The 55,505-nt window shown below is 65.3% G+C and carries 53 protein-coding genes, 1 other RNA gene and 1 pseudogene (1 of these 55 running past the window's edge); 17 read left to right on the top strand and 38 right to left on the bottom strand.

The annotated features are described in order from the left end of the window. From JJ918_RS06200 to JJ918_RS06220, 5 genes and pseudogenes are all read right to left on the bottom strand, one after another. Positions 1-682, bottom strand: a pseudogene (locus JJ918_RS06200) (hypothetical protein); the annotation flags it as partial. 208 nt (positions 683-890) lie between these two features. Next, on the bottom strand, positions 891-5,159 hold the full coding sequence (locus JJ918_RS06205) for an RHS repeat-associated core domain-containing protein (protein ID WP_291884641.1): 4,269 nt from the start codon (positions 5,157-5,159) through the stop codon (positions 891-893). A gap of 60 nt (positions 5,160-5,219) precedes the next feature. Further along, positions 5,220-5,441, bottom strand: a complete 222-nt coding sequence (locus JJ918_RS06210; RefSeq protein ID WP_291884643.1) for a hypothetical protein — start codon at positions 5,439-5,441, stop codon at positions 5,220-5,222. Positions 5,442-5,630: 189 nt separating this feature from the next. Continuing rightward, a complete protein-coding gene (locus JJ918_RS06215; RefSeq protein WP_291884647.1) occupies positions 5,631-6,944 on the bottom strand; it encodes a HipA domain-containing protein in 1,314 nt (437 codons plus the stop codon). Beyond that, positions 6,941-7,249, bottom strand: coding sequence for a helix-turn-helix domain-containing protein (locus tag JJ918_RS06220; RefSeq protein WP_367277655.1), 309 nt, complete (start codon positions 7,247-7,249; stop codon positions 6,941-6,943). Before JJ918_RS06220 ends, JJ918_RS06215 begins: the two co-directional genes overlap by 4 nt. Positions 7,250-7,439: 190 nt before the next feature. Here JJ918_RS06220 and dapD point away from each other — a divergent pair, with 190 nt between their 5' ends. Further along, positions 7,440-8,279 carry a 2,3,4,5-tetrahydropyridine-2,6-dicarboxylate N-succinyltransferase gene (dapD, locus tag JJ918_RS06225; protein WP_291884649.1) on the top strand — a complete coding sequence of 280 codons (840 nt, stop codon included), beginning with the start codon at positions 7,440-7,442 and terminating at the stop codon, positions 8,277-8,279. Positions 8,280-8,451: 172 nt separating this feature from the next. On the opposite strand, the gene JJ918_RS06230 is transcribed toward dapD, so the two are convergent. Both JJ918_RS06230 and JJ918_RS06235 read right to left on the bottom strand, forming a co-directional pair. Beyond that, complete coding sequence (locus JJ918_RS06230) at positions 8,452-9,657, bottom strand: TIGR03862 family flavoprotein (RefSeq protein WP_291884652.1); 1,206 nt, start codon at positions 9,655-9,657, stop codon at positions 8,452-8,454. 219 nt (positions 9,658-9,876) lie between these two features. Then, positions 9,877-11,004 carry a P1 family peptidase gene (locus JJ918_RS06235; protein ID WP_367277656.1) on the bottom strand — a complete coding sequence of 376 codons (1,128 nt, stop codon included), beginning with the start codon at positions 11,002-11,004 and terminating at the stop codon, positions 9,877-9,879. A gap of 155 nt (positions 11,005-11,159) precedes the next feature. Here JJ918_RS06235 and JJ918_RS06240 point away from each other — a divergent pair, with 155 nt between their 5' ends. Both JJ918_RS06240 and JJ918_RS06245 read left to right on the top strand, forming a co-directional pair. Then, entirely contained in the window at positions 11,160-11,501 is a 342-nt protein-coding gene (locus JJ918_RS06240) for an aspartate decarboxylase (protein WP_291884655.1), read from the top strand. Positions 11,502-11,518: 17 nt separating this feature from the next. Then, positions 11,519-12,001 carry a GNAT family N-acetyltransferase gene (locus JJ918_RS06245; RefSeq protein WP_291884657.1) on the top strand — a complete coding sequence of 161 codons (483 nt, stop codon included), beginning with the start codon at positions 11,519-11,521 and terminating at the stop codon, positions 11,999-12,001. Between the two features lie 51 nt (positions 12,002-12,052). On the opposite strand, the gene JJ918_RS06250 is transcribed toward JJ918_RS06245, so the two are convergent. The 4 genes from JJ918_RS06250 to JJ918_RS06265 form a co-directional block, all read right to left on the bottom strand. Continuing rightward, positions 12,053-13,027, bottom strand: a complete 975-nt coding sequence (locus JJ918_RS06250) for an alpha/beta hydrolase (protein ID WP_291884659.1) — start codon at positions 13,025-13,027, stop codon at positions 12,053-12,055. Between the two features lie 5 nt (positions 13,028-13,032). After that, the gene (locus JJ918_RS06255) at positions 13,033-15,288 is read right to left on the bottom strand and encodes a TonB-dependent receptor (RefSeq protein ID WP_291884661.1); all 2,256 of its coding nucleotides are present in this window, start codon (positions 15,286-15,288) and stop codon (positions 13,033-13,035) included. 126 nt (positions 15,289-15,414) lie between these two features. Beyond that, positions 15,415-15,837: a hypothetical protein gene (locus JJ918_RS06260; protein WP_291884664.1), complete on the bottom strand. Its 423-nt coding sequence runs from the start codon at positions 15,835-15,837 to the stop codon at positions 15,415-15,417. A 93-nt stretch (positions 15,838-15,930) separates the two neighbouring features. Then, complete coding sequence (locus JJ918_RS06265; RefSeq protein ID WP_367277657.1) at positions 15,931-16,398, bottom strand: cupin domain-containing protein; 468 nt, start codon at positions 16,396-16,398, stop codon at positions 15,931-15,933. Between the two features lie 508 nt (positions 16,399-16,906). Here JJ918_RS06265 and JJ918_RS06270 point away from each other — a divergent pair. The 3 genes from JJ918_RS06270 to JJ918_RS06280 are packed head-to-tail and all read left to right on the top strand — an operon-like array spanning position 16,907 to position 19,462. Further along, the gene (locus tag JJ918_RS06270; protein ID WP_291884670.1) at positions 16,907-17,725 is read left to right on the top strand and encodes a hypothetical protein; all 819 of its coding nucleotides are present in this window, start codon (positions 16,907-16,909) and stop codon (positions 17,723-17,725) included. Further along, entirely contained in the window at positions 17,712-18,887 is a 1,176-nt protein-coding gene (gene dapE / locus JJ918_RS06275) for a succinyl-diaminopimelate desuccinylase (RefSeq protein ID WP_367277653.1), read from the top strand. Before JJ918_RS06270 ends, dapE begins: the two co-directional genes overlap by 14 nt. Next, complete coding sequence (locus JJ918_RS06280) at positions 18,884-19,462, top strand: hypothetical protein (RefSeq protein WP_291884676.1); 579 nt, start codon at positions 18,884-18,886, stop codon at positions 19,460-19,462. The genes dapE and JJ918_RS06280 overlap by 4 nt, the downstream gene beginning before the upstream one ends. Here JJ918_RS06280 and truA read toward each other — a convergent pair. Both truA and fmt read right to left on the bottom strand, forming a co-directional pair. After that, the gene (gene truA / locus JJ918_RS06285; RefSeq protein ID WP_291884679.1) at positions 19,444-20,193 is read right to left on the bottom strand and encodes a tRNA pseudouridine(38-40) synthase TruA; all 750 of its coding nucleotides are present in this window, start codon (positions 20,191-20,193) and stop codon (positions 19,444-19,446) included. The two genes, JJ918_RS06280 and truA, sit on opposite strands and share 19 nt — an antisense overlap. Then, positions 20,193-21,125: a methionyl-tRNA formyltransferase gene (fmt, locus tag JJ918_RS06290; protein WP_291884682.1), complete on the bottom strand. Its 933-nt coding sequence runs from the start codon at positions 21,123-21,125 to the stop codon at positions 20,193-20,195. Before fmt ends, truA begins: the two co-directional genes overlap by 1 nt. Positions 21,126-21,206: 81 nt before the next feature. Here fmt and JJ918_RS06295 point away from each other — a divergent pair, with 81 nt between their 5' ends. Together JJ918_RS06295 and JJ918_RS06300 are read left to right on the top strand one after the other, a co-directional pair. Beyond that, complete coding sequence (locus tag JJ918_RS06295; protein WP_291884684.1) at positions 21,207-21,569, top strand: Kazal-type serine protease inhibitor domain-containing protein; 363 nt, start codon at positions 21,207-21,209, stop codon at positions 21,567-21,569. Positions 21,570-21,711: 142 nt separating this feature from the next. Next, positions 21,712-22,080 carry a Kazal-type serine protease inhibitor gene (locus JJ918_RS06300; protein WP_291884686.1) on the top strand — a complete coding sequence of 123 codons (369 nt, stop codon included), beginning with the start codon at positions 21,712-21,714 and terminating at the stop codon, positions 22,078-22,080. Positions 22,081-22,246: 166 nt separating this feature from the next. Here JJ918_RS06300 and JJ918_RS06305 read toward each other — a convergent pair whose 3' ends face one another. Beyond that, positions 22,247-22,816, bottom strand: a complete 570-nt coding sequence (locus tag JJ918_RS06305) for a hypothetical protein (RefSeq protein ID WP_291884689.1) — start codon at positions 22,814-22,816, stop codon at positions 22,247-22,249. A 157-nt stretch (positions 22,817-22,973) separates the two neighbouring features. Between JJ918_RS06305 and JJ918_RS06310 the strand changes: the two genes are divergently transcribed. Both JJ918_RS06310 and JJ918_RS06315 read left to right on the top strand, forming a co-directional pair. After that, positions 22,974-23,825 carry a pirin family protein gene (locus tag JJ918_RS06310; RefSeq protein ID WP_291884691.1) on the top strand — a complete coding sequence of 284 codons (852 nt, stop codon included), beginning with the start codon at positions 22,974-22,976 and terminating at the stop codon, positions 23,823-23,825. A gap of 84 nt (positions 23,826-23,909) precedes the next feature. Continuing rightward, positions 23,910-24,884, top strand: a complete 975-nt coding sequence (locus JJ918_RS06315) for a glutathione S-transferase family protein (RefSeq protein WP_291884693.1) — start codon at positions 23,910-23,912, stop codon at positions 24,882-24,884. Positions 24,885-25,075: 191 nt separating this feature from the next. Here JJ918_RS06315 and def read toward each other — a convergent pair whose 3' ends face one another. Then, positions 25,076-25,600: a peptide deformylase gene (gene def, locus JJ918_RS06320; protein ID WP_291884695.1), complete on the bottom strand. Its 525-nt coding sequence runs from the start codon at positions 25,598-25,600 to the stop codon at positions 25,076-25,078. 31 nt (positions 25,601-25,631) lie between these two features. After that, positions 25,632-27,086, bottom strand: a complete 1,455-nt coding sequence (gene rmuC, locus JJ918_RS06325) for a DNA recombination protein RmuC (protein ID WP_291884697.1) — start codon at positions 27,084-27,086, stop codon at positions 25,632-25,634. Positions 27,087-27,247: 161 nt separating this feature from the next. Between rmuC and JJ918_RS06330 the strand changes: the two genes are divergently transcribed. The 3 genes from JJ918_RS06330 to JJ918_RS06340 all read left to right on the top strand — a co-directional run bounded on the left by JJ918_RS06330 (position 27,248) and on the right by JJ918_RS06340 (position 31,487). Then, the gene (locus JJ918_RS06330; protein ID WP_291884699.1) at positions 27,248-28,366 is read left to right on the top strand and encodes a GNAT family N-acetyltransferase; all 1,119 of its coding nucleotides are present in this window, start codon (positions 27,248-27,250) and stop codon (positions 28,364-28,366) included. A 203-nt stretch (positions 28,367-28,569) separates the two neighbouring features. Then, positions 28,570-30,267, top strand: a complete 1,698-nt coding sequence (locus JJ918_RS06335; protein WP_291884701.1) for a methyl-accepting chemotaxis protein — start codon at positions 28,570-28,572, stop codon at positions 30,265-30,267. Between the two features lie 92 nt (positions 30,268-30,359). Beyond that, positions 30,360-31,487, top strand: coding sequence for a PQQ-dependent sugar dehydrogenase (locus tag JJ918_RS06340; RefSeq protein WP_291884703.1), 1,128 nt, complete (start codon positions 30,360-30,362; stop codon positions 31,485-31,487). An 8-nt stretch (positions 31,488-31,495) separates the two neighbouring features. Here the strand turns inward: JJ918_RS06340 and JJ918_RS06345 are convergent, their stop codons facing one another. The 7 genes from JJ918_RS06345 to JJ918_RS06375 form a co-directional block, all read right to left on the bottom strand. Next, positions 31,496-32,218, bottom strand: a complete 723-nt coding sequence (locus JJ918_RS06345) for a queuosine precursor transporter (protein ID WP_291884706.1) — start codon at positions 32,216-32,218, stop codon at positions 31,496-31,498. Positions 32,219-32,291: 73 nt separating this feature from the next. Beyond that, positions 32,292-32,897, bottom strand: a complete 606-nt coding sequence (recR, locus tag JJ918_RS06350; protein WP_291884708.1) for a recombination mediator RecR — start codon at positions 32,895-32,897, stop codon at positions 32,292-32,294. A 15-nt stretch (positions 32,898-32,912) separates the two neighbouring features. Next, the gene (locus tag JJ918_RS06355; RefSeq protein ID WP_291884709.1) at positions 32,913-33,236 is read right to left on the bottom strand and encodes a YbaB/EbfC family nucleoid-associated protein; all 324 of its coding nucleotides are present in this window, start codon (positions 33,234-33,236) and stop codon (positions 32,913-32,915) included. Beyond that, a complete protein-coding gene (locus tag JJ918_RS06360) occupies positions 33,233-35,026 on the bottom strand; it encodes a DNA polymerase III subunit gamma/tau (protein WP_291884712.1) in 1,794 nt (597 codons plus the stop codon). Before JJ918_RS06360 ends, JJ918_RS06355 begins: the two co-directional genes overlap by 4 nt. A gap of 71 nt (positions 35,027-35,097) precedes the next feature. Next, positions 35,098-35,195, bottom strand: an RNA gene (ffs, locus tag JJ918_RS06365) — signal recognition particle sRNA small type. Positions 35,196-35,261: 66 nt separating this feature from the next. Continuing rightward, entirely contained in the window at positions 35,262-37,043 is a 1,782-nt protein-coding gene (locus tag JJ918_RS06370) for an AsmA family protein (protein ID WP_291884714.1), read from the bottom strand. Between the two features lie 96 nt (positions 37,044-37,139). Then, positions 37,140-37,361: a hypothetical protein gene (locus JJ918_RS06375; protein WP_271186366.1), complete on the bottom strand. Its 222-nt coding sequence runs from the start codon at positions 37,359-37,361 to the stop codon at positions 37,140-37,142. 135 nt (positions 37,362-37,496) lie between these two features. Here JJ918_RS06375 and JJ918_RS06380 point away from each other — a divergent pair, with 135 nt between their 5' ends. Together JJ918_RS06380 and nudC are read left to right on the top strand one after the other, a co-directional pair. Further along, positions 37,497-38,861: an MBL fold metallo-hydrolase RNA specificity domain-containing protein gene (locus JJ918_RS06380; RefSeq protein WP_291884717.1), complete on the top strand. Its 1,365-nt coding sequence runs from the start codon at positions 37,497-37,499 to the stop codon at positions 38,859-38,861. An 81-nt stretch (positions 38,862-38,942) separates the two neighbouring features. Continuing rightward, positions 38,943-39,863, top strand: a complete 921-nt coding sequence (gene nudC, locus JJ918_RS06385; protein ID WP_291884719.1) for an NAD(+) diphosphatase — start codon at positions 38,943-38,945, stop codon at positions 39,861-39,863. A gap of 99 nt (positions 39,864-39,962) precedes the next feature. Here nudC and JJ918_RS06390 read toward each other — a convergent pair whose 3' ends face one another. The 3 genes from JJ918_RS06390 to JJ918_RS06400 form a co-directional block, all read right to left on the bottom strand. Next, a complete protein-coding gene (locus JJ918_RS06390; protein WP_291884721.1) occupies positions 39,963-40,535 on the bottom strand; it encodes a carboxymuconolactone decarboxylase family protein in 573 nt (190 codons plus the stop codon). A gap of 304 nt (positions 40,536-40,839) precedes the next feature. After that, a complete protein-coding gene (locus JJ918_RS06395; RefSeq protein WP_291884723.1) occupies positions 40,840-41,388 on the bottom strand; it encodes a porin family protein in 549 nt (182 codons plus the stop codon). Between the two features lie 165 nt (positions 41,389-41,553). Then, positions 41,554-42,201, bottom strand: a complete 648-nt coding sequence (locus tag JJ918_RS06400; protein ID WP_291884725.1) for a porin family protein — start codon at positions 42,199-42,201, stop codon at positions 41,554-41,556. A 232-nt stretch (positions 42,202-42,433) separates the two neighbouring features. Here JJ918_RS06400 and JJ918_RS06405 point away from each other — a divergent pair, with 232 nt between their 5' ends. Next, on the top strand, positions 42,434-43,180 hold the full coding sequence (locus JJ918_RS06405; RefSeq protein WP_291884728.1) for a cytochrome c family protein: 747 nt from the start codon (positions 42,434-42,436) through the stop codon (positions 43,178-43,180). Positions 43,181-43,259: 79 nt separating this feature from the next. Here the strand turns inward: JJ918_RS06405 and JJ918_RS06410 are convergent, their stop codons facing one another. From JJ918_RS06410 to JJ918_RS06420, 3 genes are all read right to left on the bottom strand, one after another. Next, positions 43,260-44,111, bottom strand: coding sequence for a C40 family peptidase (locus tag JJ918_RS06410; RefSeq protein WP_291884731.1), 852 nt, complete (start codon positions 44,109-44,111; stop codon positions 43,260-43,262). Then, on the bottom strand, positions 44,051-44,437 hold the full coding sequence (locus JJ918_RS06415; RefSeq protein WP_291884734.1) for a MarR family transcriptional regulator: 387 nt from the start codon (positions 44,435-44,437) through the stop codon (positions 44,051-44,053). Before JJ918_RS06415 ends, JJ918_RS06410 begins: the two co-directional genes overlap by 61 nt. Before the next feature lie 62 nt (positions 44,438-44,499). Next, complete coding sequence (locus tag JJ918_RS06420) at positions 44,500-45,858, bottom strand: M17 family metallopeptidase (protein WP_291884738.1); 1,359 nt, start codon at positions 45,856-45,858, stop codon at positions 44,500-44,502. Between the two features lie 105 nt (positions 45,859-45,963). Here JJ918_RS06420 and JJ918_RS06425 point away from each other — a divergent pair, with 105 nt between their 5' ends. Beyond that, positions 45,964-46,761 (top strand): tetratricopeptide repeat protein, encoded by a 798-nt coding sequence (locus JJ918_RS06425; protein WP_291884740.1) that lies wholly within the window; start codon positions 45,964-45,966, stop codon positions 46,759-46,761. A gap of 3 nt (positions 46,762-46,764) precedes the next feature. On the opposite strand, the gene JJ918_RS06430 is transcribed toward JJ918_RS06425, so the two are convergent. The 9 genes from JJ918_RS06430 to JJ918_RS06470 all read right to left on the bottom strand — a co-directional run. After that, positions 46,765-47,235, bottom strand: a complete 471-nt coding sequence (locus JJ918_RS06430; RefSeq protein WP_291884743.1) for an OsmC family protein — start codon at positions 47,233-47,235, stop codon at positions 46,765-46,767. A 39-nt stretch (positions 47,236-47,274) separates the two neighbouring features. Continuing rightward, positions 47,275-47,712 (bottom strand): hypothetical protein, encoded by a 438-nt coding sequence (locus JJ918_RS06435; protein ID WP_291884745.1) that lies wholly within the window; start codon positions 47,710-47,712, stop codon positions 47,275-47,277. A gap of 39 nt (positions 47,713-47,751) precedes the next feature. Then, entirely contained in the window at positions 47,752-48,246 is a 495-nt protein-coding gene (locus JJ918_RS06440) for a hypothetical protein (RefSeq protein ID WP_291884749.1), read from the bottom strand. A gap of 61 nt (positions 48,247-48,307) precedes the next feature. Then, positions 48,308-49,297 (bottom strand): type II secretion system F family protein, encoded by a 990-nt coding sequence (locus JJ918_RS06445; protein WP_291884751.1) that lies wholly within the window; start codon positions 49,295-49,297, stop codon positions 48,308-48,310. Between the two features lie 7 nt (positions 49,298-49,304). Then, positions 49,305-50,288: a type II secretion system F family protein gene (locus tag JJ918_RS06450; protein ID WP_291884752.1), complete on the bottom strand. Its 984-nt coding sequence runs from the start codon at positions 50,286-50,288 to the stop codon at positions 49,305-49,307. A gap of 15 nt (positions 50,289-50,303) precedes the next feature. Continuing rightward, positions 50,304-51,842 (bottom strand): CpaF family protein, encoded by a 1,539-nt coding sequence (locus tag JJ918_RS06455; RefSeq protein ID WP_367277654.1) that lies wholly within the window; start codon positions 51,840-51,842, stop codon positions 50,304-50,306. A 6-nt stretch (positions 51,843-51,848) separates the two neighbouring features. Further along, on the bottom strand, positions 51,849-53,393 hold the full coding sequence (locus JJ918_RS06460) for an AAA family ATPase (protein ID WP_291884756.1): 1,545 nt from the start codon (positions 53,391-53,393) through the stop codon (positions 51,849-51,851). Positions 53,394-53,409: 16 nt separating this feature from the next. Further along, on the bottom strand, positions 53,410-54,078 hold the full coding sequence (locus JJ918_RS06465; RefSeq protein WP_291884758.1) for a CpaD family pilus assembly protein: 669 nt from the start codon (positions 54,076-54,078) through the stop codon (positions 53,410-53,412). A gap of 12 nt (positions 54,079-54,090) precedes the next feature. After that, positions 54,091-55,505: the 3' portion of a type II and III secretion system protein family protein gene (locus tag JJ918_RS06470; RefSeq protein WP_291884759.1), read on the bottom strand. Its footprint extends 46 nt past the window's final position; only the last 1,415 of its 1,461 coding nucleotides appear in the window; the start codon falls outside the window, past its right edge; its stop codon occupies positions 54,091-54,093.

The following is a 55,505-nucleotide window of genomic DNA, read 5'->3' on the forward strand; positions in this document are numbered from 1 at the left end:
GTCCGAGCTCGGGATGATACGCCCGGTTCTTGTAGTGGTAGAGGCCGGTTTCGGGCAGCCAGACCTGGCCGGTATAGCCGAAGCGGCCGGCATTGCCGCTCGCCGGGGCGCCGTATTCGTCATAGCTGTTGATCTGGATCGCCGCGCCCGACCAGTCGGTCACCGCAACGATAGACCCCCGCTCGTCCGCCAGCAGCCATTGCCGCGTCGACACCGACGTGCCGGCATATTGCACCAGCGGCTCGTCCGCGCCGGGCCCGTGAACATACCGCGCCGTCAGCGTGCCGGAGCCGTCATACTCCGCGATCAGGTCGAGACCGTCATACTGCATCTCGCGGAAGGTGATCCCCGTGCCCGAGGTCTCCTGCAGACGCCCCGCCGGATCATAGGCCAGATCGATCGACGTCCCGACACCGCTCAGCCGGTTGTAGTGATCGTATTGATAGGTCTGGCCCTGGTGATCCCGGGTCATGTTTCCCCGGCCGTCATACTGCGGCGCCGTCGACTGGCCCGTCACCGAGAGCAACTGGTTGAGACCGCTATAGCTCGCCGCTTCGTCGAAATTGACGAAGTCGGTCCAGGCATAACCGGTATTGCTGTCCGTCCGGCTGACGATCTGGCCGGCCGGATTGTGACTGAAGCTCAGCGTGCGGTCGTCGGACGTGCCGGCCAGGTTCTGCACCAGCTCGTCCAGCCGCGAGGCGGCTATCTTTTCTTTCGAAAAAAGTCATACCACATTATTGAAACCGAAGAAAACGCCAAAATACTAGAAAAATAAATAACAGAAGAGCGTAAGTCTAAATACGGAAACATAAGAAACACACTCGAAATAGGTATAATAGAAAATATTATACCTAATATCAATTTCCTAACATGATTAGTCACAAATTCTACTCCGCACAATACATGCTAATAACACCTCGGATGGTCAATTCGCCAGACAATTGTGTATCCAGGGCAACACCTGAGTTCAAAAGGGCTGCAACAAAAGCACCTTTCTGCGCTCCGCTTAAATTGTCAAAATTTGCCAGCTTTGACAACAGTTGACCTCCAAGCGCCCCAGAAGTGGAACCACTCCCTATAATAAATAGGTCCCTAGCAACCCCTTCCCAGTCTACTGGAATTCTGCCATTCACCATTCCGGTAGCCCCAATGTAGCCAGGAGTAAACTCAAGTCCGCCACCACCAACAGGACGCATATAAGGGCTTGGCCTCCACGGGGACCAGCCATTCGGCGTTACGGGGGTATAACCATCGGGGACACGAGCCAGGCGTTCAGAGCAGGTCATTCCATCTTGTTCGGACTGCTCAGAAGCCCCGCCCAGATAGTTTCCTTCAGAATCGTAGAAGTCATAGACCGGGACCACGATCGTCCACGGGTCGCCACCATAAAGCGCCTCGAGGACATCTTCATAGGACATACAGAACCCGCGGCAGGGGTCGTCAAGCTCCGGCGTCGTCACCGTCACGACATCGCAGTTCGGGGGATTGCAGGGCGGCGGTCCCGTGTCATCCTGCCGCAACCCCAACGGATCCACAAAATTCACCGGATCCCCGCCCACATAGGCATAGAGATTCATCCCCCCGTTCACCCCGATCGGGTCCGTCTGCATGAACCTTCCAAGCTCCGGGTTATATGCCCGGTTCTTGTAGTGGTAGAGGCCGGTTTCGGGGAGCCAGACCTGGCCGGTATAGCCGAAGCGGCCGGCATTGCCCGGCGCCGGGGCGCCGTATTCGTCATAGCTGTTGATCTGGATCGACGCGCCCGACCAGTCGGTCACCGCCACGATAGACCCCCGCTCGTCCGCCAGCAGCCATTGCCGCGTCGACACCGACGTGCCGGCATATTGCACCAGCGGCTCGTCCGCGCCGGGCCCGTGAACATACCGCGCCGTCAGCGTGCCGGTGTTGTTGTATTCCGCGATCAGGTCGAGACCGTCATATTGCATCTCGCGGAAGGTGATCCCCGTGCCCGAGGTCTCCTGCAGACGCCCGGCCGGATCATAGGCCAGATCGATCGACGTCCCGACACCGCTCAGCCGGTTGTAGTGATCGTATTCATAGGTCTGGCCCTGGTGGTCCCGGGTCATATTGCCCCGGCCGTCATATTGCGGCGCCGTCGACTGGGCGGTCACCGAGAGCAACTGGTTGAGACCGTTATAGCTCGTCGCCTCGTCGAAATTGACGAAGTCGGTCCAGGCATAGCCGGTATTGCTGTCCGTCCGGCTGGCGATCTGGCCCGCCGGGTTATGGCTGAAGGTCAGGGTGCGGTCGTCGGACGTGCCGGCCAGGTTCTGCACCAGTTCGTCCAGCCGCGAGGCGGCGTCGTAATCATAATCCGTCGTCACCCCATTGCCGCGCGTCAGCAGGGTGCGCCGGCCATGCTGGTCATAGGTGAAGTCCGCCAGGCGTTCGAGGCCCGTCGTGTCGCCATTCTCGAAAATCGAGGCCAGCTGGCCGCCGCGCGTATAGGCATAGCTGACGTAATAACTGTCCGGCCAGGTCATGCGCGTGCGCTGGCCCGCCTCATTGTAGAGATAGCTGACCGTACCGTTTGCCCCGTCATTCTGCGAAGCCAGCCAGCCGCGGCCGTTATAGGTGTTGGCGATCGTCTGCGACCCGTTCGAGACCGTCAGGATGCGGCCGTGATTGTCATAGGTATAGCTGGTGTCCGCCGTGCCGGACGGGGCATCGACATTGGTGATCCGGTTGAGATTGTCATAGGTGTAATCGAAGACCTGCCCTGTGCGGACCCGCCGCTGGGAGATGCGGCCATAACTGTCATAGGTCAGGCGTTCATAATCCGAGGCATTGGACGTGCCCGCCCCCTGGGTCGAGGAGGGATAGCGCGTGTATTGCAGCCGGTCGAACGTATCGTAGTGATAGGTCATACGATTGTTCTCGCCATCGGTCAGGCTGGCGACCCGGCCATTGGCGGTATAGGTCCAGGCTGCCTCCACGGCCGCAGCAGATGTGCCATAGGCGGTCGTCACCTGGGTGCGGCGGCTGGACGTGTCATAAGCCGTGCGGGTGATCCGGTCGGGCCCGTAACTGCCGGCCGTCGCCAGCGTGCAGGCCGAGGAGGGCGGGCTGGCGTAAGTAGCCGGGTTCATCCGCTGGACCACGCAATCGGTACGCCCGGCATTGTCGTAGGAATACTGTACCAGCGCATGCGTCGTGGAACCGGTCATCAGACGCGAGGCCGAGAGGCGGTGCGAGGTGTCATAGGTGACGGTCTGGCGCTCGATCTCGGAGAAACTCGTCCAGGCACTGCCATAGCCGGGCATGGTGCCGAACTGGACCTGGGTCACCTGGCCGCGCGTATTATAGGTGGTTCGCCGGGCAGAATGGGTCAGCGGACCGCCGGCATCCGGGTCCGGCCCGATCTGGCCGGTCGGCCGGCGCAGCGCATCATAGGCGAAGACGGTGCGGTTGTTCGTGCCGTGCAGGGGCGGGTCGAGCGAGACCAGATTGCCCACCGCATCGTATTGCATCGTGCTGGTCGCGCTGAGCGCGCCATCGCCGGCCGCCTCGGTCTGCGCGGTGAGGCGCAGATTATTGGCCACGCCGGACGCGCCGTACACCATTGTGGTGTCGATGCGATAGGATGAATTGGTGCAGCTGGGACCGGAACCCTGGCGGCAGGTGGAAACCTGTGTCGGCAGGTAGATCGGGCCGGGACCGGCGAGCACCGACCCGGTGCCCTTGTGATACCAGGCATAAAGGCCGGCATAGGTGACCCGGACCTGCGGCCGGGCGAGACCGCCCGCCGGGGCGGGCTGCGTCACCGTCAACACGCCGCCATGCGTGCTGTCATAGGTGAAATCGGTCTGGTTGCCGGCGCCATCCTTGACCCAGCTCGGCTGGTTGCAGGTCACCGGATTGGAACAGCTGGCGGGGTAGGATGCCGTCATCCGCGTGACGGTGGCCAACCCGCTCTTGGCGTGCTCGACCACCGAGGTCACATTGCCGCGGCTGTCATAGCCATAACTGACATAATTGCCTTCCGGCGCCGTGATCCGGGTGAGCTGGCGGCTGGAATTATAGGTGTATTCGGTGCGGTCTCCGGAGGGCCGTTCCACCGCCGTGATCTGCCCGGTCGACAGGCTGGATTCGACCTTGGTGTTGCCGGCCGCGCCGGGCGAATTCACCGTCGTCGTGCGTGTCCCGCCGCTGTCGGCATAGGTGTAGGACGTGCTCAGGCCATTGGCCGTGACCGACGAGACGCGGCCGGACGTATAGCTGTAGGTGATATCGTTGGCGGCGCTGCCGGGAAAGCGGATCCCGGTGACGCGGCCGGAGCCGTCGCGGACGAAACGTGTGACCCGGCTTTCGCTGTCGGTGTAGAGCCAGTCATTGCCCGACAGACCGATGGAGAGCGAGGGCCAGTCCTGGGAAAAGGAACAGGTGGACGCGATCGGAGCGCAGTATTCTTCCGCCATGTTGAACAGGACGGCCCGGATCGGCCGCGCCCAATACACGGTTTCGGCGGGGAAGATCGACCCGCCGTCCAGGGCGTAGCTGATGTGCAGCTGGTAGCCGCGATTGGTCGTTACCGCCTGCAGGCGCGAATAGCCATGGTCCGGATCGATGCAGGGAAGGCCGCCACAATAGGTTTTTTCGAACGCGACCGAATAGTGATAGGTCCATTCCTCCCCGTTCGGGAAGGCGATGGACCGCACGACGGCCCTGTCCGCACCGTAAAAGGCCTGATGCCCGATATCCTGGTGCTGATAGGTCACCACGGTGCCGTCCGCCGTGGTGTAGGTATAGGTCGTCCCGCTCTGCACCAGGGTCGAACCGGACGGTGTCTCCGGCGTATAGGTCGTCCCGGAGACGGTGAATGTCTCGGCCGAGCTGTGCAGGGTGACAATGACGGTCGAGCCGTTCGATGCGATCCCGCCCATCACGCTGTGGTGCCAGTCATTGCCGACATAGTTCTGGGAATAGCTCAGCCCGCCATTGGCCGGATCGCCGATACTGATCCCCGGCGAACTCACCACCGGCGTGCCCGATGGCAGGTTGACGCCATTGCCGTCGACTGCGGGGTAGACCAGTGGCAGGGCCGCACCGCCCTGCGCGAGGGACGGCGCTGCAAACGCTGAAATTGCAAGCAGGCAGGCGACAAGACCAGCGGACAACAGACGGACGAACGGCATGGAGATACTCCGGAAATCGGATCCTGGAACAGACGTCAGGCGGGCAGGAAAACGCGCCGGTCAGGCGCCGGTCGTCTTCTTGCGCGTGCGGTTGTCCGCGTCGTCGTATTCGTATTCGCGCTTCACGCCGTGATTGGGTCCGCCGGAGTGCTGGACCTCGACCACACGCCCCTGGGCGTCATAGGTGTAGGTGACGGTTTCCTGGGCGGCAGCTGCGCCCAGCGGAAGGGTCAGCGCGCCCAGAGCCCCGGTCAGGGCAGAGCCCAGCAAGAATTTTCGCATGATATGTCCCTCCGCTACGCGCCGGCCGGCGGGCCGGAACCGCCCCGTCCTCACGCGACAGGGGCTCGAAAATTTCGCGTCCAAGGCGAGTACGGCACAGCCGCGGGATACAATCAATGATTTTGTGCGCGGCAGGCGAAATTTGACGTTAACGCAAAAGCGCGAATTGAAACCAGGCCGCCCGGCCCCCTACCCCCGCAGCCGTCCCGCGATGCGCAGGGCGTTTTGCTTGATCAGGTCTGCGGCCTGTTCGGCATATCCGGCACTCTTGCCCGCAAGCGCCGCAACATGGTTCGTGGCCGAGACGCGGTGCGCCACGAGGGCGTCGACGATCTCCTGGACCCGCAGGCGGACATCGCCGGCGCGGTAGCCGCCGGCCCTGGCGATGGCGGTCCAGTGATCCGCGGTGATATCGGCGGGCCTTCGCTTCCTGCCGGCGACATTCTGCGCAAAGTATTGCGCCACATCAGGCCAGGGCAGGACGCTGGAGACGTCATAGAGCGGCGCCAGCTGCGGATCGCCGCCGATGGGCAGGAGGACGGAGTAGTTCTTGGCGTGCGCGTCGGTATTGGCAACGAGAATGTTGAAGATGAGCTGGTCGAGCAGGGCCAGCGCACCGGCGGGCGGCAAATGGCGGCCTGTGCCCAGGAGTTGCGGCAGGGACAATCCGGGACGGGTGCCGCGCTCATACTTGCGCCCCGGCGGGATGCCGTTGGCCTGGGCGAAGTCTTCCTGGTGGATCCGTTGCAGCTGCCCCGTACGGCCCACCCGGCGGTCATAGCGCAGCACACAGATCGCCCTGCGGGCACCGGCGTGCAGGATGGACACTTCGGCCGCGGCGATCCCGGCGGCACTTGCCAGATGCAGACAATAGGCCTCGTTCTCCACGATGCCGGGCAGGCGTGGATTGTCCGGTTTCACGATCACTGTCGAGGGGGCACCGTTTCGCGGAATGGCGAGCCTGTCACCGTCGCCCGGCAAGCAAAGCACCGGCTTGCCCGCGGCGTCCAGCACGGCAAGCGCCGACTTTCTCTGCCCGCCGGCGAGCGAGACACGCACACCTTCTTCGCCCGCCAGGAAGGGGCGCTGCCGCAGATCCTCGAAATGGCGTTCGAGTGCGGCTTCGGGATCGTCGACCTCGTAGAAATCGGTCAGCGGCGTCCAGCGCCAGTCCGCCGGCACGGACGGCGTCTCGAAGGAGAGCGCGCCTGCCGTGTCGCCGCCGATCTCGCGCAGCACGGCCAGCGTGTCCGTCCGGTCCAGTCCCAAAGAACGGGTCAGGACGAGAAGCTGTTCCTCTTCCGGCAGAAGATTGGCCAGCCAGGGCGAAATCACCACTGACGGATGATGTTCCGCCTGAAGCGGCAAGGTCAGCGACAGGGGAAAGGCGTCGCGGGTCGCGCGCCATTTCTGCGCGTAGGCAAAGCTCAGCGCGCCATCATCCGCCACGCCGACATCGCCGACCCGCAGCGTGTCGAACCAGACCGGAACCCGCTGGATCACGTATAGTCTCCGAGATCATAGCCCTCGTCTGCCGCGCGGCCGGGCGCCTCTTCGGACGGCGGCTCGACCAGCTCGCCGGCCGGAATGCGCAAGGCTGCGGCGATCCGGTAGAGGCTGGTCACGCGCAGGTCGCGCTTGCCGGTTTCGATCTGTGACAGGGCAGGCGCACTGATACCGCTGAGACGCGCCAGTTCGTGCAGGCTCAGGCCACGCGCTTCACGGACCTTGCGAATGCGTCCGCCGAGTTGGACGAGAACATTGTCGTTTCGATCGCTGATGGGACGCTCCGTTTTATCGAATTCGATAAAGCATGCCCTGTTCCGGTGTCGGGGGCAAGAATTTTATCGAAAACGGTAAACACATCGGGATCTGGCCCGGAAACCGGCCGGTTTTACCGAAAACGTAAAACCATTTGGCCCGCACCGTCGCACTTCCCCCTCTCCCGCACCGGTGCTAAGTCGCGCTCATTCTCCGTATCAGCCTGACGAGCGAGCCATGACCGACGCCCTGCAATCCGCCATCGAGACCGCCTGGGACAATCGCGACAGCGTGTCCGCCGACACGAAGGGCGAGGTGCGCGAGGCGGTGGAGACGGCGATCGGCCTGCTCGATGCCGGCAAGGCCCGCGTCGCCGAACGCGCCGGCAATGGCGCCAATTCAAACAAGGACTGGGTCGTGAACCAGTGGCTCAAGAAAGCCGTGCTGCTGGGCTTCCGGCTCAATCCGATGGGTCTGGTCGAGGGCGGTGTCGCCGGTTCGAAATGGTGGGACAAGGTGCCCTCCAAGTTCGAGAACTGGGACGAGGCCGATTTCGCCGCCGCCGGCTTCCGCGCCGTGCCGCCCTGCGCCGTGCGCCGCGGCGCTTTCATCGCACCGGGTACGGTGCTGATGCCCTCCTATGTGAATATCGGGGCGTATGTGGACGAGGGCACGATGGTCGACACCTGGTCGACGGTCGGCTCCTGCGCCCAGATCGGCAAGAATGTCCACATCTCCGGCGGCGTCGGGATCGGCGGCGTGCTGGAACCGCTGCAGGCGGGCCCGGTGATCATCGAGGATGATGTCTTCATCGGCGCGCGCTCGGAAGTGGCCGAAGGCGTGATCGTACGCACCGGCGCCGTGATCTCCATGGGCGTCTTCCTGGGCCAGTCGACCAAGATCGTCGACCGCGCCACCGGCGAGATCACCCGCGGCGAAGTCCCCGAATACGCCGTCGTCGTGCCCGGCACGCTGCCGGACCCCAAGGGCGGCCCTTCCCTCGCCTGCGCCGTCATCGTCAAACGCGTGGACGCCCAGACGCGGGCGAAGACGGCCATTAACGAGCTGTTGCGGTAGGGCTACCTCCCATCCTTCCCCTTGATGGGGAAGGGGGACCGCGCCGAAGGCGTGGTGGATGGGGTGAATCCCGGTGCCTGCGAGCTCGCCAACACCTCGCCCCCACCCCCTCCGAGCCGAGGCTCTGCCTCGGCCCACCTCCCCCATCAAGGGGGAGGATGGTGCAATTCCCCTATCCCGCCAGCCACGCCTCCACGCCTTTCGCGGCCGCTATCCCCGTTGCGAAGCTGGCCTGCAGGAGGTAGCCGCCGGTCGGGGCATCCCAGTCCAGCATCTCGCCGGCGGCGAAAACGCCGGGCTTTGCCGTCAGCATGAAATCCTCACCCACCGCCGCGCGTGTTATACCGCCCACCGAGGAAATCGCGCGGTCGAGGCCGCGCTGGGCGGTGACGGTCAGCGGCACGGCCTTGATCAGCGCCGCGAGCGCGGCCGGATCTGACGGCAGGTCAGCCACCGCATCGCGCAGGAGGGAGATCGCGGCCGGCGGCAGTCCGGCCTTGCGCAGGCGATTGGCAAGGGATTGGCCCTTTTTCGCCCGCGCCAGGGTCGCCGCCAGTGCCTCGGCGGTCTGGTTGGGGCGCAGGTCGAGATGGAGGGTGACCGGTCCCTGCGCCAGCGCGTCACGGACCGGCGCGGCGAGCGCATAGACCGCGCCGCCTTCCAGCCCATAACGGGCGATCACCGCCTCGCCGGCGACACGCTCCCCGTCCAGGGTGAGCGCGATCGTCTTCAGCGGCGTGCCGGCGAAACGGTCTTTCGTAATGTCACTGAACGTTACCTCTATGCCGCAGTTGGAGGGCATGAACGGGGCTGTTGTGATGCCCTCACGTGACAGAATGTCCACCCAATATCCATCCGATCCCAGCCGCGGCCAGCTCGCCCCGCCCAGCGCCAGAAGCGTCGCATCGGCGCGGTGCGTGACCGGTCCGTCCGGCGTCTCGAACACCAGCGCGCCCTCTGTGTCCCAGCCGGTCCAGCAATGTCTCACATGCAGGGTAACACCCTGATCCTCCAGCCGTTTCCGCCACGCTCTCAGCAGCGGCGACGCCTTCATCGCCTCGGGAAACACCCGGCCGGACGAGCCGGTAAACACCGCCTGCCCCAGCCCCTCGCACCAGGCGCGCAGCGCCGCCGGATCGTGCTTGAGAATGACCGGCCCCAGCCAGTCCGCCGCTTCGCGATACCGGCCCAGAAACGCCGGCAGGGGTTCGGAATGGGTGAGGTTGAGACCGCCGCGCCCGGCCATCAGGAATTTGCGTCCCGGCGTCGGCATTTTCTCGAAGATATCCACGCCAAACCCCGCCGCGGACAGATACTCCGCAGCGATCAGACCGGCCGGCCCGGCCCCGATAATGGCGATGCGCTTCGAGGTGGTCATGGGTCTCTGGTAGCGCGCTTTCTTCCCCACGTCAGTGGGGAAGTGGGCCGATGCGCAGCATCGGGTCGAAGGGGCCGGCGCGCCAGCGCCGGAAGGGTTTCACAGGGCAGGATACGATTGCCGCGTGCCGCGGCACCCCTCCCCCGTGAAGCCTGTCCTCGGGTTGGCCTACGGCCAAGCCCGGGGGCGGGTCCCCCTCCCCATGAAATGGGGAGGAAATCAACGGTCCCGTCCCTCCACCATCGCCCGCACCCGTTCGACCGGCAGGGCGTGCACCACGGTGTCGGAGCCGACAACCGGATACTCGATATCCTCGGCCATCAGGAGGGCGTTATAAATGGCTTCCTCGGTCGCCTCGATCGCGGCCTGGAAGAGCGGCGACATCTGGCTGTTGGGCAGGTCGGCCATCGCCGCAACATCCGAGCGGCGCTCCGGCGTGCGGCGCACATCGGGATGGGTAGAGAAGGCAATGGCATAATCGCCCGACCCGTTGGTGATCGACGCGCCGGTGCGCGCCAGGCCGGCGAATGTGCGCCCGGCGAGACGTTCCAGATTGCGGTCGGACAGGGGCGCATCGGTGGCAAGCACGATCATGATTGACCCGTCCGCCCGATCGTCGGCGACATGGTCGGAGAGATAGTACTGGCCCAGTTCCTCACCCACGGGCAGGCCGTCCATCTGCAGGATGCCGCCATAATTGGTCTGCACCAGAACGCCCAGCGTCCAGCCGCCCAGACTGTCCGGCAGGCGGCGCGAGGCGGTGCCGATCCCGCCCTTCCAGCCAAAGGTCACCGTGCCATTGCCGGCACCGACATTGCCTTCGGCGACGGGCCCGTCCGAAGCGCTCTCGATGGCCTCAACCGCATGTTCCGGCATGACAATCCGGGCGCGGATATCGTTGAGCCGGCTGTCATTGGTCTCGCCGACCACCATGTTGAGCGAACGGATGCCCTCATGGCCGGGCCGGGCCAGCGACCAGTCGAGTATGCCGTCCGCCGCCCGCGGCACGGCCAGCGTGTTGGTCAGCACGATCGGCGTCTCGATCTCGCCCAGCTCGCGGATCTGTGTCGCCCCCATCAGCTTGCCATAGCCATTGCCGACCGCGAGGGCGGCCGGAACTTTGTCGGCGTAGATATCCCCGCCATGCGGCAGGATCGCCGTGACGCCGGTGCGGATCGAGGCCTCCGGATCGGTCAGCGTCACCTGGCCGACGCGCACACCTTCGACATCCGTGATCGCATTCAGCGGACCGGGCGCCAGCACGCCGGGCGCGATACCGATTTCGCGGGCCCGCACCTGGTCCGGCCCGCGCTCCTGGGCGCCTGCTGCCGCTGTTGTCACCACCATCGCCATTGCCAATCCTGCCAGCCTTGCCGCACCGATCATGACGGCGCCTCCCTGATCTGCCGCCCCGTTTATAACAGCCCCTGCGCTGACGTGCCGCTACCCGTTGCGGCTCGAATCTGATGGGATGCGCCGGTTCGAACAAGAAGGGGCGCGTCATGAGCGACGAAACCAAGAAAGACCGTCCGGCGGTGGCCGACCCGGCAGCACCCTACGGTTCCGCCAACAATCCGTCGGAATTCGACGTGCTGAACAAGCTGGGCAAGGACGAGCCCTATTTCATCATCCGCGGCGGCGATCCGCTGTCCGACGCGCTGGTCGAGCTGCACGCCTATATCGGTGCGGGCCAGTCCGGTGCGGCGCACGACACGCTGGAACGCATCCTCGCCCTCACCTCGCAACATCCGCCCCGTCCGGTCGGCTCGCCGAAATACCGCGAAACCTTCAAGATCTCGGTCTCGATGGAACGCTATCGCGAGACGCACGGACGCTCGCACTAGCGCGCAGGCCACCCGTCATGAGTGACACCGTCACGATCCGCCGGGCGGCCCCGGCGGACTTCGCGGTATTGGGCGAGTTGATGTTCGACGCCGTCCACAACGCGCCCAGCCGCTACACGCCGCAGCAGCGCCAGGCCTGGGTGCCGGAACCGCGCCGGGGCGACGACTGGAATGCGCGCCTCGCCGGGCAGGTGATCTTCATCGCCGAACAGGACGGTCATGCCGCCGGCTTCATGTCGCTGGCACCGCCGGACTATGTCGACTTCGCCTATATCCGTCCCGGCTTTCAGGGCTCGGGCCTGTTCCGGCGGCTCTACACCGCGATCGAGGAAGCGGCGCTCGAAGAAGGCCAGGCCCGCCTCACCGTCCATGCCAGCCTGATGGCCCAGCCGGCCTTTTCGGCAATGGGCTTCGAGATCACACAGCGCGAGACGGTCGAGGTCCGCGGCGAACAGCTCGACCGGTTCGCGATGGAAAAGCTGCTGTCTCCGGCCCCGTAAAAAAGGGTGTGGCCCGCCAGAAAACGACGGACGGGCCACCCAGGGGAGTTTTCATGAAAAGCGGTGACGCAGGACCCGGAAGGCCCGGCGGGATTCCGGCATGGCCAGGCTCAGCCCCATGAAGCCGTGCAGCGTCGTCTCGAAACAGTAATAGGCCGCCTTGCCGCCGGCCTTGCGGATGCGCCGTACGAAATCCGCCCCCTCGTCGCGCAGCGGGTCGTAGCCGGCGGTAATCATAGTCACCGGTGGCAGCTCGCCCAGATCCTCCGCCAGAAGCGGCGACACGTCCTGCGCGCCGGCCAGGGCAGGATCGTCGAGATAGTTGCGCGCCGACCAGGCCACGTCTTCGTGCGAGAGGAAGTAGCGGCCATCACCCAGCACCCGCCGCGAACCGTGTTCGGGCAGGTCGGGCACCAGCATCACCGGGTAGAACAAGGCCAGGTGGTTCAGCTGTACATCCGGCATGCCGCGCGCCCGCAAGGCGAGCGCCGCAGCCATGGTCCCGCCGGCACTGTCGCCGGCCAGGGCCAGCGACGCCAGTCCGCGCCGCACCTGTTCTTCCCGTGCCCATTCAAGCGCCGACAGTCCGGCCCGGATGGCCGCCGGGTATTTGTGCTCGGGCGACAGGGGATAGCCGACACTGGCCACGACATGGCCCGTCGCTTCGGCCAGACGGCGGGCGAAGCCGTCATAGGCATCCAGACTGCCCAGCGTGCAGCCGCCACCGTGAAAGAAGACCAGCATCCCGCGCGCGCCGCCTTCCGGCTCGTAGATCCTCAGATCGGGAGCCTCCCCCTCGACCGCCGGACCGCTGGCGGCGGTGACGGATTTCATCGCCGGACCGGGCTGGTCGACCTCACGCATCAGGGTTTCGATCGCTGCCCGCGCCTCCTCAAGCGGCAAATCGCGGATCGGCGGCGCGTCTGGCGGTGTCGCATCGAGGAAGGCCTGTGCCCCGCGGGACAGGGGGCGACGGCGTGCCTTTGCGAGCGGAACCGGACGCGTCGAATAGGATCGGAACCACATACCGGCTACCGGGTCCGCAGGACGAGACGGATGTCGAAGGTTCGCGGCGCGCCGTAATAGGCGAGCTGGTAGCCGGGGAATTCCATCAGGTCGAAGGCCTGGTTGATATGGTGCTCGTCGAAGACGTTGCGCACCCCGGCCCGGATCTCCCAGCGGTCGTCCGCGGCGCCGATCGCGGCAAAGGCATTGACCAGCGCATAGCCGTCCTGGGCCAGGTTCTCGGCGCTGGACACGGTGGTGTAGGTCTTCGAGCGCCAGGACGCGTCGGCGTGCACGGTGGCGTAGAGGCTGTCGCCGACCGGCCATTCATACGTCGCCGCGGCACCGCCACTCCATTCCGGCGTATTCACCAGCTCGCGCTCGCCGGCGATGTCCACACCGCCCGGCCCGATGTATTCCTCGTAGAAGGCGTCCATATAGCCGAGATGACCGGTCAGGGTGAGGCCGTCGGCCGGACGCCACATCGCCTCGACCTCCAGGCCCTGGATCACCGCCTCGCCGGCATTGGTGAACTGGGCCTCGAAGGCGCCGGTGTCCGGATTGGCGGTGAAGCTGGAGAGCTGCAGATCGGTGTAGTCGTTGCGGAAGAGCGCCGCGTTGAGGACGAGGTCGCCGTCCAGCAGCGTCGACTTTATGCCGGCCTCGTAGGACCAGACGAATTCCGGATCGTAGGGTTCGGCGTCGAAGGGCGTGTTCGAGCGCCCGTCGAAACCGCCGCTCTTGAAGCCGCGCGACGCGAGCCCGTAGAGCATGACATCGTCGTTGAGCCGGTAGTCCAGACCGATCCGCGGGGTCAGCGCCTCAAAGCTCTCCGAGGTGTCGATATCGGTGACGGTCACGCCCGCGCCTGTCCGGAAGGGCGGCGGGTTGGGCGTGCCCGGCGCATAGGCTTCCTGCAGCCGCGCGAAGGACTTGTCCTCATAGGTATAGCGCAGCCCGCCGCTCAGCCGGACGCGGTCGCTCACGGCATAGCTGGCGTCGAAATAGGCCGCCCAGGCCTGCGTGTCCTGGTCGTTTGTCGAGGCCGTTTGCAAGGGATAGGGCAGGTAGACGCCCCCGCCCAGCGGCAGGGCGATATCGTCGCCCGCCAGGCCATTGAACGTGTCGTCCTGATCGTCGAAATAATAGAGGCCACCGGTGAGCTGCAGCGGTCCGCCGGCATCGTATTCGGCACGGAATTCCTGGCTGAACTGTTCGGCATCCTCGCGCACGAAGATCTCGAAAATCTCCAGCTCGGTTCCGTCCAGGTCGAGATTGCTGTCATAGCTCAGCGAGCGATGCGCGGTGATCGATGTGAGGGTCAGCGCATCGGAGACCCGCCACTGGGCGCGCGCCGTCAGCCCCCAGCTGGAGAGGTCGTCGAGATCATTGTAGCTGGCGCGGATATCGAACGGATCCGGTGACGGCTCGAAAATCCGCACATCCCCGGTCGCCGGATCTATGCCGGCCACGGCGGTCGCCCGGGCCGGCGTGCGCGAGGCATCGGGCGTATCGCTTGTGCCTTCCAGGGTGAGTTCCAGCTCGAAATCGTCATGCGGCGTGAACAGCAGGCCTGCGCGGCCGGCAAGGCGATTGACGTCGCCGTCATGCGTCCCGTCCACCGCGTTGCTGGCATAGCCGTCGCTGGACGCATAGAAGAGCGCCGCCTTGCCGGCCAGACGGTCTTCGGCAAGCTCGCCGGAGATGCGGGCCCGGCCGAAGACATGGCCGTGATTGCCCGCCCCCAGTTCCAGTTGCGCGCCCGGGTTCGAGCCCGGCCGGGTGGAGATGAAGCGCACCGCACCGCCGATCGTATTGCGGCCGTAGAGCGTGCCCTGGGGACCGCGCAGCACTTCCACGCGCTCGACATCGAACACGTCCAGGATCGCGCCCTGGGTTCGGGCCAGATAGACATCGTCGAGATAGACCCCGACGCCCGGCTCGGCAAAGGCCAGCGAGTCGACCTGGCCGACACCGCGGATATAGATCACCGCATTCTCGGCATCGCCGGTATGGATGGTCAGGTTCGGCACGGCGTTCTGCAGGGCCGTTATGTCCGCCGCCTGCAGGTTTTCCAGCTGGCGCTCGCCGAAGGCGGAGACCGAGAGCGGCACGTCCTGCAGCGATTCCTCGCGCCGCCGCGCCGTCACAACGATCACGTCACTGTCGGTGCGCGCGGCCGGGCGCGGTTCGCCGTCAGCCGTCTGGGCGTGAGCGGCGGAACCGGCAGCGAAGGCGGCCACGGCCACAGCCGATACCGCCTGGAACAGGCGTTGTTTCATCGATTGTCCTCCCCAAGACCGTCCGGTTTTCCGGACTGATTTCATGTGGGAGCGAGTTTGGTCCGGCCTCGCCGCACCGCTCAATCGGAGAAATAGCGGAAAGAATGGCCGCAGAATCTGCGGGTATCAGGCGGGGTCGGCCGGCATGTCCGGGGCGAGGCCGAAATGCGCCCGGCCCGCCGCGAGCGTGCGTTCCAGATGCCCGCGCAGCAACGCCTCCAGCCGGTCCGACGGCAGGAGCACCGTCGTCCGCCGGTCCTCGCCTATCTTGGCTTTCACCAGAAACCCGTCACTGACCGCACGGTTGATGCGCTCCTCGCGGGTGCGGTTCGATCCGGTCTTCATCGCCTGGCACGCCGCCGACACCGTGATCGGCGCACCACGCCAGTACGAGCGCAGGCAGGTCACGAAGAGATACCAGAATTCCTGCGTGAAATAATGCGGCTGCCCCTCGAAGGCCTGGTCCCAGTCGCGGGCATAGTCCTCGAGAAATTGCGACCAGTCCGCCAGAGCCGCGACGTCCAGCATTGTGCTCGTGTCAGTGGCCATACGCGTCCCGCGCCCTGGTTTCCAAGGGGATGGGATACCCTGCTTGCCAGTCACACCGCAAGCGGCAGCGCCGGCCGGATCTCCGGCTCGCCGCTAGTCGAAACGCGACCCGTCCTTGCGGCGAAAGCAGTCCGGGTTGGAGTAACGCCCCGGCTTGGCTTCCAGATCGATGTCCGGATAGAAGGCCGCATCAGCATCCGAACGGCCGCCGGCGACCAGGAAGACGCAATCGGCACCCGAGCGGTTCTGCAGGCAGTGTCCGTTCTCGACCCCGGCCGGGAAGCCCGCGCAATCGCCGGCATGCAGCACGGTTTCGCCCTCATCGGTGACCAGGACGGCCTCGCCTTCCATCATCATGACGAACTCGTCCTCATGCGTGTGCCAGTGGCGCTGGGAGGACCAGGCTCCCGGTTCGAGGCGCACGAGATTGACGCCGAAGCCGGTCAGCCCGGCCGCAGCGCCGAGACGGCGGAAATGGCGGCCGTTGACGACGGCGGCGTGCTCGGCGGGATAGCCCGTACCCGTGGCCTCCTCGATATCGTCGATCGCAAATTTCACCATGATCACCCTCTCCGGTCCGGCAGCCAATCCAGCACGTCCGATATAGGCGCCCTCGACGACATTGGCGACAGGCACGCCACCCCTGCTGCTGCCCCCTTGGACCACAACCGGAAACCCTTATAAGCAATACAAGGGCGATTGAGCGTTAGCGACGATCTTTCCCGCCCTGGCTGTGTACCATCGGTGCATCGTGTGACCGGTCGCCTGACCGCCCCGGGGATGAGGCGCGCCGCCGAGAGCGCATTCCGGAATCCCCCAACGGAATCTCGCGGAGATAGCTAACTCCTGCGGAGATAGCTAACTCCTGTGGAGATAACGTATTCCCATGGAGATAACGAACTCCTGTGGAGATAATGTATTCCCGTGAAGATATTGTCCCTGCACAGGCGCCCCGATCCCCTCCCGGTCTCATATCAAGCGAACCCTGCGCACCCGGTATCATGGGGAGCATTGACACCATTCCTTCTAATCCTTCTAATTGCTTACAAGTCCATCCCCGGAGGCCTTCATGTCGGCGCAAAACACCATCGAGCTGGACCTGGAGTGTTACAAAGCACTGGAATCTCACCGGCAATCACTGGACGAGAGCGCACTGGACATTCTGCGCCGCATCCTTCTAAGCGCTGACAGTCCTTATAAGACGCATCCTGCGGACCCTGCGGAACGGAGTGCGTCGGCCGGAGGCGAGGAAGGGAATGTCGGCGGTGGCGCACCGGATCGTACGAGCCCGACTTTGCCGCTTGATGGGACGGGCTCGACCTTGTCACCGGATCGCATGAGCTCGACTTCGCTGCTCGATCGGACGGGCTCGACCTTGTCGCCGGATCGCATGAGCCCGACTTTGCCGCTTGATGGGACGGGCTCGACCTTGTCACCGGATCGCATGAGCTCGACTTCGCTGCTCGATCGGACGGGCTCGACCTTGTCACCGGGTCGCATGAGCCCGACTTTGCCGCCCGACTGGCAGGATCCGAATGACGAGACGGAAAGGCGAACCGGCAATTATCTCGTCCAGCTCGGAGAAAGGGCCTGTTTCGCGCCCAGCCAGAAGGCCGCCTACCGGCTGGGGCTGATCTGGCTGGAGAAAACCCGTCCGGGCCTGCTGGCCGCACTCGCTCATGCTGGCACGCGAAACCGCCGGATCGTGGCGCATTCCCCGGACGCGCTCTATCCGCGATCGCCGGCGCTGGCCAAACATGCTGAAAAGCTGATCGATGACTGGTATGTCGATGTGAACCTCTCGAAGGAACAAAAGCTTTCGCGTCTCAAGACCGCCTGCCGGCATGCCGGCCTGATGTTCGGCAAGGATCTTATTGTTGACCTCTGAAACCGGCTTCGACCTCGCCAATCCAGTCCCGATCGCCCAGGCGCTGATCCGGCGCCCGTCGATCACGCCGGCCGATGCCGGTGCGCTGGACGTGCTGCAGGGCATGCTGGAGGCGATGGGGTTTGCCTGCCGGCGTTATCCTTTCGGCGAGGTCGACAATCTCTATGCCCGCCTCGGCACAGCCTCGCCCTGCTTCCTGTTTGCCGGACACACCGATGTCGTGCCGCCCGGTGACGAGGCCGGCTGGCAGCGCGCACCGTTTGCCGCCGAAGAAGCGGACGGGGTTCTGTGGGGACGCGGCGCGGCCGACATGAAGGGTGCGATTGCCGCAATGGTCGCCGCCGTGCGCCGCCATCTCGACGCGTCCGGCACGCCGGACGGCTCGATCGCCTTCCTGATCACGGGCGATGAGGAAGGTCCGGCGATCAATGGCACCAAGGCCGTGCTCAAGGCGCTGGAGGCCGAAGGCGAGACTTTCGACCATTGCCTGGTCGGCGAGCCTACCAATCCCAATGCGCTGGGCGACACGATCAAGTCGGGCCGGCGCGGATCGCTGAATTGCGAGATCACCGTCACCGGCCGCCAGGGGCATGTGGCCTATCCGGAGCGGGCCGAAAACCCGATCCCGCCTTTGCTCGACCTGCTGGCGCGGCTGACCGCGCGGACGCTGGACAGCGGCGTGCCGCACTTCCAGCCGTCCAATCTGGAAATCACCACGGTGGATGTCGGCAATCCGACCACCAATGTCATTCCCGCCACCGCCCGGGCCCGCTTCAACATCCGCTTCAACATCGCCCATACCGGCGCCGATCTGACCCGCTGGATCGAGGATGAGGCGGCCGGCGTGAACCTGCATTTCGACGGGCAGGTGAAGACCGATATCCATGTTACGGGCGAAGCCTTCCTCACACCGGCAGGCGCCTTCACCAGCCTGCTGCAGGATTGCGTGGAAGCGGAAACCGGGCGCAGGCCCGCCCTGACCACCGGCGGCGGAACCTCCGACGCCCGCTTCATCCAGGCCTATGCGCCCGTGGCCGAGTTCGGCCTCGTCGGCGCGACCATGCACCAGGTCAATGAGCGCGTGCCCGTCAGCGATATCGAGAGCCTGACGCGGATCTATGCGCGCATTCTGGATCGCTATTTCAAGGATACGCCGGAATGATGCGCCTGGTCGCGGAAGCCTGGGTCGCGCTGGGCGCGAGCTGGCGCATCTTCACCTTCCGGCCGGACTGGCAGTCCGGCTTCGATGTGTCGATGGGCGGGTTCTGGCGCTCCTTCGCCGCGATCCTCTTCGCCGTACCGATGATCGCGATGATCCATGTCGCCGGCCAGGCCGTCGGGCGCGAACTGAGCTGGGCCGACGAATTCCTGATCCAGGGCCTGTCCTGGGTGCTGTTCCCGATCTCGGCCGCCCTGGCAGCGCAGGTTACCAGCGCACGCGCCGGTTTCGTGCGCTGGATCGTGGTACACAACTGGGCCGTCCTGTGGCTGTATGCCTATCTCTTCGTGTTCTGGACCGTGTTCACGGCCGGGCTGCTGCCGGTGGAGCTGATGCGGGTCGCGCTGTTCGTCTATCCCTATCTGCGCGTCCTCGCGCACTGGCGCATCGCCTACGTCTCGCTGGGCCTGCCGACCATCACCTCGGCCCTGGCCGCCGCCGTGCCGGTGCTGGCAATCGAGATTGCGGTCGCCGTCTACTTCGCCACCCTGATCGCGCCTCAGGCGCCCGGCGGATAGTCCACCGCGACGAGGTAGAGCCCGTCCGGCGGCGCAACCGGCCCGCAGCGGCTGCGATCGGCGGCGTCCAGCGCCGCCTTGAAATCCTTCGCGCTCCACTTGCCCGTGCCGACCTCGACCAGCGAGCCCACCATGGAGCGCACCTGGCGGTGCAGGAAGGAGCGCGCCGAACAGGTCAGCTGGACCTCCTCGCCATAGCGCGAGACCTGCACCGCATCGAGCGTCTTCACCGGGCTTTCCGCCTGGCACTGGGCATCGCGGAATGTCGTGAAATCATGCTGTCCCAGCAGCGCCTGGGCCGCGTGATGCATCGCATCGGCGTCCAGACGTTTCGGCACCCGCCAGACCTGGCCGCGATCGAGGGTGAGCGGCGGGCGGCGGTCGATCATGCGGTAGAGATAGTGCCGGCTCGTCGCCGAGAAACGGGCATGGAATTCATCGTCCACGCGCTCGGCCTCCAGAACGGCGACCGGATCGGGCTTGAGGTGATAATTCAGCGCATCGCGCACCTTGTCAGCGGCCAGATCCTTGACGAGATCGAGATGCGCGACCTGCCCCAGCGCATGTACGCCGCTATCGGTCCGGCCGGCGCCATAGACCAGGACCGGCGCACCATCCAGACGTTCCGCGGCGCGCTCGAGCGAGGCCTGGACGGAAGGGGCATTGTCCTGGCGCTGCCAGCCGGCAAAGGGCGTCCCGTCATACTCGATGGTGATCTTGTAGCGCGGCATCAGGCGAGCACCGTGCCGGGTTCGACGCTGTTGCCGCGCAGGAAGTCGGTGGCATCCATGGCGCCCTTGCCCGCCCGCTGCAGGCGGGTGAGACGCAGCGCGCCCTCACCGCAGGCGATCAGGAGATTGCCGTCGAGCACTTCGCCCGGCGCGCCCGAACCCGTCTCGGCCTGCGCCATCAACACCTTCACCCGCACGGCCTCCTTGCCGGTATCCAGTTCGAACCAGGCGCCCGGGAAGGGGGAGAGGCCGCGCACATGATTGGCCAGTTCATTGGCCGGGCGCGTCCAGTCGATCCGCGCTTCCTCGGAGGAGATCTTCTTCGCATAGGTGACGCCCTCCTCCGATTGCGGCACGGCTTCCAGACTGTCGCGTTCAAGCGCCGACAGCGCGCGCGGCCACATGAGGGCGCCCGTCTCCATCAGCTTGTCGTGCAGGCTGGCCGCGGTATCGGTGGGGGCAATGGCAACGGTTTCCGACAGCAGGATCGGGCCGGTGTCCAGACCCGCCTCCATCTGCTGGATCTGCACGCCGGTCGTCGCATCGCCGGCCATGATGGCGCGCTGGATCGGCGCCGCCCCGCGCCAGCGCGGCAGCAGGGAGGCGTGCAGGTTGAGACAGCCCATGCGCGGTGCATCCAGGGCCGCCTGCGGCAGGATCTGGCCATAGGCCACCACGGCGGCGACATCGAGATCGAGCGAGGCAAACTCCTCGATCACCTGCGGATCGCGGAAACTGTCCGGTGTCGAGACCGGAATGCCCAGCACTTCGGCGAGCTGGTGGACCGGTGTCTTCTGCTCGGCCTGGCCACGGCCACGCCGGCGCGGCGGCTGGGTGTAGACCCGGGCGACCTCATGGCCGGCGGCGGCGATCTCGGCCAGAGAGCGGGCGGCGAAGTCGGGCGTTCCCATGAAGGCGAGGCGGAGCGTCATTGTCGATCAACATTCATCTGAGGTTGGGCTTGGGGTGTGATATCGTCCCCGGCAATGAAACGCCAAGAGGAAGCGTCACCCATGAAACTCGCCTGGCTTGTCCTGCCCCTGACCCTGCTCGCCGCCTGCGCCGCCACTGACAGCCCGCCGCCCGGCCATGGCGGACCGGACCCGGTCGTCGTCGGTATCGGCGAGATGTGCGGCGGCAATACGCGTCCCCAGCGGATTTGCGGCGGTGCGCCGGAGGCCAATTACTGCCGCTATGAACAGGCCGCCATGTGCGGCGCAGCCGACGCGCCCGGCACCTGCCAGCCCCGGCCGCAGATGTGCACCCGGGAATACCGCCCGGTCTGCGGCTGTGACGGCCAGACCTATGGCAATGCCTGCACCGCGGCCTCGGCCGGGGTCAGTATTGTCCATGACGGCGAATGCCGCGCGGACTAGCGTTCACGGCGGGACGGGATTTGCTTCAGCCACGCAATAATTCGTGATGGCCGGCGATCAACGTCCCGCTACCCCAATAACGGGCATAATGGTAAATCGCACCCGCGTGCCAATCATGGCACGAGGGTCAAGGACACCATACATGCGCATGCAAATTTCCGCTGCTCTTCTGGGCGGCGCGCTTCTGATGGCCTGCACTGCTTCCGAAGACGTCTCCGCAGCTCAGGACGCTGCCCAGGACGACACGTCTGTCGCGAGCGAAACCGTCACCGAAACCCCGGCCGAAACGGTCGTCGAGGACACCGGTACGGACCACATGTCGACCGACGCAACGGTCGATGCTGAAACCCCGGCCGAAACGGTGGAAGCCGAAGCGGTCTGCACCCAGGACTATGCTCCGGTGTGCGGTTCCGACGGCGAAACCTACGGCAATGCCTGCGAAGCCGAGCTCGCCGGCGTGGACGTGGCCGCCTCTGGCGAATGCCACACCGACGAAGAGCCGCAGAACTAAAGCGTGGTCAGGTGAAGTGGGAACCGGTTCACCGGTTCGACCACGCGACCACTCAGCATTCCGGGGCAGGAAACGATCCTGCCCCGGGCTTCTCTCCGCATCGAAAACCTGACGGGCCGGTTTCCCAACGACCGGCCCGTCTTGTTTTCGGGCTTGTTTTTGAGCCCTATTCGAAACCCCAGGGCGGGGGCGGGGCATCCACCGGCCGGGTCAGATCGAACTCCGCCGCGAAATGCCGCTCCGGACGGTCCAGCGCATAGGTGAAGCTGTCGTCGGTCAGCGTGATCGACCAGACATTCTCCATCGAGGCCGGAATACCCTCGCGCTCGAACAGCTCGCGCGAGAAATCGTCGGCGGGGAATTCGGCCCGGCTGTCGGTCGGCGGCGAGACCGTATCCCCGCCATACTGGGTCAGCACGTCCTCGCTGCCATCCTCATGACGGTGATCGTGCTTGAGACGCAGATGGCCGTCGCCCATGCGCGTGATCACCCAGGTCCGCGACCGGTCCTCCCCGACATGCAGCGGAATGCGAATTTCCGTGTCCGAACACTCCCGCACATGCATGACGAGACGCTGCGACGCCCAGTCGGCATCGCGCGGATCGTCGCTGGCGACATGCCCCTCGAACGCCTGGCCGCAATAGGCGCCGAGACGGTCGAACAGGTCGGCCTGGTCTGCAGGCTGTGAACAGGCCAGCAGGGCCAGCGGCACGAGGCCGGTCATCAGGTGTTTCATTGGCAATCTCTCTCCCCAATCGCGGATTACCCTGCCCGATCCTTGCCGCAGTGGAAACAATCCTTTTCGTCCGGCGTGGTGGGTCGCGCGGCCGATCATGCCTATCTTGGGGTCAAGCCAAGGCCCGAGCGGCCTGCAAGACAAGGAGCGCATCGCCATGACTGCGACCGATACCCTGACCCGCCCGCGCAAGATCACCAAGGTCTCGCGCGGCCTGCCGACCTCCGACGGGGCCGGCGTGAAACTCACCCGCATGCTGGGCCATCGCGGGCTGATGGATCTCGACCCCTTCCTGATGCTCGACCAGATCCGCTCCGACGACAGCGCGGACTACATGGCCGGCTTCCCGAACCATCCCCACCGCGGCTTCGAGACCGTGACGATCATGCTGGACGGCAAGATGCGCCACGGTGACAACAAGGGCCATGCCGGCGTGATCGAGGGCGGCGGCATCCAGTGGATGACGGCCGGCCGCGGCATCGTGCACTCGGAGATTCCCGAGCAGGAGGATGGCCGCCTGTGGGGCTTCCAGCTGTGGGTGAACCTGCCCTCGCACATGAAGATGACCGATCCGGGCTATCAGGAGTTCTCCAGGGACGAGATCCCGGTGGAAACCCGCGACGGGGCGACCCTGCGCGTGCTCGCCGGCAAGAGTGCCTCGGGCGTTGAAGGCCCGGCGAAATCGGTCTCGATCCAGCCGACGCTGATCGACATCGTGCTGGAACCGGGCGCCACGCTGCGTGAAAGCATCGATGCGGACCACACCGCCTTCATCGCCGTCTACAAGGGCATGGTCTCGTCCGGCGAAGGCCGGGTGAGCGATCCCGATCTGGGCGTGCTGGAGGACGGCGATACGATCGAGCTGACCGCCGGGCCCGAAGGCGCCAGCCTGCTGCTGGTGGCCGGAAAGCCGATCAACGAGCCGGTCGCGCGCTACGGCCCCTTCGTGATGAATACCGAAGCCGAGCTGCACCAGGCGGTGCGCGACTTCCAGGCGGGCCGTTTCTAGGCGGAACCGATACCGGCCGGACCCGTAGCATCAATTGCGGGTCCGGTACCCGGCACACTCGCAACACCAGGAAAGGAGAACCCGATGGGCCTCCTCGTCGACGGCCAGTGGCAGGACCGCTGGTATGATACGGACAAGACCGGCGGACGCTTCGAACGCTCCGCCTCGCAATTGCGCAACTGGGTGACGCCGGACGGCGAGCCCGGCCCCTCCGGCCGCGGCGGTTTCAAGGCCGAGCCCGGGCGCTATCACCTCTATGTCTCCTATGCCTGCCCCTGGGCGCACCGCACGCTGATCTACCGCGCGCTGAAGGGCCAGGAAGACATGATCTCGGTCTCCGTCGTCGACTGGCTGATGGGCGAGAATGGCTGGACCTTCAAGGATCGCGGCGACGGCATTGTCGGCGACGATCTCTTCGGCAAGGACTTCCTCTACCAGGTCTATCTGGAGAGCGAGCCGGACTATTCCGGCCGTGTCACCGTGCCCGTGCTGTGGGACAAGCAGACCGGCCGCATCGTCTCGAACGAGAGCGCCGAGATCATCCGCATGTTCAACTCCGCCTTCGATGGCGTCGGTGCAGCGGCGGGCGACTGGTATCCGCAAGACAGGCGCGACGAAATCGACGCGCTGAACGACCGCATCTACGAGACGGTGAACAATGGCGTCTACAAATCCGGTTTTGCGACCACACAGGACGCCTATGAAGAGGCCGTGCGCCCGCTCTTCGACAGTCTGAACTGGATCGAGGGCATTCTGGCGGAGACGCGTTTCCTGACCGGCGACACACCGACCGAGGCGGACTGGCGTCTACTGCCCACCCTGTTGCGCTTCGACCTCGTCTATCACGGCCATTTCAAGTGCAATATCCGGCGGATCGCGGACTATCCCAACCTGTCCGGCTATATGCGCGAGCTCTACCAATGGCCCGGCATCGCCGGCACCTGCAATTTCGACCACGCCAAGAAGCACTACTATGCCAGCCATGAAAACGTAAACCCGACCGGCATCGTCCCGGTGGGACCGGCACTGGATCTGGAACGGCCGCACGGGCGGGGGTAGGAGCCAGAAGAGTTTCCTCCCCGCGCATTTTTCCCGGCCGCATGTCCCGCGAAAGCGGGACGAAGAGCCGGGACCTACAAGACGTGCGTCGAGCCGGCTTCACGTCCACTGGGTCCCGGATCTGCAGCCTGCCTTCGCAGGCTTCCGTCCGGGAAAACCGTGAAATTCTGAAATGAAATGGGGAGAAAAACCTAAGCCGCGTCGCGCGACTTTTCCTTTTCGGCCTTCTTCACCTTCTGCACCGCCCGCTGCCGCTTCAGGCGGGAGAGGTAGTCGATGAAGAGAATGCCTTCCAGGTGGTCCATTTCGTGCTGGATGCACACGGCGAACATGCCTTCGGCGATCTCGTCGCGCTCATTCCCGTCATAGTCGAGATATTGCACGCGGATGCGGTCGGGACGCTCGACCTCGTCGAACACGGCCGGCACCGACAGGCAGCCTTCCTCATAGGGACGCAGCGTGTCGGACGGGTCGGACAGGACCGGATTGACGAAATAGCGCGGCTGCGGCTCCTCGTCGGAACCGGCCAGATCCATCACGATCACGCGCTTGGGCACACCGATCTGGATCGCGGCGAGGCCGATGCCATCGGCCGCGTACATCGAGTCCAGCATGTCGTCCATCAACGCACGGAGCTCGTCATCCACCCGGTCGACCGGTTGGGAGACTTCCTTCAGACGCGGGTCCGGGACGGTAAGAATTTCACGTATAGCCATGCCCCTAAAATAGTCGCAGCGGCTTAACGGTTCAAGAATTCGCCGCTTCTGACTCCGCTTCCGGCGCAGACAGGGCGCGAGGCTCGCCGTCATCCTCGTCCAGGCCCGCTGCGTCGAGATATCCGTCGGGCAGGGATTTCTTGGTCGAGGCGCCGAGCTTCTTGAGCATCTCGGTCTGGCGGATGACATTTCCCCGCCCGTCGACCAGCTTGTTCTTGGCGTCGTGCCAGGCGCCCTTGGCCGCATCGATCCGCTGGCCCACCTTCTCCAGATCGCCGACGAAACCCTCGAATTTGTCGTAGAGCGCACCAGCCCGGCTGGCGATCTCGCGGGCATTCTGGTTCTGGCGGTCAATGGTCCACAGGTTCTGGACCGTACGCATCGCCATCATCAGCGTGGTCGGCGTGGCGATCATGACATCGCGTTCCCAGGCATAAACGGAAATGTCCGGATCGTTCTGCAGCGCCAGCGAGGCGGCGCCCTCCAGCGGCACGAACATCAGGGTGAAGGAGACACCCTCGTAGAATTGCGCATAGTCCTTCTCGCCCAGCGCCTTGATGTGGCTGCGCACCGAGGTGAGGTGCTGTTTCAGGGCCGCGCCGCGCTCCTCCTCTTCCTCGGCATTCACGCAGCGCTCGAAGGCGGTGAGCGAGACTTTCGAGTCGATCACCAGGCGCTGCTTGCCGGGCAGTTCGACAACGATATCCGGACGGCGGCGTGCCCCGTCCTCGGTCGTCTCGCTCTGCTGGGTGAAGAATTCATGCCCCTCGCGCAGGCCGGCGCGTTCCAGGATGGTGGCCAGCACCATCTCGCCCCAGTCGCCCTGCACCTTGGAGGAGGAGCGCAGCGCATTGGCCAGGTTCTTGGCGTCCGCCGACATCTGATGCGCGTCCTTGCGAACCGTCTCCATCAATTGCTTGATCTCGCCGGCATGACCCGATCGCTCGGTCGCGTCCTTTTCCACCTTCTCGCGGAAATCCTTCAACTGGTCGCGCAGCGGATTGAGCAGGGTCTGCAGGTTCTGCGCGCTCTGCTTGTTCAGCTCGGCGCCGGAGGTCTTGAGGATTTCGCTGGCGGTGAGCTTGAACTGTTCGGTCAGGCGCTCGCGCGCCTTGTCGAGCTCGGCGAGCTTTTCACCGTGATGGCGCTGCGTGGCGTCGTGCTCGGATTTCAGACTGGCAAAGTCCGCCGACAGACGGTCCCGCTCGGCCCGCAATTCCTCGGACTGTTTGAGCAGGCGGTCGCGCTCCTCGCGCACGCTTTCCAGACGCGCCAGCTTCTCGCGCGCCTCCACGGCTTCGGTCGCGCGCTGCTCTGCCGTCTCGCGCCATTGATCCCGCTCGGCCCGCAGGGTTTCGGCCTGGTCGGCGGCAAACCCGTCCTGTGCCTTCGGACGGCGCAGGATCAGTACGGCCAGCAGCAGGATGGCGAGCGCCATCCCGCCGAGCAGGAGCCAGGTTTCCGGAGCGATTTCGGTCAGCATCATGGGGTCGCCTTGTCTTTGCACGTCATTCTGCGTGAGTCGGTCGTGTGCGGCCACAATGCCAGCCCGCCGCGACAGAAACTGTCACCCGAATCCGCTCGCGCAGGAGGGGAAAACGGCCTCGATCCTGCATCCTGACGGGCAAGGGATGTGGGAGAGCGTGCATGCACGTGCGTATCGTTTCAATCGGAGACATGACCGGCGAGCTGGTCGCGAAATGGAACGCCTGGGCGGCTCCGCAGGGACGCCTGATCAGCCCCTATTTCCACTATGAATTCACCGCCGCGATCGCGCGCGCCCGTTCCGATGTCCGCATTGCCGTTGTGGAACAGGATGGCGAGATCGCCGGCTTCTTCCCGCACCATGTCGCCCATGACGGGGTGATCCGCCCGGTCGGGGCACCGATGAGCGACTACCAGGGCGTGATCGCCCGGCCGGACGTGCAGATACCGCTCGAGCGGATCGTGCGGGCCTGCGGCGGCTCCGCCATGGTGTTCGACAACTGGCATTGTGCCCGGGGCGGCTGCGACCGCGCCCGCCGCGGCCGCGACGGATCGGTGATGGTCGATCTGGCCGGCGGTGCCGACGCCTATTTTGCCGCGCAGCGCGCCGAATACCGTGACCATTTCCGCAAGACCGCACGCCGCCAGCGCGCGGCCGAGCGCGATATCGGCCCGGCCCGCGTCGTCATCGGCGATGCCGATGGCAGCGCCTTTGCCCAGCTGGATGCCTGGAAACAGACCCAGTACGAGACCACCGGCAAGCTGAACGTGTTCGGAATCGACTGGGTGCGCGAGACCCTGAACGATCTGCGAACGCTCGATACGGCGGACTTCTCGGGCCTGACCGCCTCGCTCTGGTTCGGCGACCGGCTGGCCGCCGTCGAGTTCGGCCTCAGGGCCGGCGGCGTCTATCATTCCTGGTTCCCGGCCTATGATCCGGAACTGGCCCGCTATTCGCCGGGCCTCCTCCTGCTGCACGGCCTGTTCGAACAGGCGGCGGAACATGGCATCGAGCGCCTCGATCTGGGCCGCGGCGGCCTGCACTACAAGAAATACTATGCCAGCTATGAAGTGCCGCTGGACCAGGGCCGCGTCCTGGTACCGGGTCTCGCCTCAACGGCGATCCGCAGCTGGGAGATTGCCGAGAAAGCCGCCGGCCTGATGCCGGGCGCCGCTGCTGAAATGCCGGCCCGCCTGCGCCGCCGCTGGTCGCAGGTCAGCGCCTTCCAGCCGCGCCTCGCCCCGCGCCTGGCCAGCTTTGCCGGATCGATCTCGCTGTAGGTATTTCCGGGTGCGTCAATCTGCCATCAAACGGCGACACACTCGCCGAGAACAATTATCTTTTTAAATTCAAAAAGATAATAGCTCTATTCAAATTGGTAATTCGTTATAAGCGCGCTCACTTTTCGTTAACCTATTTCCTTAGCAATTGATAAAAATTCTCGGGCGCTTTTTCCCGCATCAATATTTGCGGGACTCATCCAATGCCCAAGCTCTCCGACCTCTCCATCTCCACCAAAATCCTCCTGATCGTCGGCGTCCTGTCGATCGGGACCGTCGCTCTGGGAACAATCGGCCTGACCAGCCTGGCCCGCGTCAAGGCGGCATCCCTCGCCGTTGAGCGCGTTGCCGACGAGATCCGTCTGGGCAGCCGCATGGGACAGAATGCGCTCGAACTCAGCCGGGCCGAGTATCGCGCCGCCGCCGACCCCGCCGAGCTGGAAGATGTCCGGCGTGTGACGCGCGAAAGCCGCGCCGCCTTCACCAACCGGCTCGAACAGGCCCAGTCCCTCGCCGATGACGACCAGATCCGTCTGCTGGAAGAAGTCGAGAGCGCCTATGAAGACTATCTCGAGGAGCTCGCCTCCTCCTTTGACGCCCTGTCCCGTGCCGGCGACCGGGACATGAATGCAGACGAGCAGGCCGCCATGGCAGCGGTCCACAGCTCGCGCGACGCGATGTCGACCCTGCGCACCGCGATCACCGAATATGTCGACTTCACCGACCTGCAGGGCGAAGCGGTGATCGCCGAAGCCGCGGCCCTGAACAACACCGTTCGCATCACCATGATCCTGGTCGGCCTCGCCACGACGATCGGCGGCTTCGTGCTGGCCTTCCTGCTGAGCCGAGCCGGTATCGTGCGTCCGCTGACCCGCGTGGTGCAGAACCTGAAGCGTGTCGCATCGGGCGATCTGGACGTCGATACAGACGGCGCGGCGCGCCGGGACGAGATCGGCGATCTGAACGAGGCCCTGCAGCACTTCATCAAGGCGGCGCACGAACAGCGTAGCCAGATCGAGCGCGAACAGGCGGATGCCCGCCGCAAGACGGAACGCGCCGCCAAGGTGAAGGATCTCACCGACGCTTTCGAAGCCGAGATCGAACAGGCCATGGCGACCCTCGCCAGCGCGGCCGAGGAGCTCGCTGCCACCGCCAACTCCATGTCGTCTGCTGCCGAAGAGACCAGCGCGCAGACGCAAAGCGTATCCTCCACGACCACTCAGACCTCGGCCAATGTCCAGACTGTGGCTGCCGCCACCGAGGAATTGGCCACGGCGATTTCCGAAGTGGCCCGCCAGATCGACCGGACGGCCGAAATCTCCGACACCGCATCCAGCCGGACCGAGAATGCACTGGGCGATATCCAGGCCCTGAGCAAGGCCGCGCAGGAGATCGAAGACATCCTCGTCCTGATCGTCGGCATAACCGACCAGACCAAGCTGCTCGCTCTCAACGCCACGATCGAGGCGGCGCGAGCGGGCGAGGCCGGCCGCGGCTTCGGCGTGGTTGCAAGCGAGGTGAAGAATCTCGCCAACCAGACCGAGCAGGCCACCGCGAGCGTAACCGAACAGATCCGCGCGATCCAGCAGCGCACCCAGGCCGTCGTGGACTCGGTCCAGGGCATCCACAGCGTTGTGAACGACATGAATGCGATCTCGACAGCCGTCGCCAGCTCGGCGGAGCAACAGACCGTTGCCACCAACGAGATCAATCGCAACATCACCGAGGCTGCCACCGGCACCGAAGAAGTCACGCGCTCGATCGGCATGCTGGAAACGGCGGCCGGCAGCACCTCCGCTGCGGCGACCCAGGTCGCCTCGACGGCCGAGGAACTCTCGCGCCGGAGCAATTCCATCAAGGCGGACATCCAGAAATACCTGGCCGACGTGGAGGCGGCCTGATCCGGTGCGGCGGGCGGTGGAGAACACGCCGCCCGCCCCTTCATTCGCACATCGCTTCGCCCTAGATTGGTCCGGCAATGAGGGAGACAAGCATGCGCGTTGCTGCCGCCGGGCTCGCCCTTGCCGTCCTGTCCGGACCGGCAATGGCGCAAGACACGATCCACGAGACCGAACAGGCCGATTTCCGCGTCGAGACCGTCGCGACCGGGCTGGAATTCCCCTGGTCCATGGCCTTCCTGCCGGATGGCGACATGCTGGTCACCGAGCGCGAGGGGCGCCTGCGCTATATCGATGACGGCGCGCTGCGCGAGGCGCCGGTCGAGGGGCTGCCGGAGATCCTGGTCGACAATCAGGGCGGTCTTCTCGGCCTGGCGCTGCATCCGAACTTCGCCGAAAACCGCTGGGTCTATTTTGCGTATTCAGAGGGCTCCTCGCGCGCCAATCACACCGCGCTCGCCCGCGGCCGGCTCAGCGAGGACGGCAGCGCACTGGAAGGCGTGGAACCCCTGTTCCGCGTCAATTTCGACAAGCAGCGCGGCTATCATTTCGGCGGCCGCATCCTGTTCCTGGACGACGGCACCCTGCTGCTGACGCTGGGCGAAGGCGCCCAGTATTTCCAGGAAGCCCAGAACCTGGACAATCATCTGGGAACCATCGTGCGCCTCAATGATGACGGCTCGGTTCCCTTCGACAATCCCTATGTCAGCGCAGATGGTGCCCAGCCGGAAATCTGGAGCTATGGCCACCGCAATGTGCAGGGCATCGCCCGCAACCCCCAGACCGGGGCCATCTGGGCCCACGAGCACGGTCCCCGCGGCGGCGACGAGATCAATGATATCCGCCCCGGCCTGAATTACGGCTGGCCGGCCATCACCTACGGCATCAACTACAACGGCACGCCCGTCTCCGATGCCCGCGCGGCCGAGGGCATGGAACAGCCGCTGTGGTACTGGGTGCCCTCGATCGCGCCCTCGGGCATGGCCTTCTATGAGGGCACCGAGTTTCCCGAATGGCAGGGCGATCTGTTTGTCGGCGCCCTCGCCGGCTCGATGCTGGTGCGCTACGAGGTCGAGGGCGACCGGATCATTTCCGAGGAAGAGCTGCTGACCGAGCGCGGCGACCGGATCCGCGATGTGCAGGCCGGTCCGGACGGGCATATCTACCTGCTGACCGACGATCTGGAAGGCAGCGTGCTGCGACTGGATCCGGTCATTCCCTGACCGGGCGGCTAACCCCGCATGTCAGTCAGCGACCGGCCTTCGGCGATATTGCGCAACAGATAGACCAGCGGCGTATCGACCGCGGCGGCGAGCAGTTTCACCACGACCTGGCCGAGGATGAGGCTGCCGATCGCGGCCCAGCTCTCGATCCCGCCGAAGGCCACCGTGATGAAGATCGTCGAATTGAGGATCTGCGACACCATGGTCGACAGGTTGTTGCGCAGCCACAGCCGATTGCGGCCCATGTCGCGCTGGCGCAGATGATGGAAGATCAGCACGTCGGCCAGCGCACTCACGAAGAAGGCGACAATGCCGGCGAAATTGGTCCGTATGCCTGACGAGAAGACCGAGACGAATTCCGATTGACGCTCGGCCGTCCAGCTCGGCGCAGCCGAGACGAAACCGGCAATGTCTTCCAGATACATGGCGTAGAGGATCAGGAGCGCCACAACGAAACGCATGATGACGCCGATCAACACCACGCACAGCGCATAGCCGCGGCCCCATACCTCGCTGATCACATCGGTCGCCAGATAGGTGAAGCAGAAGGCCAGCGTGCCGGCCGGCACCAGCACGTCGAGCGGGCCGAGATGGACGACCTGCACCTTGATCGCCGTCAGCGCGGCCATCACCAGCGAGACCATGAACAGGCCCGTGCAGAAGAACAGCACGAAGGCCTTCCGCGTAACCCGTTCGGGATTCATCCCGCTGAAAGTGTCGGTATCGTCCATGCCGCCCCCGGCCGTCCGGTGGCAGTTTAGGACGATTTGCCGCTTTGCCTAGTCTTGACGGGAAAGCGCGCGCTCAGACCGCCGACCGGCTGCGGAAAGCCGCGGCCAGCGTGCCGTCGTCGAGATAGTCCAGCTCGCCGCCCACCGGCACACCGCGCGCCAGCGACGTCACCGACACACCGCACGGTTCCAGCTTGTCGGCCAGGTAGTGCGCGGTGGTCTGGCCGTCGACCGTGGCATTGAGCGCCAGCACGATCTCGGTCACCGTCTCGTCGCTTGCCCGCTCGATCAGCTTTGCGATGTTGAGATCGTCCGGCCGTACCCCGTCGAGGGCTGACAGGACGCCGCCCAGCACATGATACCGGCCCTTGAAGGCCCCGGCCCGCTCCAGCGCCCACAGGTCGCCGACCGTCTCGACGACGCAGATTTCCTTCTCCGCCCGGTTGGGCGCGGCACAGACCGCACACGGATCGGTGACATCGAGATTGCCGCAGGTCGAACAGGCGCGGATCTTGTCGGCGGCGTCGGCCAGCGCGTCCGCCAGCGGCCGCATCACGGCATCGCGCTTGCCCAGAAGGTGGAGCGCGGCGCGGCGCGCAGAACGCGGCCCCAGCCCCGGCAACTTGGCCAGCAGCGTGATCAGTCGCTCGATTTCCGGGCCGGCAGAAGCGGTTCGCATCGTCAGCGCCCGGTATCAGAAAGGAAGGTTCATGCCGGGCGGCAGGTCCAGCCCGCCGGCCGCTTCCTTGAGGACTTCCTGCTGGCGCACCTCGGCCTTGCGCCGCGCGTCGGCATGGGCGGCCAGGATCAGGTCTTCCAGGATTTCCGGCTCGTCCGGATCGATCAGGCTCTTGTCGATCGAGACGCGTTTCAGATCGCCCTTGGCGGTCATCGTCATCGCGATCAGGCCGGCACCGGCCTCACCGGTCACCTCGGCCTCGTCGAGCCTGGCCTGGGCTTCGGCCATTTTCTGCTGCATGGCCTGCGCCTGTTTCATCAGGCCCATCAGGTCTTTCATGCCCGTCTCTCCGTTGTCTTCTCGTCTGCATCGCCATCGGCAGCCGGCGCCTCGCGCACGGCGACAATCTCTGCGCCCGGGAAGAGGCGCAAGGCCTCTGCCACAGCGGGATCCTGCCGGGCGCGCTCCAGTTTTTCCTCGGCCTCGCGCTGACGGCGTTCCGCCCAGGTCTCGCCGCCACGCACTTCATGATCGGCCAGGATCGCCCAGCGCGCACCGGTCCATTCCTGCAGCCGCTTGGCCAGCCGCTGGGCCAGATCCGGCGGACAGTCCTCGACCGGTTGGAAGGTGAAAGAGCCCGGACGGAAGGCGCCGGGGCGCACATAGCGCTCGACATCCGACTGCAGGGCAATGTCGCGCTTTTCGCGCAACAGCGCGATCAGGGCTTCGAACGTCCGGGGACCGGGCAGTTCACTCTCGGCCTCGGCAGGCGCAACCGGCGCAGCGGTGCGGGCAGCGTGCGCCGGCGCTTGCGACGCCGGCTCAGGCTTTCCCGGCGCCTCCCCGGCCGGAGAAGCGGACGGGGCAGACGCTTCGCTGCGCGCGGCAGGCGGATGCCCGGCCAGAATGCGCGCGGCCTCTTCGGGCGGCGGCAGCGAGGCCGCAGCGGCCAGGCGCAGCACCGTCATCTCGGCTGCGGCCAGCGCGTCCGGTGCGTTGCGCACATCGTCGAGCCCGGTCAGCAGGATTTTCCAGAGCCGGGTCAGCTGGGCCAGGGACTGTTTTTCCGCCAGCCCGGCAATGCGCTGGACCGTGTCCGCCGCTTCGCCGAGATCGGCGCCGGGACCGGCCGCCTTCACCCGGGAAATGGCATGGACATAGTCCAGAAGATCGCGCGTGATCACCACCGGATCGCCGCCGGCATCGTAGAGCGCACCGATCTCGTCCAGCGCGTCCGCCGTCTTGCCCGACAGGGCTTGCTCCAGGAGATCGAGCACACGGGCCCGGTCCGCCAGGCCCAGCATGTCGCGTACTTGCGGCGCGGTGACCGGACCGGTCTCCTCGCTGCCCTGCACGATCGCCTGGTCCAGCAGCGACAGTGCGTCGCGCACCGAGCCCTCGGCGGCGCGCGCGATCAGGGAAAGGCCCTCGCGATCGACAGACGCGTTTTCCAGGCCGCAAATGCGTGTCAGATGATCGGTCAGAACCTCGCGGTCGATCCGCTTGAGGTCGAAACGCTGGCAGCGCGACAGCACGGTCACCGGAACCTTGCGGATCTCGGTCGTCGCGAAAATGAACTTGGCGTGCTCGGGCGGTTCCTCGAGCGTCTTCAAAAGCGCGTTGAAGGCCGAGGTCGACAGCATGTGGACCTCGTCGATGATGTAGACCTTGTAGCGCGCGGAGACCGGCGCATAGCGCACACCGTCGAGGATTTCGCGGATATCGTTGACGCCGGTACGCGAGGCGGCGTCCATCTCCATCACGTCGACATGCGCGGACCGCGCGATGGCATCGCAATGGCGGCCCGGTTCGGACAGCGTCATCGCCGGTCCGTCGGCCGTATCGGTTTCATAATTGAGCGCGCGGGCGATCAGGCGTGCCGTCGTCGTCTTGCCGATGCCGCGCACGCCGGTGAGCATGTAGGCATGGGCGATACGGCCGGCCGCGAAGGCATTGGTCAGGGTGCGCACCATGGCGTCCTGGCCGATCAGGTCTTCAAATTTTGACGGGCGGTATTTGCGGGCCAGCACCTGGTAGCCGGGGTCCGGCGCCGTCTGCGGCAGGTCGAGACCCGGCATCAACGCTTCGCCCGCTGCGGTATCGTCAGCTGGGAGCGGCGTATCGTCCATGAGGGCTCTTCTGGCTGCGGCTGACAGACCCTGTCCCGGGGGCGTCCCCCGAGCCGGGCGGCGCGATTGCGCGTGGAAGACCGGACAGCGACCCGGACGAAACTCGTTACGGCTGCTTCCTTCCGGACCTGACCGGGTTGGCGAGGTGCCCGTCCACCGCCGGCCTTCCGCCCCCTATATCGCCCGCCGGACAGCGTCATGCAAGCCGCGGCCTGCAGCCTTTTTCGCCACGGCCTCACCCGGCCGGCGGCCCCGGCAGGCTGTCGCAGGACACCGCCTCGCCCAGACCGAGTTCGGTGAAGGGAAGCACTGCCAGCGGACCCGCTGCACTGCCCAGAAGCCCCGCCAGCACGCCCTGCAGCACAGACGGCGCCGCATCCACATCAATGTCGGGATTGCGCAGGGTTCCGTTCACGGCAACGCCGCCCAGCAGATTGCCCCAGGAGACGTCCTTCGCCTCCGCGGCAACAGCGAGCGCCAGCCGTTCGGTCTCCAGCGAGACCTGGCCGTCGAGCGCGACGACACTGTCATCCGTATCGACAAAGACGTGTTCCGCCTGAAGCCGGCCGTTCCGCGCGCGAAACACGCCGCCCGCGCAGTTCACGGGAATGAAGCCGGGATCGGCCTCGTCTTCCGACAAACGCAGGAGCAGGATCTCGCCGACATCGAGACCGGCGCCCTCGACGGCGAGATGGCGGATCCGGGTCCCCGGCGCCGCCTGCGCGGTGATCTCGCCATCGGCCGAGGCAAAGGCGCTTCGCAGGTCCGCACCAGTCATGGCCAGGGCGAAGGCGACATGCATCTGGCCCCGGGCCAGCTGTCCATTGCCGATCGAAGCCAGCTCGAACCCGTCCAGCTCGCCTTCGGCATCCGTGCGCACCGTGTCTGTGCGCGCATCGATCGTCGCATAGGCGGTCAGCCGGCCGCGGTCCTGTGTCTCGAAGGCCAGCGGCTCGAAGGTCATCACGCCGTCCTCCAGCCGGAAAACGATCTCCATCGCGCTCAGGGGGACGGCTCCGGCCTGCACATTGCGGGCGGTAAAGCGCACCCGGGCGTCGGCGGTGCGCACGCGCGTGGTATCCAGACGCGCATTCGGGATCAGCCGTCCGCTGGACGCATAGGCCCGGTTGGCCGCTTCCTGCTCGTCATTCGCGGTGGTCCGCTCGATGTCCGACGGCGCGCCGATCACCACGCCCAGATCGTCAAAGTCGAGATTGTCGGAAGTGAGGTCCGCCGTCAGCCGCGGGCGCGGCCGTCCGAAATCAGCGGACATGGTGCCGGCCAGATCGGAGTCGCCGACCAGCCCGTTGAAGGGGCTGAAGGTCCAGATACCGTCCTCATGCGAGACATCGCCATACAGCGAGAAGGGCGGCGTATCCGGTGCCGACAGGCCGAAAACCGCCGCCAGCTCGGCGAAGTTACGCCCGTGCATCTCCATCTCGCCGGAAAACCCGTCCAGCGACAGGCCTTCGGCCGACCCGTTGAGATGCAGCACCGACCGCCCGCCTGCCGCGGTGAGACGGAAATCGCCGCTGGCGAGATTGCCGCGCGCTTCGGTGATGATCAGCAGTGCGGGCTCGCGTCCCGGCCGCCGGATGCGCAGCCGCAATTGCGTGATGTCGACATCGCGCACATTGGAGAGATAGCCCGGCAGCCCTCCTCCTGCATCGTCGCGGCCCCGCATGCGGTAGGTGAAGGACGCTTCGTCGATGCCGGCCTGGACGATCAGCGGACGCCCCGGCAGAAGACCGGCCGGATCGAGGCGCATGTCGACGGTCTGTGCCGTGCCCGCATTCTCGACAGACAGGCCGCGCAGATGGAGCACCGGCTGCCATCCCGGGCTCAGCCAGCCTTCACCCAGTTCCACCGTCCGTCCGGCTGCGCCCGTCAGCCGGGCCTCGATGAAACCGGTTGCCCGGTCTGCAGATGACAGGAACCACAGGCTTCCGGCCGCAGTCGCGACGAGCGCGGCCGCAATCATGCCGGCGATCAGAACTGTCCGTCTGGCTTTTGCCACGATACCGAGCGCTGCCGTGCAGCGCGCCTCTGCCTGGTTCTCAATGGAACGTTGCAGGACGCGCGGGGGTTCCCGGCATTGCGAGCGGAACCGCCGCTAGTGCGCGAAGACGGGTTCGGCGCTGTCCAGCCGGGCGGCAGCCGCGAGGACATCGGCATGATGGTCGAGCACGGCGATGAGTTCCTCGCTGCCGCCCGAGGACAGCAGCACGTCACGCCAGTACCCCGTCACCCGCGCCTGGGTCTCCAGCCAGTCGCGGACAGCCATCTGGGCGTGATGAGCGCACAGGGCTGACGATCGTTGCGATTTCGGATCCATTTCGACACCTCCTGCCCCGACAATAATTGCGACTCATTCGCAGATGCAAGTGACAAATGGATCCGGCCCCTGCGGCGCGTCGCCACGCTTGCCTTTGCGCGTCTCCCCCGGAAAGGTGCTTCAAGGAGGATGCGGATGGAAAAGCTCGAGCTGACCTTTCTCGGCGCGGCCGGTACGGTGACCGGGTCGCGGCATCTTCTCAGTTCGGCGGGACGGGACATCCTGCTCGACTGCGGCATGTTCCAGGGCCGGCGCGACATCCGCACCCGCAACTGGTCCGGTTTCGGCATCGATCCCGCGCGGATCGACGCCCTCGCCCTGTCCCACGCCCATCTCGATCATTCCGGCTATATCCCCCGCCTCATCAAGGACGGGTATCGCGGCCCCGTCCTGTGCACCCCGCCGACCCTGGATCTGTGTGAAATCCTGCTGACCGACAGCGGCTATCTCCAGGAGCGCGATGCCGAATACGCCAATCGCAAACGCTTCTCGCGCCACGATCCGGCCCTGCCGCTCTACACCGAAGAAGACGCCAAGGCCGCGATGGAACAGTTCGACAGTGTCGAATTCGGCGAGACGGTCGAGCCGGTTCCCGGAGCGCGGCTGGTGTTCCGCCGGGCCGGCCACATTCTCGGCGCCGCGACCGTCACGCTCGACTGGCAAGGCCGCCGCGTCGTGTTTTCCGGCGATCTGGGCCGCGAGGACGATCCGCTGCTGCCGGATCCCGACCCTGTCGGCCGCGCCGATTTTCTTCTGCTGGAAACCACCTATGGCGATCGCCTGCACGAACGCCGCGACGTCGCCGACCTGCTGCACGATGTTGTCGAGCGTACTGTCCGGCGCGGCGGCACCGTGATCATTCCCGCCTTTGCGGTCGGCCGCGCCCAATTGCTGACCTGGCATCTGTGGCGGCTGAAATGTGCCGGCCGGCTGGACTCCATCCCGGTCTATCTGGACAGCCCGATGGCCATCGATGCCAGCATCCTGCTCAACCGCCATGTCGGCGAGCACAAGCTGAGCGCCGCCGACGCCCGCGCCATGGGCCGGATGATCGAATATGTCCGCGACACCGAACGGTCCAAGGAGCTGACTGCCGATCCCATGCCCAAGATCATCATCGCCGCCAGCGGGATGGTGACCGGCGGGCGGGTCCAGCATCACCTCAAGGCCTATGCGCCGCACCGGCGCAACACGATCCTGTTCTCCGGCTTCCAGGCACCCGGCACGCCCGGCGCGGCGATTCTCGCCGGTGCCGACGAGATCCGGCTGCATGGCCGCACCGTTCCGATAGAGGCCGAGGTGGCGGATCTGCCCATGCTGTCGGCCCATGCCGATGCCGACGGGCTGATGAGCTGGCTTCGCCGCTTCGAACAGCCGCCCCGCCGGACCTTTCTCGTGCACGGCGAGCCGCAGGCCTCGCGGGCATTGCGCGACCGGATCGAGCACGAGCTGGGCTGGGACTGCCACATCCCCGAACACGGCGAACGCGTCGCGCTGTAGGGGGGCGTCGCCCGCACTGCCCGATTGATGCCCGCGCCGCATGCGGCTAAGCCTGCAAAGCCGCTGACCGGACATCTCCCCATGAATGACAGAACCCTGCTTGCCGATGCCGCCCCGCTCGTCTTTGCCGGCGCTCCGCTGGATCGCGGTGAAGTCCTCAGACGCGACGAAGCAAGGCTGAATGCGCTGATGGACGGCGATGAGGGCTGGTGGATGGTGTTGCAGGCGGGCGATCCGCTGCTGTCGCCGGAGGGCGCCATCTTCTGGTTCCGCCCGGACGAGCTGGCCGCCCTGCCGACAACAGGACCGCGCGTCTTTCTGGGCCATTATCGCGGCTCGCCCTGTTTTGCCGCCCAGCTGGAGACCGATGCGCCGGAGCCGGAGGGCACGATGCGCCTGGACGCCCGGCGCGCCGCCATGGGGCTCTCGTCCGACGAGGCCGCGATCTACGGCTATGCCAAGTCCATCCTGGCCTGGCACGACCGGCACGGCTTCTGCGCCAATTGCGGCCAGCCGACCCGCATGCGCTCGGGCGGCAATCGCCGCAGCTGCGACGGCTGCGGCGCCGAACATTTCCCGCGCGTCGACCCGGTCGTGATCATGCTCGCCACCGACGGCGAGCGCTGCCTCCTGGGACGGCAGGCGAGCTGGCCGGAAGGCATGTGGTCGGCGCTCGCCGGTTTCGTCGAACCGGCCGAGACGCTGGAAGAGGCCTGCGCGCGCGAACTGAAGGAAGAGTCGGGCGTGACCGCCGACATCGCCGCCACCCGCTATGTCATGGCCCAGCCCTGGCCCTTCCCCTCCTCGCTGATGGTGGGCCTGGTCGCGCCGGTGCTCGATGCCTCACTGACGATCGACCCCCACGAGCTGGAAGACGCGCGCTGGTTCTCGCGGGACGATGTCCGCGACATGCTGGCCGGAACGCACCCGGACGCCGCCATGCCGCCCTCGATCGCGATTGCCCGGCGCCTGGCCGAACTCTGGGTCGAGCGGAAAATCTGACGTCCTGCAAAAAGGCGGGGCGGCAAAAAGGTGAGTTGGCAAAAAGACGGGGCCGGCTATCCGGCCCCGCAGGTGTCCGCCAATCGGGCTTCCGTCTGATCAGTCGGCATGCTGGAGGAGAGGTTTGGACCAGGCCATCGGCGCGAAACTGTCGTCCAGCTCGGTCTCGGCGATGTGGTTGGTGTAGTTGGACATGGTTTTCAGCGTCACGCCGGTCACCACGTCGAGCACATTGGCCTTGGTGAAGCCGGCGCGCAGGAAGGCGTCGATATCGTAGCGCTCCACCAGGCCCCGCTCGCGCACCATGGCACGGGTGAACTGGTGCAAGGCTTCGAGCCGCGCATCGCTCTGGATCACCCGTCCTTCGCGGATCGCCACAACGATTTCGCGGTCGAGTCCCGTATTCAGGGCGATCGTCGAATCCGCCGCCATGCAATACCCGCAATTATTCTCGAAATCGGTGGTCAGCAGGACGACATTGCGCTCGATCTGGGTCAGGCCGCTGCGTCCGAACACGGCCGACAGGGTCGCATAGGCGTCCAGCGCCGAAGGCGACGCAGCGAGCTCGCCCATGATGTTGGGGATGAAGCCGAGCCGGGCCTTCACCGAACGCAGGATCGGCTTTGAGTCGGCGGGTGCGGACGTTTCGTCGAAAATCGTGAACTGTGTCATTGCATCGCCTTTCGTGCGACGCCCAGCAGACCGCCGCCGGGCGGTGTGGGTCGGAACTGTCAGAACAGATCCGGGCCCGTTCGGCCCGGAGCGCCGCACGACCGGCGGGTTATGGCACTCGCAGGATGCGCGGCGTCACACGCATGGGGCACTTATGGGGCAGTTATGCAGCCCTTATGGTGCCGTAACACAACCGTATCACACCCGGACGGGATCACCGAGTCCTCCCTCGAAGACCGGTCAAAAGAAAACGGGAGCCGCATCGCAGCTCCCGTTCATTTTCGCACGGTTCCGAAGCCGGCTGTCAGCCGCCGAAACGATGGACATAGGACAGGCCGAAACTGTCGGCCTCACCAAAATCGTCATAATCGGTCCGGGTGTAGTCGAAACGGATCGCGCCATTCTCCCACACCTCGTACTGGGCCCCGACACCCCAGGCGATAGCCTGGTCGTCCGTGGAACCGCCATAGGCAAAATTCGCGTCGAACTCGGTCGTCACATAACCCAGGCGGCCGAACACGCTGAAACTGTCGGTGACGGGCAAACGTCCGACGGCAAACGCACCGACGGAGTATTCCAGATCCAGCGTCGAGATCGCGGCGATGCACACGGCATCCACCGGACAGGCATTGGCGTCGTCGCCGTCAATGCCGATATCGAGCTGGGCCTCGACGCCGAGATAGCGGTTGAAATCATAGCCGCCGCGAATCGTTGCTGCGCCGAGATCGAAATTCTCGAGATCGATACGGCTGTAGCCGCCCGACAGGTTGAAGCCATTGTCAGCGGTTTGCGCGTGACCGGCCGCAGCCAGCCCCGCCCATGCCAGCACGCACGCACTCAGCACTCTGAACATTTTGTATTTCCTCGCATTTGATGCCCTCGCACGGGGAAATTGCCGCCGGATGCGTGAGCCCGGGCTGAACGCGGCGTTCATCTCGATTACGTGTCCGCAATGAAAGAAAAAGGCCGCACCCGGCGGGCGCGGCCTTTCGTTTCGCTGGGTATTTCCCGGCTTTGTCTAGCCGCCGAAGCGACGGACGTAGGAAATGCCGTAGGTGTCGGCTTCACCGCCTTCATCGTAGTCATAGCGGGTGTAGTCGAGGCGGACGCCGTTATCGCCGGCGAAGAACCACTCGCCGCCGACGCCGAAAGCCCAGGCCTCGTCGCTGCCGTCATAGTTCAGACCGGCAATATCGGCATCGAATTCGGTCGTGGTGTAGCCGCCGCGCAGGAAGACATTGGCCTGCTCGTTCGACCAGGGGCGCACGACACCGAACGCGCCGAGCGAATAATCGAGACCGACATCGCCGGTCACGCCGGCCACCGTCACGGACTCGTCATTGATGCCGATATTGGCCTGGCCCTCAACGCCGAAGAAGCGATTGAAGTCGTAGCCACCGCGAACAACGGCCGTGTCCACATCGACATCGTCGAAGTCGAAGCGCTCATAGCCGCCGCCGAGGCGGAACTCGCCCTGCTGGGCCGTTGCACCGGCAGTGAGCGCAAGGATGGAAAGGGAGGCGAGGGAAAGGGTACGCAGCATTTTTATCAACCTTACTCTATACATGGCGTCGTTGCGCCAGTTGCGGGTTCCCAGCCCGTCCCACAGCTGGGAACGGGCTTCGGGGGTTTCAAGCCGTCCGTCTGCAGACCGTCTGACCGGCATCATGCCCTCCCCGTCATGATCCGCCTGTCAGGCAATCCCGGCTGCAGCCGGCTCGCCCCGCCACAACGCGCGAACTGCGATTTTTGGTCTTTCCGTTACATGAAAATCCTGCAAGCCTGCGGTCATGCGTCGTGTTAACGCATGCACAAGAACGCGCTGGACTGTTGCCTGTCCGCGCAGCGCATGCCAAACACGGCCCCGACTTTCGACCTGACTAATTTTGGGGGCGTCCATGGGCGATCTCTTCTGGAACAAGGTGGCCGGTGTCCTGATCGGCGCAGTGCTGGCTGTCATGGCCATTACCGAGCTTGGGCACCTGCTGGTTCCCTCGCACGGCGCGCACGAGCTGACCGACGAGAACACCTCGTATCCGGTTGACTGGGCTGCAATCGAATCGGGCGGCGGCGACGCCGAACCGGTCGAGGAAGGCCCCACCGACTACGGCCTCCTGCTGGCCAATGCCGATATCTCCAACGGCGAGCGTGTCGCGCGCCGCTGTGCTGCCTGCCACACCTTCGAACAAGGTGGCCCCAATGGCGTCGGCCCGAATCTCTGGGGTGTTGTGGGCGCGGACATCGCGACCCATGCCGGCTTCTCCTATTCCGCCGCCCTGCAGGCGCTGGAAGGGGAATGGACCTATGAGGCCCTGAACCACTTCATCGAGAGCCCGGCCTCCTACGCTCCGGGTACGGCGATGTCCTTCCGCGGCCTCAGCGACGAAGCCCAGCGCTTCGACCTGATCGCCTATCTGCACAGCCTGTCGGACAACCCGCTGCCCTTCCCGGACCCGCTGCCGGAAGAGAGCGAAATGTCGGAGGAAGTCTCCGATATGGCCGAGCAGGCCGGTGAAGCCATGGGCGATGCCGGTGAAGAGGCCGGCGAGCAGGCTGCAGAGATGACGCCTGAGGGTGAGGAACCCGCACCGGCCGAAGACGACGAGGCTGCTGCCGGTGAAGAACCTCAGGAAGGCGGCCACTAGGCCCACCTCCGATACGAACAGAAAAGCCCGGGTCACCTGACCCGGGCTTTTTTGTGCCGGCTGTCAGCCCTGCCAGGTGTCAGACGGGGCGGACGATCGTGCGGACCGGGTTTTCCTTTTCCCGGATCCGCGCTTCGGCTTCGGAAAAAAGCTCCAGCGTCACATCCATGAAGCCGGCATTGGCGTGCAGCAGGTGTTCCGAGTCGACCATGATGCCGACATGGCCCGGCCAGAAAACGATATCGCCACGCTCGCGTGCCTCGTCACCGGTCACGTCCTGCCAGGCGGCCTTCAGAGCGGCTTCCTGCTGATCCGCATCCCGCGGCACATCAATACCCGCGGCGCGGAGCGCCATCTGCACGAGACCGGAACAATCCAGCCCCAGGCTCTCCTTGCCGCCCCAGAGATAGGGCGCCGCGAGAAAGCTCTCGGCCACAGCGACGAAATCGCCGGCATGATCGTCCGGAGCGCCGGTATGGGCCTCGACGACCCATCCCAGCCCCTCCGCCTCGATAAAGCGGCCCTCGCGTGCGCCTGTCGAAACCAGCGCGTTCAGGCTGAGCAGATGGCGCGGGGCCGATTTGATGTCCGGCTTTGAAAAGGCGTAGGTGCGCAATGCGGTGACCCACCGGTCGGGCTGACGGACCGTCGTGGAGAAGCCGGCAAGCTCGACCCATCCGACATAGCCGCCGGCGCGGGAAAAGCCCCAGCCCCAACCATCGCGCGCTTCCAGAACTGCAAAGACCTCGCCGGCCAGAACCTGATCGTCCATGGCACCGTCGGGCGCGGGCGCCCGGCGGATCGGCGCAGCGGCAATCACGGATTGATAGTCCGTCGGCTCCACGAAGCGCGCCGCTTCGACCTGCCCTTTCAGATGGGCGGCGGCGAGATCGGGCCTGGCGGGCGTGAGGCGGGGATCCAGGTGGGACATGTGCGGGTTTCCTCGGCACGGACGGCAACGCGTTCACCGTAATCGTACAGGAAGACAGCACCTTTGACAGTGCGGTGCACCGAGACGTCGCGCTTGTCGTCACGGTCGCGCTTGCGGCGCACGAACCCCTGCCGCTCGAGCACGTCCAGGGCGCGTGTCACGGCCGGCTTGGGCAGTCCCAGCGAGCGCGACAGGTCCCGCACAGCGTGGGGCCCCGGCTGCATGAAGATCGACAGCAGCAGCGCGAACTGGCGGGCCGTGAGGTCCGCCGTTTCGCCCTGCAGCGCGTCCGCCGATACGCGGCGCATCATTTCAAGCGATGTCATCGCCTGGGATGCCATCCGGCACGCTCCCGTTCAGCCTGCGAATCGCCCCGAAGGGATCGCGGCTAATCCTGAAAGCGCTCCTTGAGCATTTGGTAAACGGCGCGTGCGGCATGCATATCGCCGCCCTTGGGACGCCCCGGACGGTCCTTCGGATTCCAGGCAAAGATGTCAAAATGCATCCACGCCGCATCGCCGACGAACCGCCGCAGGAACAGGCCCGCCGTGATCGATCCCGCCATCGGCATGGCGGTCGAGTTCACGATGTCGGAAATCTCGCCGTCGATATCGCCCTCATAGCCATCCCACAACGGCATGCGCCAGACCGGGTCGAACACTTTCACCGCGGCCCCGGCCAGATCGGCGGCCAGATCGTCCTGATCGGTGTAGAACGGCGCGACTTCCGGCCCCAGCGCAACGCGCGCCGCACCGGTCAGGGTCGCGAAGTCGAGCAGCAGATCGACCTTGTCCTCGGTGGCCCGCGCCAGCGCGTCTGCGAGCACAAGCCGGCCTTCCGCGTCGGTATTGTCGACCTCGACGGTGATGCCCTTGCGCGATGTGAGAATGTCGCCCGGACGGAACGCCCCGGCGCCGACGGCATTCTCGACAGCCGGCACCAGAAGGTGCAGCCGGACCGGCAGGCCGGCCGCCATGATCATGCTGGCCAGGCCCATCGCATTGGCCGCGCCGCCCATATCCTTCTTCATCAGCCGCATGAACTGGGCCGCCTTCAGGTCCAGACCGCCGCTGTCGAAGCAAACGCCTTTGCCGACAATGGCGACGCGCGGATGGCTTTCCTCGCCCCATTCCAGCTCAAGCAGGCGCGGCGCCTCGCCGGCGGCCCGTCCGACCGCATGGATCATCGGATAGTTCTGGGCGAGAAGATCGTCACCGCGCACAACCCGCACCGTCGCTTCGAAGCGTTCGGCCAGGGAACGGAATGCGTTCTCCAGGCCTTCCGGTCCCATCCGGTCGGCCGGCGTGTTGACCAGATCGCGTGTCAGCGTGACCGCACGCACCACCGCCTCGGCTTCCGCAGCGTCGGCCCCCTCGGGCAGGACCAGCCGTGCCGGTTCACGATCCGCGGGCTTGTAGAGCGTGAAGCTGTAACCGCCCAACGCCCAGGCGGTCGCTGTCAGGGTCGGGTCCCAGCCATCCGGCAGGGCTTCGATCTTCCAGTCGCCACCGGCGAGCGCTTTCGCTGCAGCGCCGATCGTAAAGACATCCTTGCCCGGGCCGATGCCCAGCCAGGCGTCGCTGTCGCTGCCGGAAGGAAAGCGTACGACCTGGCCCGGCTTGCCTTCGAAACCGGCCGCCAGGAGACGCAGCGCCTCCGGCAGGGCTCCGACCATGTCCGCACTGGCCTCCGCCGTTACGAGTCGCAGGGTGAGCGCCGTCCCGCCGGACGCGAATATCGAAGTCATGATCAACCTTTCCCGTGTGCCGCCAAGCGGCCGAACTGCGATTAACCCATTCTTGACCGGGCAGGCGCAGATTCAAGAGACGCCCACAGTTGACCGATTCGTATCATGCGACCGATTTACGCCCTTGCCCCGCTCGTCTTCCTTGCCGTTTCGGCCTGCGCCACCACCACGGCGCCGACCGAACAGGAACAGGCCGTCATCGACACGATGAACGCCAACACGATCGTGCCGGCCTCGCAGACCGAACGCGACGCAATCCGCAGCCAGGACCTTCTGACCCAGGCCGCATTCTGGGCCGAGGCTCACGAACTGAACCCGTCGGACCTGGAAGCGGCAACCGAACTTTCGAGCACGCTGCGCCAGCTGGGAAATCACCGCCGCGCAGCAGAAGTGGCGCAGCAATCGCTCGCGCTTTACCCCGATAACGCACCGCTCTTGTTTGCCTATGGCAGTGCCATGGCCGCCGCCGGGCGCGGTGCGGGCGGACTGGAGGCGCTGCGGCGAGCGACGCAGATCGATCCCGGCAACTGGCGATATCTCAACGCACTCGGCGTAGCGCAGGAGCAGGCCGGCCAGACAGGCCCTGCCCGGGCCAGTTTCCAGGCCGCGCTGGAACTACAGCCGGGCAATCCCTCCATCCTGTCGAATATCGCGCTGTCCTACATGGCAGCCGGCGAGACCGAGACCGCGGAGCGGATGCTGCGTGAAGCGATGATCCGTCCGGGCGCCGATCCGACGGTCCGCCAGAATCTCGCCCTCGCCATGGCCCTGCAAGGCCGCTTCGAGGAAGCCGAAACGATGGCACGCGTCGATGTCTCGCCGCAGATGGCCGAGGCCAATATGGCCTATATCCGGTCGATGCTGACATCGCGCCGGCGCTATGACGCCGTCCGCGCCGACTAGGCCTCAGCCCTCGACATATTCGGCTTCGTAATCGATCGGGAAGTTCACCGATCGGGCGATAAAGCAGAAGCGGTGCACCTCCTTGTGCAGCGCGTCGGCTTTTGCGGTGTCGGTTCCAGGCTCCACCGAAATTCGCGGCCGCAGCGTTGCTCTCAGGAAACGGCCAGACCCGTCGGGCAGCGTCTCGCCCACCCCGCCCGGATTGTCCTCATACCCGGTCACCACAATCCCCGCCGAACTGGCGAGATGCAGATACCAGAGCATGTGGCACGCCGACAGCGCACTGAGGAGCATGTCTTCCGGGTTGGGCAGACCGGGATCACCGCCCAGCAGCGGGTCGTTTGAGCAATGAATGACCGGCTTGCCGGGCGTTTCGACATTCCAGGTCCGGTCATAGCCCTTGTAGGTCCGCGTTCCCTCGCCCCGGTCACCGGTCCAGACGATGCGGGTGGTGTAGACGTGTTCCCGGCTCATGCGATCAGCTCCCTCGTTTGTCCCGGATCCGGCTGTCCGCTAGCGCAGAAAGCCACGCCGGTGCAGATAGGCGAGCGCGCATACCGCCACAAGATGGCCGATGAGATGGATGTAGCCGCTCAGATCGTTCGCCATTTGCGGGATCGAGGTCATCATCACCCAGTCTGCGATGCCCGGCACCAGGCAGAAGACGAGAAGCGGCAGGGCCAGGCGAGCCCGCAGGACCAGCGCGATGAAGGCCGCAAGGAAGCTGGCGCAGGCCGCAACGAACACGGCCTCGTGCAGCAGGGTGGTCTGGCTGTAATACCCGTAGGCGTCAAAAGCGATGAGGTCCGGCGGCCAGATCTCCAGGCGCACCGCAATATCGACAACGCCCCAGAACGCGTAGGACAGCGCCTGACGGCCCACCAGCACAAGCGCAATCGCGAAGACAACCCAATCGGCCCGCTTCGACCTGAGAAAGTGCAGGATGGACATCGACTTCGCCTGAACGCCTTCCTTTTGCGCCTTCACGTGTCAGCCAACGTTCAGAGGCGGCGGAGGGGGCGGAGGCGGTGGCCCGTCCTCATTGTCCTCGACATGTTTGAGAGGAAAGTCCTTGCGCAGGATGGGCGACACCAGGGTGTGATCGAAGCGGAAGTCTTCCACCATGTCCCGCAGCTCCGTCGGCGCCCGGCCGGTCTTCGAGGCTTCGGTTCCGCGATAGAGTGCATAGAGCTTGAGATAGTTCTTGTCGTCGCGCGACAGGGATGTGTCGTCGAGACGTCCGCATATCGTGACCAGACGCTGCAGCCCCGCACGGCGCTTGCCGGCTTTCAGCTCGATCATCGCGGTCGCCAGACCAACCTTCCAGCCCATATCGGCATAGTGGGTCTTGGGCGCGGCGGACAGCGCCTTGCGGGCAGACTGGACATCGTCAGCCGACAGGGCCTGCATGGCCTCGCCAACGGCGCGGTCGGCAGCGCGGATGTCCTCGCGGATGGCTTCTTCCGTCTTGCGGCCCGAAAACATGGGCTGTGTCCACCTGTGCAGCGTGCGGCGAGTCACTCAAATAGCGCGCCAGAGCGAATTTTCACAGGCTGTTAAAGCGGATAATTGCCGGTCCGAGAATGACAACGAACAGAACCGGCAGGAAGAACACGATCATCGGCACGGTCAGCTTGGCCGGCAGCGAGGCGGCTTTCTTTTCGGCCGTCGCCAGACGCATATCGCGATTTTCCTTCGCCATGACCCGCAGGGCCTGTCCGAGCGGTGTACCATATCGTTCCGCCTGAATCAGGGAGGTACACACAGCGCGCACACCGGGATGGTTTGTGCGCTTGCCGAGGTTCTCGTAGGCCGACCGCCGGTCCTGGAGATAGGACAGCTCGGCCGTCGTCAGGGACAATTCCTCGGCGAGTTCGATGGACTGGGACCCGACCTCGGTTGAAACCTTGTGAAAGGCGGCCTCGATCGACATCCCCGATTCCACACAGATCAAAAGCAGATCGAGCGCGTCCGGGAAGGCGCCCATGATGGATTGCTGCCGCTTCTGGGCAGCGTTGCTCAGATAGACGTTCGGCGCGTAGTAGCCCAGCAGGCCCAGACCGAAGGCCAGACACCAGCGGGTGATCGTCGGAAGACCGAAATCATTGATCATGAAGACGTAGATCGCCGTGCCCGCAAACAGGATGATCGGCGAGGCCAGGCGGAAGAAGTAGAAGGCGACGGCGGGCTTGTTGCCACGCAGGCCGGCCTGCTGCAGCTTGTCCTGCAGGTCGGGGTCCTCGAAGGCCTTCTGCAGGTTCAGCGCATCCACGACCTTGCGCATCAGCCCCTTGGCTTCGGCGCCGCGGATCGAATTGTTGCGGCCGGACTGCTCCATCGCTTCGCGGCTCTTGCGGCGCAGTTCCTCACGACGGTTGCGCACGCCCTTGATCCGCTTGTCGAGGGAATTCGTGTTCATGGCCGGCGCCGCCAGCGTGACGATCGTCGCGAACACGAGGACGGCCGAGATCATCATCACCAGGTTTTCCGGCGAGATCAGGAAGTCTCGGATATCGGCGAAGTCGAGCCCGAACATGCCGCCCTCAGATCTTGAAGTTGATCATGCCGCGCATGACCATGATACCGAGGAACATCCAGAAGGCGCCGCCCAGCAGCATCAGCTGGCCTGTGGGATGCTGGAACATCTGGCCCATATAGGACGGTGTCGTCGCATAGACGATGCCCAGCACACCCGGCGGCAGCGAGCCGATGATGAAGGCCGACGACTTGGCTTCGGACGAGAGCGCGCTGATCTTCTCGCGCATCATCTTGCGCGACCGCAGCACGGTGGCGAGATTGCCCAGGGTTTCGGCGAGATTGCCGCCGGTCTTCTGCTGGATCACCAGAACGGTGCGGAAAAAGTTCACCTCGGGCAGCGGCATGCGTTCGCACATCCGGTCGAGCCCGTCCGCCAGCGTCACACCGACAGCGATCCCCTCGACGAGCTTCTCGAACTCCGTGCGAACCGGTTCCGGCGACTCGGTCGCCAGGATTTTCAGACACTCGTTCAGTGGCAGACCGGATTTCACACCACGCGTGATGACGTCGAGCGAGTTGGCGAATTCGGCGGTGAATTTCTTCTGCCGCCGGCCGCACAGGAAGCCCAGCCACCAGCGTGGCAGACCGAAGCCGCTGATCAGCGTGATCGCTGCGAGAACCAGCAGGTTCTGGCCGGTGATAAAGGCGATCAGCGCACCGGTGAGCGCGGCACCGGCCGAGATCATCCAGAAGACGCTCGGCGAGAACGACATGCCGGCCTGGCGGATACGCGCCTTGATGGTCAGCGACTTCTTGCGCTGGTCGCGCTGGCGCTGCTCCATGTCCTTGAGGGATTCCTGGACCTGGCGTTTGCGCTGCGCAGCCTGGTCCAGCGCCGCCGTCTGGCGCTTGCCCCGCACGAGCTGGCCATCGCCCACCGCCCGGGTAATGCGCTTTTTCGACTGGGCGTCTCCCATCGAACCGACAGCAACCCAGCCGACACCGCCGACAGCGACAAAGGCCGCAACAGCCGCAAGAAAAAAGGCCATGTCCGGATTCATGCGTCAGGCCTCCGCTGCGTCGAGTGCGTTGGCGAGTTCGCGCTCCAGACCGAAATAGCGGGCGCGGTCCCAGAATTTCGGACGGGCGATACCGGTCGAGGCGTGCTGGCCGATGATCCGGCCGTGCTCGTCCTCCCCCTGGATCTCGTACAGGAAGAGGTCCTGGGTGACGATGACGTCGCCTTCCATGCCGACCACTTCGGTAATGTGGGTGATCTTCCGCGAGCCGTCGCGAAGGCGCGCGGCCTGCACAACAACATCGATCGAGCCGACGATCATCTCGCGGATCGTCCGCGTCGGCAGGCTGTAGCCGCCCATGGTGATCATGGATTCGATCCGCGACAGGGCCTCGCGCGGCGAGTTGGCGTGCAAGGTGCCCATGGAGCCGTCGTGACCGGTGTTCATCGCCTGCAGAAGGTCGAAGGCTTCCGGGCCACGCACCTCGCCGACGATGATCCGTTCGGGACGCATACGCAGACAGTTCTTCACCAGGTCGCGCATTGTCACCTGCCCCTGGCCTTCCAGGTTCGGCGGACGTGTTTCCAGGCGCACGACGTGCGGCTGCTGCAGCTGCAGTTCCGCGGCGTCCTCACAGGTCACCACGCGCTCGTCTTCTTCGATGAAGCCGGTCATACAGTTCAGGAGTGTCGTCTTGCCCGAACCGGTACCGCCGGAGATCAGCACGTTACAGCGGCTGGCGCCGATGATTTCGAGAACCTTGGCGCCTTCCGGCGTGATGGAGGCGAACTCCACCAGGTTCTTCATCGTCAGCTTGTCTTTCTTGAACTTACGAATGGTCAGCGTCGGACCGTCCAGCGCCAGCGGCGGCGCGATGACGTTGACGCGCGAGCCGTCCATCAGGCGCGCGTCACAGATCGGCGAGCTTTCGTCGACCCGGCGACCGACCTGGCTGACGATCCGCTGACAGATGTTCATGAGCTGAGCGTTGTCACGAAAGCGGATATTGGTCCGCTCGACCTTGCCGTTCACTTCGATGAAGACGTCGTCGGCGCCGTTGACCATGATGTCGGCGATGTCGTCGCGCGCCAGAAGGGGTTCCAGCGGGCCGAAGCCCAGCACGTCGTTGCAGATATCCTGGAGCAGCTGTTCCTGCTCCGCGATCGACATGGCGACATTCTTGATCGAGATGATCTCGGTGACGATGTCGCGGATTTCTTCGGCGGCAGTCTCATTGTCGAGACGGGCCAGCTGGCCCAGATCGATCGTGTCGATCAACGCGTTGAAGATCGTCGTCTTGATCGCGTAATACTCTTCCGACCGGCCATTGTCGGCAGGCGGACGGGCCCGGGCGGCTGCGGCGGCCACAGCCGCCGGCCTGGAAGGCTTGGGGGCCTGGAAGGTCTGCACAGACGGTTTCGGTGCAGCCTTGGCTGCGGGTTTGGGCGCAGGCTTGGGCGCGGGAGCAGGCGCACGACGACGTTCGGCGCCCGCATCGCTGCGAGGCGCCTCCTTGACCTCCGCCGGCGGCGGGGTCGGTGTCGTCGGTTGGGTGGTGGGACCTCCGGCGCGCTTGCCGAACATGGCTGACTAGCCTCCGAACATCTTTCCGAACAGGGAACGCGAACGCTGCGGCGTACTCGCGCGACCGCTGACCAGACCGGCCAGGTGGGTGAAGCCTTCCGCCGCTTTGGACTTGGCATCGAGCTCGGTGATCATCTGACCGTTGTTCGCCGCCTTGCCGAACAATTGCGGCTCGAACGGCAGAACGAGAGCCGGCTGAGTGCCCAGCGCTTCGGCGAAGTCCTTGACCGGAATTTCCGGACGCTTGGGCATGCCGGCCATGTTGATCACGACCTTCGGCGGCTCGTCATTCGGGCGCGCGCTGGTGATCAGGTCGAACAGGTTCTTCGCATTGCGCAGGGACGCCAGGTCCGGGGTCACCGTGACCACGACCTGGTCGGCACTGAGCAGGGTCTGCTTGACCCAGGGCATCCAGATGTGCGGCAGATCGAGCGCCATGAACGGCGCCTGGCGGCGCACCTTGTCGAGCACCATTTCGTACTCGGCCGGCGAGAACTCCCAGTCCTTGTCGAGAGTCGCCGGCGCCGAGAACAGGCTGAGCCGTTCCGTGCAGCGCACCAGCAGGCGATCGAGCAAAGCATCGTCCAGACGATCGGGCTCGGCCAGGGCATCGCCCAGCGTCTGGGCCGGGTCCTGGTTGAAGTCCAGGCCCGCCGTTCCGAACGATAGGTCGAGATCGACCAGAACCGCGTCGGTCTGGATGCCTTCGGTCAGGGCCCAGGCGCAATTGTGCGCGACGGTCGACGAGCCCACGCCGCCCTTGGACCCGATAAAGGCGATCGACTTGCCGGCGAAGGGCTGATCGGGATCGAGGAAGAGCTCCGAGATCGTGCGGATCAGGTGCAGCGGCGTCATCGGCGGCACCAGATACTCGCTCACCCCGCGCTTCATCAGCTCGCGATAGAGACCGATATCGTTCGCGGCACCGACGATGATCACCTTAGTGTCCGCATCGCAGACCCCGGCCAGCTCCTCGAGCTGGTCGAACAGGCCCCGCCCGCGCATGCCGCTCTCGACAATCAGCAGGTTCGGCGTCGATTCATCGTGATAGCGTTCGATTGCAGCAGGCAGACCGCCGAGTTCGACTGTGACATGCGCTTTCGCAAGACGGCGGTCATTGCCCGCATTGTGAACCAGGGCGCCGGTTTCCGGACGCTCACAGAAGGCAGCGACCGTAATGCGCGGCACCGGCTGGTCGGAGACCTCGCCATCGACCTCACCATAGAAGGCACCGCTCGCCCCGACAGGCGCAATTTCGTCGTGCATGCCCTCATACTCGGCCGCGCTCGGATCGAAAGGCGCGCGCGTTGCGGGGCTGGCCGGATAGTCGCCGTCGTCGAAGTCGTCCTCGTCTTCCAGGAACGGATCATCGCCTTCGTCGTCATAGGCTGAACCGAACCCGCCCTGGGGCGCATTCATCGCCGGTGCAGGACGCGCCGGGGCCGCCTCGCCGAGCAGCATCCGCTCAACGTCTTCCGCCTCCAGGAACGGATCATCCCCGTCATCCATGAGCGGATCGGCCTTGAGGGCTCTGTTTGCGTCGTTCATCATTCGCGCCTTTCGCCCCCTAGTTTTCGCTGACTTCCGAGACCGCGCCGCTCTCGTGATCGGAACGCTCGCTCGCGGTCGACTCCCCGGCCCGATACGCATCAAGCACCGTCTGCCGCCGGCCCGTATCCGCCACCCCCATGGTTCTCGGCGCCACCAGATCGCGCGGATCGGCGATCATGGCGGCGAGATTGGCTGCCATCGCGCAGCCGAAATTGCTGTGTCCCTGATTGTCGCGCTCGACAGCGAGATTGTCCCAGCTGGTTCCGCATTCAGGCGCGACCGCTGCATAGCGGCGGAACGAGAAGATCACCTGCCCGTCCATGCCGCCCCGGGCGTCATACGCACCGCCGGCGATCTGGCGCCAGTCGATGCCCTGCTCGTACAGGAAGGTCCGCGCCTCGGCGATGGCGCCGATCGCGGCGTCCTGGCCGCTGCCACCCTGCGGATAGCTGATCACGAGCGGACCATGGCCACGCGCCTTGTACTCGCTGGCGATCGCCGCCAGCTGGCTGCGTTGCTGCCATGTCAGACCATTATCGCGCGGATCGATCATCATCTCGCTGCGGAATGTCTCGGCAACGGCGGTTGCGCGCGGCAGACCGACATCGGCACTCGGGGTCGATGCGCAAGCCGTGAGAGCGGCAAGCGAAGCCAGGGCTGCGAAACTTGTACGGAACGCCGTCATGACCAACTCCACCTACTCGAACAGATAGCCGACCGGACCGGACCAGGACTGGTCGCCGGTATCCGAGCCGGGCACGGAATAAACCTGATTGATCCGGTTGAAGAGAAAGGCCGTCGCCTCGTGCGGCGTGCGATAGCCATCAGCCGGGGTATTCAGCTGGTTCGGATTGGCCGGGTCGACCAGATAAGGCGTGACCAGCACGACCAGTTCGGTTTCCTGGTTCTCGAAATCGCGCGAGCGGAACAGTGTGCCCAGAACCGGCAGGTTGCGAACACCCGGGACACCGTCGAGATTCTGACGCGTCTCCTCCTGGATCAGGCCGGCCAGCACGAGGCTGCCGCCGGAGGGAAGCTCCACCGTGGTCTCGGCGCGGTTCACATTCAGCGCGGGAATGGTCAGACCGGGCACGGTGCCGATCACTTCGCCGGCATCGTTCACGACCAGGCTTTCCTGGGCCGTCAGAGCGCCCTGCGTTGTCAGCTCGGAGACCTCCGTCGAAATGCGCAGGCTGATGCGCCCTTCCGAAAGCACCACAGGCGTAAAGCCCAATCCCACGCCAAACGGTTTGAACTCGATGATGACATTGCCGTCGCGATCGCGGCCAACCGGAACCGGGAATTCGCCCCCCGCCAGGAAGTTGGCCGATTCACCCGTGATCGCAGTCAGATTGGGTTCGGCCAGCGTGCGGACCAGACCGACCCGTTCCATCGCCTGCAAGAGAGTCGAGACATCGGTCACACCGGTAGGGTTCCCGCTGGTCCATTCCAGCAGGGCACCCATGCCGCCCAGGAAGGATCCGACCTGCGAGAATTGCGGTTCTGTCTCGACCTGGAAGCCGAATTCACCCGTATTGCCGCCGGCGGTCAGATTGACGCCCAGCTGGCGAACAATGGTCCGGCGCATCTCGACGATGCGCACCTTCAGCATCACCTGTTCGCGTGCCTGGACCGAGATCATGGACAGGATGTTTTCCGGATCGTTGACCCAGCGCTGAGCGATCCGCAGGGCCGCATCGGCATCCGAAGCGCTCGGCACGGAACCGGACAGCACGATGTGATCATTCATCGCCTCGGCCCGGACGCGCGCATTCGGCAGGAAGCGCTCCAGCGCGTCCTGCAGCGGCGCCAGATCGCGTTCGACACGCAGGTTCAGGTCAAGGATCAGCTGGCCGTCCGCATCGAAGAAGAAGGCATTCGTCTGACCGATACCCATACCCATCAGATAGGCGCGGCGCGGCGTGCGCACGACAGCGTCGACCACTTCGGGATTGGTCACCAGCACATCGGCGACGTCTACCGGCAGATGGACGACTGCAGCCTTGGACAGCGGCAGATCCAGGTTCTGCGACACCGGACCATCGCCAGGCTCGCGGATGTAGACCTGCATGGTGTTGCCGCGTTCGGTACCGGGCGCCTGGGCCTGGGCCG

Origin of the sequence: Maricaulis sp. (genome assembly GCF_017642925.1) — a bacterium.
In the GTDB taxonomy this organism is placed as follows: Bacteria; Pseudomonadota; Alphaproteobacteria; order Caulobacterales; family Maricaulaceae; genus Maricaulis.

Bases quoted from the DNA above. Each gene is read 5' to 3' on its own strand.
- JJ918_RS06205 (WP_291884641.1), bottom strand. From the start codon at position 5,159: ATGCCGTTCGTCCGTCTGTTGTCCGCTGGTCTTGTCGCCTGCCTGCTT.
- JJ918_RS06210 (WP_291884643.1), bottom strand. From the start codon at position 5,441: ATGCGAAAATTCTTGCTGGGCTCTGCCCTGACCGGGGCTCTGGGCGCG.
- dapD (WP_291884649.1), top strand. From the start codon at position 7,440: ATGACCGACGCCCTGCAATCCGCCATCGAGACCGCCTGGGACAATCGC.
- JJ918_RS06230 (WP_291884652.1), bottom strand. From the start codon at position 9,657: ATGACCACCTCGAAGCGCATCGCCATTATCGGGGCCGGGCCGGCCGGT.
- JJ918_RS06235 (WP_367277656.1), bottom strand. From the start codon at position 11,004: ATGGTGGTGACAACAGCGGCAGCAGGCGCCCAGGAGCGCGGGCCGGAC.
- JJ918_RS06240 (WP_291884655.1), top strand. From the start codon at position 11,160: ATGAGCGACGAAACCAAGAAAGACCGTCCGGCGGTGGCCGACCCGGCA.
- JJ918_RS06245 (WP_291884657.1), top strand. From the start codon at position 11,519: ATGAGTGACACCGTCACGATCCGCCGGGCGGCCCCGGCGGACTTCGCG.
- JJ918_RS06250 (WP_291884659.1), bottom strand. From the start codon at position 13,027: ATGTGGTTCCGATCCTATTCGACGCGTCCGGTTCCGCTCGCAAAGGCA.
- JJ918_RS06255 (WP_291884661.1), bottom strand. From the start codon at position 15,288: ATGAAACAACGCCTGTTCCAGGCGGTATCGGCTGTGGCCGTGGCCGCC.
- JJ918_RS06260 (WP_291884664.1), bottom strand. From the start codon at position 15,837: ATGGCCACTGACACGAGCACAATGCTGGACGTCGCGGCTCTGGCGGAC.
- JJ918_RS06265 (WP_367277657.1), bottom strand. From the start codon at position 16,398: ATGGTGAAATTTGCGATCGACGATATCGAGGAGGCCACGGGTACGGGC.
- JJ918_RS06270 (WP_291884670.1), top strand. From the start codon at position 16,907: ATGTCGGCGCAAAACACCATCGAGCTGGACCTGGAGTGTTACAAAGCA.
- JJ918_RS06280 (WP_291884676.1), top strand. From the start codon at position 18,884: ATGATGCGCCTGGTCGCGGAAGCCTGGGTCGCGCTGGGCGCGAGCTGG.
- truA (WP_291884679.1), bottom strand. From the start codon at position 20,193: ATGCCGCGCTACAAGATCACCATCGAGTATGACGGGACGCCCTTTGCC.
- fmt (WP_291884682.1), bottom strand. From the start codon at position 21,125: ATGACGCTCCGCCTCGCCTTCATGGGAACGCCCGACTTCGCCGCCCGC.
- JJ918_RS06295 (WP_291884684.1), top strand. From the start codon at position 21,207: ATGAAACTCGCCTGGCTTGTCCTGCCCCTGACCCTGCTCGCCGCCTGC.
- JJ918_RS06300 (WP_291884686.1), top strand. From the start codon at position 21,712: ATGCGCATGCAAATTTCCGCTGCTCTTCTGGGCGGCGCGCTTCTGATG.
- JJ918_RS06305 (WP_291884689.1), bottom strand. From the start codon at position 22,816: ATGAAACACCTGATGACCGGCCTCGTGCCGCTGGCCCTGCTGGCCTGT.
- JJ918_RS06310 (WP_291884691.1), top strand. From the start codon at position 22,974: ATGACTGCGACCGATACCCTGACCCGCCCGCGCAAGATCACCAAGGTC.
- JJ918_RS06315 (WP_291884693.1), top strand. From the start codon at position 23,910: ATGGGCCTCCTCGTCGACGGCCAGTGGCAGGACCGCTGGTATGATACG.
- def (WP_291884695.1), bottom strand. From the start codon at position 25,600: ATGGCTATACGTGAAATTCTTACCGTCCCGGACCCGCGTCTGAAGGAA.
- rmuC (WP_291884697.1), bottom strand. From the start codon at position 27,086: ATGATGCTGACCGAAATCGCTCCGGAAACCTGGCTCCTGCTCGGCGGG.
- JJ918_RS06330 (WP_291884699.1), top strand. From the start codon at position 27,248: ATGCACGTGCGTATCGTTTCAATCGGAGACATGACCGGCGAGCTGGTC.
- JJ918_RS06335 (WP_291884701.1), top strand. From the start codon at position 28,570: ATGCCCAAGCTCTCCGACCTCTCCATCTCCACCAAAATCCTCCTGATC.
- JJ918_RS06340 (WP_291884703.1), top strand. From the start codon at position 30,360: ATGCGCGTTGCTGCCGCCGGGCTCGCCCTTGCCGTCCTGTCCGGACCG.
- JJ918_RS06345 (WP_291884706.1), bottom strand. From the start codon at position 32,218: ATGGACGATACCGACACTTTCAGCGGGATGAATCCCGAACGGGTTACG.
- recR (WP_291884708.1), bottom strand. From the start codon at position 32,897: ATGCGAACCGCTTCTGCCGGCCCGGAAATCGAGCGACTGATCACGCTG.
- JJ918_RS06355 (WP_291884709.1), bottom strand. From the start codon at position 33,236: ATGAAAGACCTGATGGGCCTGATGAAACAGGCGCAGGCCATGCAGCAG.
- JJ918_RS06360 (WP_291884712.1), bottom strand. From the start codon at position 35,026: ATGGACGATACGCCGCTCCCAGCTGACGATACCGCAGCGGGCGAAGCG.
- JJ918_RS06375 (WP_271186366.1), bottom strand. From the start codon at position 37,361: ATGGATCCGAAATCGCAACGATCGTCAGCCCTGTGCGCTCATCACGCC.
- JJ918_RS06380 (WP_291884717.1), top strand. From the start codon at position 37,497: ATGGAAAAGCTCGAGCTGACCTTTCTCGGCGCGGCCGGTACGGTGACC.
- nudC (WP_291884719.1), top strand. From the start codon at position 38,943: ATGAATGACAGAACCCTGCTTGCCGATGCCGCCCCGCTCGTCTTTGCC.
- JJ918_RS06390 (WP_291884721.1), bottom strand. From the start codon at position 40,535: ATGACACAGTTCACGATTTTCGACGAAACGTCCGCACCCGCCGACTCA.
- JJ918_RS06395 (WP_291884723.1), bottom strand. From the start codon at position 41,388: ATGTTCAGAGTGCTGAGTGCGTGCGTGCTGGCATGGGCGGGGCTGGCT.
- JJ918_RS06400 (WP_291884725.1), bottom strand. From the start codon at position 42,201: ATGCCGGTCAGACGGTCTGCAGACGGACGGCTTGAAACCCCCGAAGCC.
- JJ918_RS06405 (WP_291884728.1), top strand. From the start codon at position 42,434: ATGGGCGATCTCTTCTGGAACAAGGTGGCCGGTGTCCTGATCGGCGCA.
- JJ918_RS06410 (WP_291884731.1), bottom strand. From the start codon at position 44,111: ATGTCCCACCTGGATCCCCGCCTCACGCCCGCCAGGCCCGATCTCGCC.
- JJ918_RS06415 (WP_291884734.1), bottom strand. From the start codon at position 44,437: ATGACATCGCTTGAAATGATGCGCCGCGTATCGGCGGACGCGCTGCAG.
- JJ918_RS06420 (WP_291884738.1), bottom strand. From the start codon at position 45,858: ATGACTTCGATATTCGCGTCCGGCGGGACGGCGCTCACCCTGCGACTC.
- JJ918_RS06425 (WP_291884740.1), top strand. From the start codon at position 45,964: ATGCGACCGATTTACGCCCTTGCCCCGCTCGTCTTCCTTGCCGTTTCG.
- JJ918_RS06430 (WP_291884743.1), bottom strand. From the start codon at position 47,235: ATGAGCCGGGAACACGTCTACACCACCCGCATCGTCTGGACCGGTGAC.
- JJ918_RS06435 (WP_291884745.1), bottom strand. From the start codon at position 47,712: ATGTCCATCCTGCACTTTCTCAGGTCGAAGCGGGCCGATTGGGTTGTC.
- JJ918_RS06440 (WP_291884749.1), bottom strand. From the start codon at position 48,246: ATGTTTTCGGGCCGCAAGACGGAAGAAGCCATCCGCGAGGACATCCGC.
- JJ918_RS06445 (WP_291884751.1), bottom strand. From the start codon at position 49,297: ATGTTCGGGCTCGACTTCGCCGATATCCGAGACTTCCTGATCTCGCCG.
- JJ918_RS06450 (WP_291884752.1), bottom strand. From the start codon at position 50,288: ATGGCCTTTTTTCTTGCGGCTGTTGCGGCCTTTGTCGCTGTCGGCGGT.
- JJ918_RS06455 (WP_367277654.1), bottom strand. From the start codon at position 51,842: ATGTTCGGCAAGCGCGCCGGAGGTCCCACCACCCAACCGACGACACCG.
- JJ918_RS06460 (WP_291884756.1), bottom strand. From the start codon at position 53,393: ATGATGAACGACGCAAACAGAGCCCTCAAGGCCGATCCGCTCATGGAT.
- JJ918_RS06465 (WP_291884758.1), bottom strand. From the start codon at position 54,078: ATGACGGCGTTCCGTACAAGTTTCGCAGCCCTGGCTTCGCTTGCCGCT.